We start from the raw sequence: 57,671 nt of genomic DNA on the forward strand, positions 1-57,671 counted from the left end.
TCCGGCCGATCTCCGTGGTCGATGTCTCGGGGTGTTCGGTGGCGAAGGTGGCCAGCCGATCGGCCAGTTGACGCAGCGCCTCCGGGTCGGCGGCCGAGACCGGCCAGACGGTCGGCCCGCCGGTTTCGCCGGTCCTGCTCTTCCCGGCGGCCTCGGCCTCGGTTTCGGGTGCCTGCTCCAGGATGAGGTGTGCGTTGGTGCCGCTGACGCCGAACGCGGAGACGCCGGCGCGGCGCGGTTCGCCGGTCTCCGGCCAGGGCTGGGCCTCGGCGAGCAGCCGCACCGCGCCCGAGTCCCAGTTGACATGCGGGGAGGGCGCGTCGACATGGAGGGTGGCGGGCAGGGTGCCATGGCGCATGCCCATCACCATCTTGATCACGCCGGCGACGCCTGCGGCGGCGGCCGTGTGCCCGATGTTGGACTTCACCGAGCCGAGCCAGAGCGGCTGGTCGTCCTCCTTGGCCCGACCGTAGGTGTTGAGGAGCGCCTGGGCCTCGATCGGGTCGCCCAGCGAGGTGCCGGTGCCATGGGCCTCCACCGCGTCGATCAACTGCGGCGACAGCCTGGCATTGGCCAACGCCTGCCGGATCACGCGCTGTTGGGAGGGACCGTTGGGCGCGGTGAGGCCGTTGGACGCGCCGTCCTGGTTGACGGCGGAGCCCCGGATCACGGCCAGCACCCGGTGCCCGTTGCGGCGCGCGTCGGACAGCCGCTCGACCAGCAGCAGGCCGACGCCCTCGGCCCAGCCGGTGCCGTCGGCGCCGGCCGCGAACGCCTTGCAGCGGCCGTCGGGGGCGAGCCCTCGCTGCCGGCTGAACTCGACAAAGACCTCGGGGCTCGGCAGCACATTGACGCCGCCGGCGATGGCCAGCGAGCACTCCTCGGCGCGGAGCGCGGTGACGGCCTGGTGGAGCGCGACCAGCGAGGAGGAGCAGGCGGTGTCGACGGTGACGGCCGGGCCTTCGAGGCCGAGGGTGTAGGAGATCCGGCCGGAGAGGACGCTGGTGGCCTGGCCGGTCAGGGCATAGCCCTCGATGGCCTCGGCGTCCTGGCCCTCCGCCCGGCCGTAGCCGGAGAAGCCGGCGCCGACAAAGACCCCGGTGTCGCTGCCGCGCAGGGTCGAGGTGTCGATGCCGGCGCGTTCGACGGCCTCCCAGGCGGTCTCCAGCAGCAGCCGCTGCTGGGGGTCCATGGCCAGCGCCTCGCGCGGCGAGATCCCGAAGAACGGGGCGTCGAAGTGCGCGACATCGTCCAGGAATCCGCCCTCGCGGACATAGCTCTTCCCCGAGGCGTCCGGATCCGGATCGTAGACCGCGTCGACGTCCCAGCCCCGGTCGGTGGGGAACGGGGCGATGGCGTCGCCGTCCTCGGCGAGCAGCCGCCACAGGTCCTCGGGGGACCGCACCCCGCCCGGGTAGCGGCAGGCCATGCCGACGATGGCGATCGGCTCCCGCAGTTGCTCCTCGATATCGGATATCCGCTTGCGCGCCTTGTGGAGATCCGTCGTCGCCCGCTTGAGGTAATTACGAAGCTTCTCTTCGTTACTCATCTTTCGTCACCTTGTCCAGAGCCTCGTCACGGGGTTTCGAGTTGATCGTCGAGAAGGTCGAAGAGTTCGTCGTCCGTGGCGGACTCCACGGTGTCGGCGATGGCCTCGTCCTCTCCGGAGCCGGCGGGGCCGTCCAGCCGGGCCAGCAGAACGCGCAGCCGGGCGGCTATCTCCTGCTGGGCGTTGTCCTCCTCGCTCAGCGAGACCAGGGACTTCTCCAACCGGTCCAGTTCGCCGAGGACATGGGCGGCGCCGCCGGTGTCCGCGCCGACGAGCTCGCCGAGCACATGCTCGGCCAGCGCGGTGGCGTTGGGGTGGTCGAAGATCGCCGTGGTGGACAGTTGGACGCCGGTGGCCTCGTTGAGGCGGTTGCGCAGTTCGACGGCGGTCAGCGAGTCGAACCCGGCCTCCTGGAAGGGGCGTTCGGCGTCCAGGCTCTTGCCGCCGCCGTAGCCGAGCACCAGCGCGGCATGTTCCCGCACCAGGTCCAGCACGATCCGGCGGCGTTCCGGCTCCGTCGCCTTGGCGAGGCGTTCGCCCAACTGCTGGGCCTGGGAGGTGATTTCGCTCCCGCCGTTGCCGGCCTCGGCGCGTTCGGCGAGCGCCCGCATCTCGGCGAGTTCGCTGAGCAGGGCGCTGGCCCGCTGGGAGGTGAAGCCGGTGGCGAACCGTTCCCAGTCCACATCGGCGACGGCGACCTGGGTCTCGTCCAGCTCGACGGCGCGCACCAGGGCGGCGACGGCGTTGGTCGGGTCCATCGAGCGCAGGCCGTGCCGCGCCAGCAGGTCCTCGGCCTCGCCGTCGACGGCCATCCCGGCCTCGGCCCAGGGGCCGAAGGCCACGGCGGTGGCGGTCAGTCCCCTGGCGCGGCGCTGTTCGGCCAGCTCGTCCAGATAGGCGTTGGCGGCGGCGTAGATCCCCTGCCGGCCGCTGCCCCAGACCCCCGCGATGGAGGAGAACAGCACAAACGCGTCCAGCTCACGGTCGCCCAGGACGGCGTCCAGGTTGGCCGCGCCGGCGACCTTGCCCCGCATCACATCGGCGCATTCGGTCAGGTCCGACTCGGTGAGGAGGCCGACCTGCGCCAGCCCAGCGGTGTGCACCACCACCCGGATCGGCGGGCCTTCCTTCTCGACGTCGGCGACCAGGGCCTCCAGCGCCGAACGGTCGGCGACATCGCAGGCGGCGATGGTCACCTGGGCGCCCAACTCCGTCAGCTGATCGTGGAGTTCGGCGGCGCCGGGGGCCTCGGGGCCGCGTCGGCTGGTCAGCACCAGGCGCTCGGCGCCGTGCTCTGCCGCCCAGCGGGCGACCCGGCCGCCGAGCCCACCCGTTCCGCCGGTGATCAGCACGGTGCCGGAGGGGCGCCAGCCCTCGCCCTCGCCCCAGGGCCGGGCGGCGGGGCGCACCACGCGGCGCACCCGGATCCCGTCGGGCCTGAGCGCGACCTGGTCCTCGTCCTGTGCGGCGATGGTGCGCGCCACCTGGCCCCAGATGGCGTCGCCCGCCGTTTCCAGCCGCAGGTCCAGCAGACCGCCCCAGAGACGCGGGTACTCCAGGCCCACCACGCGGCCGATGCCCCAGACCATGGACTGCGAGACGCCGTCCCGCCGCTCGTCGGGGCCGACGGTCACCGCGCCGTCGGTCAGGCACCAGAGGCGTCCGCCGAAGTCGGCCTCGGCCAGGGCCAGGGCCAGCGCCCGCGTGGCGACCCAGCCGCGCGGCAGCACCGGATGCGCCTCGTACGGGGCCTCGTCGATGGCCAGCAGCGAGACGACGCCGCCGATCTCGCCCTCGGCCGCGTGGATCTGCTCGATCACGCCGCCGATGTCCGCGCCGTCCACGGGAACGGGCAGCACGGTCGCCGCGCCTTCCGCGCGCAGCGCCTCGACGCACTGGTGGACGGCCTCCTCGGCCAGCCCCTTGGGGGCGACGACCCACCAGGTGCCGGTGAGCGAACCGGTCAACTGGCCGGCCAGCGGGTGCCATTGGACGCGGTACCGCCAGGCGTCGACGGTGGAGCGTTCGCGGTTCTGGCGCCGCCAGGAGGAGAGCATCGGCAGCACCGAGGCCAACGGCCGCTGAGCGAGGTCGTCGCCCGACTCGCCCAGGGTGCCGGCCAGTTCGGCCGCGTCGCCCTTCTCCACCGCGTCCCAGAACCTGGCCTCGTCCGCGTCCGGCACCCGGCTCTCGCCGACGGCGGTCTCGGTGTCCGGCTCCAGCCAGTAGCGGTCGCGTTGGAAGGGGTAGGTCGGCAGCTCGACGGGACGCCCACCCACACACACGGCGGACCAGTCGACCTCGACACCCGCCACCCAGGCCCGCGCCAACCCCTCCAAAGCGCCCGCGAGTTCAGGCCGCTTACGCCGACCCAGAGCCGAAACGGAGACGGAGGGCGCGCCCTCGTCGCGAACGGTCAGGCATTCGCCGACCATTCCGGACAGCGTGCCATCGGGGCCGATCTCCACCACATGCCGCACGCCCTCCGCGCCCACCAACACGCCGACGGCGTCGGCGAATCGGACGCCCTCCCGGACATGCCGCACCCAGTACTCCGGGGTACCCCACTCCCGGGCACCGATCCGCTCCCCGGTGAGGGTGGAGACCACCGTGAAGCGTGAGCTGTCACCAAAACTCAGCCCCGCCACCACCTGACCGAACTCCGCCAACATCGGCTCCATCAGAGGGGAATGGAAGGCGTGGGAGACATTGAGCCTGCGGGTGCGGACACCCCGCTCCTCAAACACCCTCCCAATCTCCAATACAGCGGCCTCCTCGCCTGAAACCACCACCGAGGAGGGGCCGTTGACCGCCGCGATCCCGACCGCACCCTCGTCGAAGTCCGCCAACACCTCCCGCACCACCCCCTCCGACGCACCCACCGCCACCATCGCCCCACCCGAAGGCAACGCCCCCATCAACCGACCACGCGCCACCACCAACCGACACCCATCAGCCACCGACAACACCCCCGACACACACGCCGCAGCAATCTCACCCACCGAATGACCCACCACCACATCCGGCACCACACCCCACGACTCCACCAACCGAAACAACGCCACCTCAAAAGCAAACAACGCCGGCTGCGCCCAATCCGTCCGCCCCAACAACCCCTCATCCCCACCCCACACCACACCACTCACATCACCATCCAACAAACCACCCAACACCCCAACCACCTCATCCCACGCCTCCGCAAACACCGGAAACGCCCCATACAACTCCCCACCCATCCCCAAACGCTGCGCACCCTGACCCGCGAACACCACACCCACCCGACCACCCACACCACGCGCCACACCCGACACCACACCAACACCCTCACCACCACCAGCCACCACACCCACACCCTCAACCAACTCACCCACACCAGCACCCACCACCACAGCCCGATGCTCAAACACCGCACGCGAAACCCCCAACGACCACCCCACATCAACCGCCCCCACACCCGACAACCCACCCAACCGACCCGCCAACGCCCGCAACCCCACACCCGAACGCCCCGAAAACGCCCACGGCACCACGGCAGGCCCGGAGACCGTCGGCTCCGCGGTCGGCTCCTCCGCCGGGGCCTCCTCCAGGATGATGTGGGCGTTGGTGCCGCTGATGCCGAACGAGGAGACGCCGGCCCGGCGCGGGGCGCCGGTCTCCGGCCAGGGCCTGGCCTCGCTGAGCAGTTCGACCGCGCCGGCGGTCCAGTCGATATGCGGGGACGGCTCATCGACATGCAGCGTCCTGGGCAGCACCCCGTGCCGCATGGCGAGCACGGTCTTGATGACGCCGGCCACGCCGGCGGCGGCGGCCGTATGGCCGATATTGGACTTCACCGAGCCCAGCCACAGCGGCCGGTCCGCGTCGCGGCCCTGGCCATAGGTCGCCATCAACGCCTGCGCCTCGATCGGATCGCCCAACGGGGTGCCCGTGCCATGGGCCTCCACGGCGTCGATATCGTCAGTGCCGAGTCCTGCGTTCGCCAACGCGGCCCGGATGACTCGCTGTTGGGACGGGCCGTTGGGCGCGGTCAGCCCGTTGGACGCGCCGTCCTGGTTGACGGCGGAGCCCCTGACCACGGCCAGCACCCGGTGCCCGTTGCGCCGCGCGTCCGACAGCCGCTCGACCAGCAGGACGCCGACGCCCTCGGCCCAGCCCATGCCGTCGGCCTCGGCGGAGAACGCCTTGCAGCGGCCGTCGGTCGCCAGTCCGCGCTGCCGGCTGAACTCGGTGATGGCGCGCGGCGTGGACATCACGGTGACGCCGCCGGTGAGCGCCATATCGCATTCGCCGAGGCGGAGCGCCTGGGCGGCCTGGTGGAGTGCCACCAGCGAGGAGGAGCAGGCGGTGTCGACGGTGACGGCCGGGCCCTCAAGGCCGAAGGTGTAGGCGACACGGCCGGAGATGACGCTGGTGAGGCCGCCGGTGAGGGTGTAGCCCTCGACGCCGTGCGCGGCTGACTGCGACTGGGTGCCGTAGCCGGTGCCGGCGCCGCCGATGAAGACGCCGGTGGTGCTGCCGCGCAGGGTGGCCGGGTTGATGCCGGCCCGTTCGAAGACCTCCCAGGAGGTTTCGAGGAGCAGCCGCTGCTGCGGGTCCATGGCCAGCGCCTCGCGGGGCGAGATCCCGAAGAACTCGGCGTCGAACTCGGTGGCGTCGGGGACGAAGCCGCCGGCGGTCGAGTAGGTGGTGCCGGGGTGGTCGGGGTCCGGGTGGTAGAGGCGTTCGATGTCCCAGCCCCGGTCGTGGGGGAAGCCGGAGACGGCGTCGCCGCCCTCGAAGGTGAGCTGCCACAGGTCCTCGGGGGATCGCACCCCGCCCGGGTAGCGGCAGGCCATGCCGACGATGGCGATGGGCTCGTCGTCGGCGAGGAAGGTCGCCGGGACGGGCGCGTTCTCGGCGCCGGTCGAGGCGCGCCGGCCGAGGAGCTGTTCCAGGATGTGGTCGGTGAGGGCGGTCGGGTTGGGGTGGTCGAAGACGATGGTGGTGGACAGCTGGATGCCGGTGACCTCGTTGAGCCGGTTGCGCAGTTCGACGGCGGTGAGCGAGTCGAAGCCGAAGTCCTTGAAGGCGCGGGCCGGTTCGACGGCGTCGGCGGTGGCGTGGCCGAGGACGGCGGCGGCCTGGGCGCGGACGATCTCCAGCACCTCGCGGCGCTGTTCGTCCGGGGAACGGCCGGCGATCCTGCGGGCCAGTTCGGACTGCGGCTCGTCGGTGGTGTCGGTGCCGGCGAGCAGCGCGGCGACCTCGGGCAGGTCCTCGATCAGCGGGCGGCGCCTGGCCACGGTGAAGGTGGGGGTGAACACCTGCCAGTCCACGTCGGCGACGGCGACAAAGGTCTCGTCGTGGTCGAGCGCCTGGTGCAGGGCCAGGATGGCCAGGTCGGGTGCCATGGCGGGGACGCCCCGGCGGGCCAGTTCCTCGGCGGCGTCGCCGACGGCGGCCAGTCCGCTGCCGTACCAGGCGCCCCAGGCCACGGAGGTGGCGCGCAGGCCCTGGGCGCGGCGCCATTCGGCGAACGCGTCCAGATAGGCGTTGGCGGCGGCGTAGGCGCCCTGGCCGCCGCTGCCCCAGACGCCGGCGTTGGAGGAGAACAGCACAAAGGCTTCGAGGTCGTCGGGGAGCAGTTCGTGCAGGTTGCGGGTGCCGGTGATCTTGGGGGCGACGATGGCGTCGAACTCGGCGGGGGTGGTGTCGGCGAGCGGGGCGGTGGGTGCCACGCCCGCGGTGTGCACCACGGCGGTGATATCGAGCCCTTCGAGGAGGGCGGCGAGCGCTTCGCGGTCGGCGACATCGCAGGCGGCGACGGTCACCCGGGCGCCCAACTCCTCCAGTTCTCCTCGGAGTTCGGCGGCGCCGGGGGCTTCGGCGCCGCGTCGGCTGGTGAGCACCAGATGCTCGGCGCCCTCGCGGGCGAGCCAGCGGGCGACATGGCCGCCGAGCGCGCCGGTGCCGCCGGTGATCAGCACGGTGCCGTCGGGGCGCCAAGGGGTATCGGCGACCCGTCCGCCGAGCGGATCGCGGGCCATCCGGCGGGCCAGCAACTGCCCGTCCGCGATGGCGAGTTGATCCTCCTGGTCGATTCCGGCGAGGGCGGCGAGCGCCCTGGTCCAGTCGGCTTCGCCGAGTTCGGCCGGCACATCGAGCAGCCCGCCCCAGCGGTCCGGGTACTCCAGCCCGACGACTCGGCCGAGGCCCCAGACCTGGGCCTGGTCGAGATCGGTGGCGCCCCGCACAGCGCCCCGGGTGACCAGCCACAACCGGGCGTCCAGACCGGCCCGTTCCATGGCCTGGACGAGCGAGACGGTGGTGGCGGTGGAGCCGAAGAGCGACAGCACTCCGCTGATCGGGCCCTCGGGCAGGGCCTCGGCGGTGGCGGGGACCACGGTGGCGCCGGCGGCGGTCAGCCGCTCGGCCCAGACGGCGGTGGTCTCCTCGTCCGCGCCGATCAGCGCCCAGGTGCCGCCGAGGGTGCCGGCGGCCGGGGTGGTCAGCGGCTTCCAGTCGATGCGGTAGCGCCAGGAGTCGACGACGGTGCGCTGCCTGCTGTTCTCGCGCCAGCTGGTGAGGGCGCGCAACGCCTCTTCGTCCAGGCCGAGTTCGCCGCGTTCCACGGCGGCCCAGAACTGCTCGTCGGCCTCGCCCGCGGGTGTGGTGGGAGCGTCCAGCCAGTACCGTTCGGGCTGGAACGGGTAGGTGGGCAGGTCGAGTTGGTGGCCTTCGAGGTGCCAGTCGACGGGAAGCCCGGTGACAAACGCCTCGCCCAGGGAGAGCAGCAGACGCGGCAGGCCGCCCTCGTCGCGGCGGAGGGTGCCGACCACGGTGGCGCCGGCGCCGGCGGATTCCACGGTCTCGCGGAGCGCCACGCCCAGCACGGGGTGGGCGGAGGTCTCGACAAAGGTGTTGAGGCCGTCGGCGAGCAGCGCGCGGGTGGCGTCCTCGAACCGCACGGTGTTGCGCAGGTTGTCGTACCAGTACTGGGCGTCGAGCCCGGCGGTGTCGAGACGTCCGCCGGTGAGCGCCGAGTAGAACGGGATCTCGCCGCCGCGGGGGCTGATCGGGGCCAGCACTTCGAGCAGTTCGTCGCGCAGCGACTCGACATGGGCGGAGTGCGAGGCATAGTCGACGGCGACCCGGCGGGCGCGTTCGACGTTCGCCAGCACGGTCTCCAGGCCCTCGGGATCGCCGGCGACCACCACGGAGTTGGGGCCGTTGACGGCGGCGACGGAGACCCCGTCGGGCAGGTCGAGGGCGTCGGCCGGCAGCGGCACGGAGACCATGCCGCCCTTTCCGGCGAGGGCGCGGATGGCGCGGGAGCGCAGGGCGACCACCCGGGCGCCGTCCGCCAGGGACAGCGCGCCGGCGACCACGGCGGCGGCGATCTCGCCCTGGGAGTGGCCGACGACCGCGTCGGGCTCCACGCCGTGGGAGCGCCAGACGGCGGCGAGGGAGACCATCATGGCCCAGAGCACGGGCTGCACCACATCGACCCGGGCGAGCAGTTCCTCGTCGTCGAGCGCGGCGTCGAGGTCCCAGTCGACAAAGGGCGCCAGCGCGTCCCGGCAGGCGTCCAGGGACTCGCGGAACGCCGTTGATCCGGCGCGGAGTTCGGCGGCCATGCCGACCCACTGGGAGCCCTGGCCCGGGAAGACGAAGACGGCGCGGGAGCCGCCGGGGATGACCTGTCCGGTGACCACGCCGGGCGCGGGGGCGCCGGACGCCAGGGCGGCGAGGCCGGTCAGGGTCTCGTCCCGGTCGCCGGCGACCAGCAGGGCGCGGTGTTCCAGCAGGGCGCGGTTGGCGACCAGGGAGCCGGCGATCCGGTGCGGCGCCGCCTCGGGCGTGTGATCGGCGAACTCCCGCAGCCGGTCGGCCTGGGCGCGCAGCGCGGCGCCCGAGCGCGCCGACAGCGGCAGCGGGGTGACGGCGGGCAGCGGCGCGTCCTGGGCGGCGGCGGGCGCCTCGTCGGGGGCCTGTTCCAGCAGCACATGGGCGTTGGTGCCGCTGATGCCGAACGAGGAGACGCCGGCCCGGCGGGGCGCGTCGGCCCGGGGCCAGGGCCTGGCCTCGGTGAGCAGTTCGACGGCGCCGGCGGTCCAGTCGATATGCGCGGACGGCTCGTCCACATGCAGGGTCCTGGGCAGTTCGCCGGCGCGCATGGCCATCACCATCTTGATGACCCCGGCGATGCCGGCGGCGGCCTGGGAGTGGCCGATATTGGACTTCACCGAGCCCAGCAGCAGCGGCCGGTCCGCGTCGCGGCCCTGACCGTAGGTGGCCATCAGGGCCTGTGCCTCGATGGGGTCGCCCAGCGGGGTGCCGGTGCCATGCGCCTCGACGGCGTCCACCTCGTCGGTGGAGAGTCCGGCGTTGGCCAACGCGGCCCGGATGACCCGCTGTTGGGAGGGGCCGTTGGGCGCGGTCAGGCCGTTGGACGCGCCGTCCTGGTTGACGGCGGAGCCCCTGACGACGGCCAGCACCCGGTGTCCGTTGCGGCGCGCGTCCGAGAGCCGTTCGACCAGGATCAGGCCGACGCCCTCGGCCGGGCCGAAGCCGTCGGCGCCGGCGGCGAACGCCTTGCAGCGGCCGTCGGCGGCCAGTCCGCGCTGCCGGCTGAACTCGACGAACAGGCCGGGCTCGGCCATCACGGTGACGCCGCCGGCGAGGGCGAGATCGCATTCGCCGCTGCGCAGCGCCTGCACGGCCAGATGGAGGGCGACCAGCGAGGAGGAGCAGGCGGTGTCGACGGAGACCGCCGGGCCCTCCAGGCCGAAGGTGTAGGAGACGCGGCCCGAGCCGACGCTGCCGGTGTTGCCGGTGCCCACATAGCCCTGGAGTTCCACCGGCACGTCCTGGACGCGGCCGGCGTACTGCTGGGCGACCAGTCCGGCGAAGACGCCGGTCCTGCTGCCGCGCAGCGCGTCGATGTTGATGCCGGCCCGTTCGAAGACCTCCCAGGAGGTTTCGAGGAGCAGCCGCTGCTGGGGGTCCATGGCCAGCGCCTCGCGGGGCGAGATTCCGAAGAGTTCGGCGTCGAACTGGTCGGCGTCGCCCAGGAATCCGCCGCTGCGGACATAGCTGGTCCCCGGGTGCTCGGGGTCGGGGTGGTAGAAGTTCCGCGCGTCCCAGTCGCGCCAGGCGGGGACCTCGGTGATGGCGTCGCCGCCGTCGGTGACCAGCCGCCACAGGTCCTCGGGCGAGCGGACGTCCCCGGGGTAGCGGCAGGCCATGCCGACGATGGCGATCGGCTCGTTGACCCCGGCCGTCGCCGCCCCGGCCCGGGCGGGTGCCGGGGCCGGCTCGACGGCGGCGGAGTCCAGCAGTTCGGCGCGGAGGAAGGTGGCGAGGGCGGCCGGCGTCGGGTAGTCGAAGACGACGGTGGCCGGCAGCCGCAGCCCGGTCGCCGCGTTGAGGCGGTTGCGCAGCTCGACGGCGATCAGCGAGTCGATGCCCAGATCCTTGAAGCCCTTGGTGGCCTCGATGGCGTCCGCGCCGGCATGGCCGAGGACGACCGACACATGGCCCCTGACCAGATCGGCCAGCGCCTGCTCGCGCCGGTTCTCCGGCAGCGCCACCAGCCGGCTGACCAGCGAGGAGTCGCCGGCGGCCGAGGCGTCGGCCGCCGCCCTGCGGGCCGGGGCGCGGACCAGGCCGCGCAGGAACGCGGGCAGCGCGCCGCTGCCGGCCTGGGCGCGTAGCGCGGACAGGTCGAGCCGCATCGGCAGCACCAGCGACTCGGGGAGCGCCAGGGCCGCCTCGAACATGCCGAGGCCCTGCTCGTTGGAGAACGGGACGACGCCGCTGCGCGCCATCCGCGCCCGATCCTCCCGGCCGAGGTGTCCCGTCATTCCGCTGGCCTCGCCCCACAGGCCCCACGCCAGGGAGACGGCGGGCAGTCCGGCGGCGAGGCGGTGCCCGGCCAACGCGTCCAACGCGGCGTTGGCGGCGGCGTAGTTGGCCTGTCCGGGGCCGCCGAACACGCCGGAGGACGAGGAGAACAGCACAAACGCGGACAGGTCGGCGTCGCGGGTCAGTTCGTGCAGGTTCCAGGCCGCGTCGACCTTGGGACGCAGCACCCGGTCCAGCTGCTCGTCGGTCAGCGCGTCGATCAGCCCGTCGTCGAGCACCCCCGCGGTGTGCACCACGGCGGTCAGCGGACGGTCGGCCGGGATCCCGGCCAGCAGATCGGCCAGCGCGGCGCGGTCGGCGACATCGCAGCCGACGATCTCCGCCTCGGCGCCCAACGCGGCCAGCTCGTCCCGGAGTTCGGCGGCGCCCGGGGCCCCGGGGCCGCGCCTGCTGGTCAACAGCAGGTGTCGGACGCCGTGTCGGGCCGCCAGATGGCGGGCCACCAGACCGCCGAGCGTGCCGGTGCCGCCGGTGACCAGCACCGTGCCGGCGGGGTCGATCACCCTGGGCAGGGTGAGCACGATCTTGCCGATGTGCTTGGCCTGGCTCATATGGCGGAACGCGTCGACGGCGCGCCGCACGTCCCAGCTGACGGTGGGCAGCGGGGTGAGGGTGCCGTCCTCGAACAGCCCGACCAGGGTGGCCAGCACGTCACGCAGCCGGTCGTACCCGGCCTCCATCAGGTCGAACGCCCGATAGCCGACGCCGGGGTGTGCCTCCGCGATGGCAGCCGGGTCCCGCAGGTCGGCCTTGCCCATCTCGACAAAGCGGCCGCCGGGGGAGAGCAGCCGCAGCGAGGCGTCGACAAACTCCTCGGTGAGCGAGTTGAGCACCACGTCCACGCCGCGTCCGTCGCCGGCGGCGCGGAAAGCCTCCTCGAAGGCGAGGGTGCGGGAGGACGCGATGTGATCGTCGTCCAGGCCCAGCGCACGCAGGGTGTCCCATTTGCCCTCGCTGGCGGTGGCGAAGACCTCGGCACCGAGGTGCCGGGCCAGTCGCACGGCGGCCATGCCGACGCCGCCGGCCGCCGCGTGGATCAGCACCCGCTCCCCCGCGGCCAGCCGGCCGAGGTCCACCAGACCGTAGTAGGCGGTGGAGAACGCGACCGGGACGGCCGCCGCCTGCTCCCAGGTCAGTGCGTCGGGAACGCGTGCCAGCACCCGCTGGTCGGCCACCGCCAGCGGCGCCAGACCGCCGGACAGCAGGCCCATCACCCGGTCGCCCGGGGCGAGTTCGGTCACCCCGGGGCCGATCTCGACGACCACGCCGGCGCCCTCGGTGCCCATCAGCGCCGGGTCCGGGTACATCCCCAGGGCCAGCAGCACATCGCGGAAGTTCAGCCCGGCGGTCCTGATCGCGATCCGGACCTGACCGTCCGTCAGGGGCTCGGCGGCCGCCGGATGCGGGACCAGCGTCAGGCTCTCCAGGGTGCCGGGCGCGGCGGTGTCGACGCGCCAGGGCCCGTCGCCGGCCGGCTCCACCAGCGCCTCGCCGGAGTCGGCGCGCGCCAGCCTGGGCACCGTCAACCGGCCCTCGCGCACGGCGATCTGGGGTTCGGCGCCGGACAGGCCGAGGACGATCGCCTCGGTCAGCGCTGTCTCCCGACCGTTCGCAGCGTCGATGTCGTCGAGGTCGATCAGGATGAAACGGTCGGGGTGCTCGCTCTGCGCCGAGCGGACCAGCCCGCAGACGGCGCCGGCCGCCGGATCGGCGCCGGAGGCCGCGCCCCGGACGACCACGACCAGCGGGGTTCCGGCCAGTCGGTCGTCGGCCAGCCAGGCGCGGATCTCCCCCAACACCCCGCCGAGCACGGCCCGTACCTCGCCGCCGGCACCGACGGGGTGGACCACGGCGGTGGGCAGGGGCGCGCCGGCGTCCAGGGCGGCGCGCAGCGCGGCGACGTCCGGGTGGTGGGCGGCGCCGGGCAGGATCCGCTGGTCGCCGACCTGGGCCCAGCCGCCGGGGTCGGCGGTGCGGGCGTCGGGAGTGCGGGCGTCGGGAGTGCGGGCGTCGGCGGTGGTGGGCGCCGGCGCCCAGTCGACGCGGAACAGCGAATCGGCGTAGGCGCCCCTGGGCCGCTCCAGCTGGCCCGGCGAGACGGGCCTGGTGATCAGCGAACGCGCCGAGACGACCGGCGCCCCGGATCCGTCCACGGCGGTCAGCGCCAGCGCGTCGGCACCCGACAGGGAGAGCCGCACGCGCAGTTGGGTCGCGCCGGTGGCGTGCAGCGTCACCCCCGTCCAGGAGAAGGGCAGCCGGGGCCGGTTGTCGTCGGCGGCCTGGTGGCTGAGGCCGACGGCGTGCAGGGCGGCGTCCAGCAGCGCGGGGTGCAGACCGAACCGGCCGGCGTCCTGGCGCTGTTCCTCGGGCAGCGCCACCTCGGCGTACAGCTCGTCGCCGGAGCGCCAGGCGGCGCGCAGCCCCTGGAACGCCGGGCCATAGCCGTAGCCGGAGGCGGCGGCCCGCTCGTAGTAGTCCGTCACCTCCAGCGGGGTGGCGCCCGACGGTGGCCAGGTCAACAGGTCGTCGTCCGGGGTTGTCGCCGAGGCGACGCCCGGGGTGAGCAGCCCGCTCGCATGCCGGGTCCAGCCGTCGGCGTCGCCCAGCTGGTCGTCGTCCGCGCTCTCGGCGCGGGAGTAGACGGCGACGGTGCGCCGGCCCTCGGCGTCGGCCCGTCCGATGGTGGCCTGCAGCCGCACCGCGCCGTCCGCCGGCAGTACCAGCGGGGCCTCAAGCGTCAGCTCCTCAAGATGCTCGCAGCTCACCTGGTCCCCGGCCCGAACGGCCAGTTCCACAAAGGCGGTTCCGGGCAGCAGCACCGTGCCGGCGACCGCGTGGTCGGCCAGCCAGGGGTGGGTGCGCAGCGAGAGCCGGCCGGTGAGAACGAACGCGTCGCCGTCCCGACCGTCGTCGACCTGGGCGAGGCCGATGGCGGCGCCGAGCAGCGGATGGTCGGCGCTGGCCAGTCCGAGCCCGGCGGCGTCGGCGAAATCGCCCCGATACTGGTCGCGCAGCCAGTAGCGGCGGCGTTGGAAGGGGTAGGTGGGGAGTTCGGTGGCCAGCTCACGGGCGGCCCGACTGCCGGCCTGGGGCAGCAACGGAGACCAGTCCACCCCAACACCCCGCACCCACGCCTCCGCCAACGCCGTCACCCAACGCCGCGCCCCACCCTCACCACGCCGCAACGAACCCACCACCACCGCATCAACCCCAGCAGCCTCCGCCGTCTCACCGACCCCAACGGTCAGGACAGGATGCGCACTCATCTCCAGGAAGGCGCCGGCTCCTTGGCCCAGCCAGCCCCGAATCGCCTCATCGAACCTGACCCGCTCCCGCAGGTTACGCACCCAGTACTCGGGGCCCAGTTCGGAGCCGTCCACGATGTCGCCGGTCACGGAGGAGAGCAGCGGGAAACGCGTCGCCCGAGGGGCGATCCCCGCCAGGACCTTCGTCAACTCCTCGCGGACGGACTCCACATGAGCCGAATGCGAGGCGTAGTCCACCGCGATCCGCCGCACCCACACGCCTTCGGACTCAAGCCGCGCCACCAGGCCCGCGACCCCGTCCACATCACCCGAAACCACCGTGGACTCGGGTCCGTTGACGGCGGCCACCGACACACCCTCGGGAAGCTCCAAGGCATCCGCCGGCAACCCAACCGACGCCATCGCACCCTCACCCGCCAACCGCTCCCCGATCACCCTCGACCGCAACGCCACCACCCGCGCGCCGTCCTCCAACGACAGCCCACCGGCCACCACAGCAGCGGCGATCTCACCCTGCGAATGCCCCACCACGCCCGAAGGCACCACACCAAACGACTCCCACAACCGCGCCAACGACACCATCACCGCCCACGACGCCGGCTGCACCACATCAACCCGCGACAACAACCCCTCATCCCCCAGAGCCACCTCAAGATCCCACTCGACGAACTCCCCCAACGCCCGACCACACTCGGCCAACGCCTCCCCGAACACCGGGAACGCCTCAGCCAGTTCAAGACCCATCCCCACCCACTGCGAACCCTGACCAGGAAACACAAACACCGGACGCCGCACACCCTCCACCACCACACCACTCACCACACCCGAACCCCCATCAGAATCCGCACCCGCACCCGCCAACACCACCGACCGATACTCCAACGCCGCCCGCCCCGACAACAACGCACCACCCACCACACCAGCCCCCACCCCAGGCCGCCCCGCCAAGAACTCCCGCAGGCTCTCGACCTGTTCGCGCACCGCGTCCGGGTGCTTGCCGGAGAGCGGCCACGGGGTGACGTCCACCGCCGGCGTGGCGACCGGCTCCGTCGACGTCTCCGTCTCGGCGTCCGGCCGGGGAGCCTGCTCGACGATCACATGGGCGTTGGTGCCGCTGATGCCGAACGAGGAGATGCCGGCACGGCGGACAAAGCCCTCGCGTTCCGGCCAGGCGGTCTCGTCGGCGAGCAGGGAGACGGCGCCGGCACTCCAGTCGATATGCGGCGACGGCTCCTCGGCGTAGCGGGACCTGGGCAGGGTGGAGTGGCGCAGCGCCAGCACCATCTTGATCACTCCGGCGACGCCGGCGGCGGCGCCGGTGTGGCCGATATTGGTCTTCACGGAGCCGAGGCGCAGCGGGGGCGCGCCCTCGCGGCCCTGGCCGTAGGTGGCCAGCAGGGCGTGGGCCTCGATCGGGTCGCCCAGTGCGGTGCCGGTGCCATGGGCCTCTACGGCGTCCACATCGGCGGTGGAGAGCCCGGCGTTGGCCAACGCCTGCCGGATGACGCGCTGTTGGGACTGGCCGTTGGGCGCGGAGAGCCCGTTGGACGCGCCGTCCTGGTTGATCGCCGAACCGCTGATCACGGCCAGCACCGGGCGCCCGTTCTTCCTGGCCTCGGAGAGCCGTTCGACGAGCAGCACCCCGGCGCCCTCGGCCAGCGCCATGCCGTCGGCGGCTGCGGAGAACGCCTTGGAGCGGCCGTCGCGGGCGAGGCCGTGCTGGGCGGCGAAGCCGATCAGCTGCAGCGGGGAGGAGAGCACGGTGACGCCGGCGACCAGCGCCATCGAGCACTCGTCCTGCCTCAGCGCCTGCACCGCGAGGTGAAGGGCGACCAGCGAGGAGGAGCAGGCGGTGTCGACGGAGACCGCCGGGCCCTGGAGGCCGAGGTGGTAGGAGAGCCGGCCGGAGAGCACGGCGCCGGAGGTGCCGGTCATCAGATGGCCGAAGGAGTCCTCGGGGACCTGGGACAGTTCGGCGCCGTAGTCAACGGCGTTGGTGCCCACAAAGGAGCCGATCTGGCGGCCGGCCAGGGAGGCGGGGTCGATTCCGGCGCGTTCGAACGCCTCCCAGGAGGTTTCGAGGAGCAGCCGCTGTTGGGGGTCCATCGCGGTGGCCTCGCGGGGGGATATCCCGAAGAAGCCGGCGTCGAAGTCGGCGACGTTCTCCAGGAAGCCGCCCTCCCTGACATAGGTGGTGCCCTCGCCGTTGGACTCGGGGTCGTAAAGGCGCTCGATATCCCAGCCCCGGTCCTCGGGGAGCCCGCCGATGGCGTCGCCGCCGGAGCTGACCAGCCGCCAGAACTCCTCGGGCGTGGTGATCCCGCCGGGGTAGCGGCAGGCCACGCCGACGATCGCGATCGGCTCCGACCCCGCCGCTTCGACCTCCTCCAACTGGCGGCGTGCCTGGTGCAGTTCGGCAGTCGCCCACTTGAGGTAGTCGCGGAGCTTTTCTTCGTTCGCCATCACAGGCTCCCTGGGAGATGAATCGAGGTAAGTACAAGGCCGCCGGTACTGAATTACCTACGCGAGAAAGTTGATCAACTCGGCTTTCCCAGCTCCCTGTGCAGAAATTCGAATACCTCGTCGTCAGAGGCCGATTCGAGCTTGTCGGTGAAGTCCTCGCCGGCGTCGGATTTAGTTTCGGCGCCGGTCCAGGCGGCGAGCATCCGTTCCAACCGCTGGGCGATCTGGGCGCGTTCGGCCTCGCTGGCGGTGGCCTGGGAGAGGCCACGGTCCATCCGGTCGAGTTCGGCGTGCAGGGTGGCGACGCTCATGGTGCCGTCCCGCACGATCTCGGCGCGCAGGTGTTCGGCCAGCGCGGCGGGGGTGGGGTACTCGAAGACGAGGGTGGCCGGCAGTTTGAGGCCGGTGGCGCGGTTGAGCCGGTTGCGGAGGTCGATCGCGGTCATGGACTCGATGCCGAGGTCCTTGAAGGCGCGCTGGGGCTCCAGGTTCTCGTCCGGTGCGTGGCCGAGGACGGAGCCGGCGTATCCGCAGACCAGCCTGGTCAGTTCGGCCTGCTGTTCCTCGACGGGCAGTGCGGCCAGCCGGGCGCGCAGCTCCTCGGACTCCCGTCCGTCGGTCGGTTCCTCCTCCTGGGCGGCGGTCAACGCGGCGCGGGCCTCGGGCACGCCCTCGATCAGCCGGCTCGGCCTGGCCAGGGTGAAGGTCGGCGCGAACCGTTCCCAGTCGACGGCGGCGACGGCGGCGAACGGCAGCCCGCGGGAGAGCACCTGTCCCAGTGCGGACAGCGCCAACTCGGGGGCGAGCGGCGGGAGTCCGCTGGCGCGGGCCTGTCGGATGGCGTCCGTGGCGTTGGCCGTGGCGGCGATCTCCCTCTCCGACATCTCCCAGAGCGCCCAGGCCACGGAGATGTCCGGGGCCCCGGCGGCGCGACGCTGTCGGGCCAGCGCGTCCAGATGCGCGTTGGCGGCGGCATAGCCGGTGTGGTTGCCGCTGCCCCAGACGCCGGCGACGGAGGTGAAGTGGACGACGGTGTCGAGCGCGTCCCGGTCGAGCAGTTCGTCGAGGTGCTGGGCCACGCCCACCTTGGCGAGGAGGGCCCTCGTCAGTTCGGGCAGGGTGGTCTCGGTCAGTGCGGCCAGTTCGACGGTGGCCGCGGTGTGCAGCACGGCGCGGACGGTGTCGCCTTCGTCCGTCAACCGCTTGACCAGGCCGGCGAGTTGGGCGCGGTCGGTGGGGTCGCAGGGGACGAGGGTGACGGTGACGTCGAGTTCGGCCAGTTCGGCGGCCAGCGGGGTGTCGGCCGTCTCGTCCGTTGCGTCCTGGTCGAGCAGGACGACGCGTCGGGCGCCGCCTCCGGCCGCCCAGCGGGCCAGGTGCTCGGCCATGGTGCCGGCGCCGCCGGTGATCAGCACGGTGTCGCGCGGTGACCATGCCTCGGCGGGCTCGCGGGTCGGCGCGGGGACGCGGGTGAGCCGGCGGACAAAGGTGCCGTCCGGGCGGAGCGCGAACTGGTCCTCTTCGGAGTCGCCGGTGAGCGCGGCGAGCAGCGGTTCGTCGAGCCAGCCGAGGTCGGTCGCCGCCTCGCCCGGCGGGGTGCCGAGGTCGAGCAACCCGCCCCAGAGCCGGGGGTGTTCGACGGCGGCGACCTGTCCGATGCCCCAGACCTGGGCCTGCGCCGGATGGTCGGCCGGGTCGGTTTCGGACACCGCGACGGCGCCTCTGGTGGCGGCCCACAGGCGGGCGTCGTCGGGGGCGATGTCCACCAGTGCCTGGGTCAGCAGCAGGGTGCCGGCCACGCCGACGGTCAGCCCGAAGTGGTCGCGGTGCGGGCGCTCGTCGAACGCGAGCAGCGACAACACGCCCTCGGCGTCCGGGTGTTCGGCGAAGGCGCCCTGAAGGGTGCCGGCGATGGTGGCCCGGTCCTGGGCGGTGGCGTCGACGGTGACCCGGTGCACCTCGGCGCCGGCCCTGGCGAGGGCGTCCGCCACGGCGGTGGCGTCGGCGCGCCCGGAAGGGCCGCCCGCCTTCGGCGGCAGCACGACCAGCCAGTTGCCGGCCTGGCCGGCGGTGGCGCCGGTCAACCGTTCCCAGGCCGGCCGGTAGAGCCAGGATCCGGCGGTGGAACGCTCGCGGGTGCGGCGACGCCACTGGGAGACGGCGGGGAGCACGGCCTGGAGCGACTGGTCGTCGGAGACATCCAGCAGGGAGCCGAGGGACTGCAGGTCCTCGGCCTCGACGGCCTCCCAGAAGCGCGATTCGTCCACGTCGGCCGGCCGCCCGGCGGCCTCGGCGGGAGTCGACTCCAGCCAGTAGCGGCGGCGCTGGAAGGGGTAGGTGGGGAGTTCGGTGGCCAGCTCACGGGCGGCCCGACTGCCGGCCTGGGGCAGCAACGGAGACCAGTCCACCCCGACACCCCGCACCCACGCCTCCGCCAACGCCGTCACCCAACGCCGCGCACCACCCTCACCACGCCGCAACGAACCCACCACCACCGCATCAACCCCAGCAGCCTCCGCCGTCTCACCGACCCCAACGGTCAACACCGGATGCGCACTCATCTCCAAAAACGCACCAGCACCCTGACCCAACCAACCCCGAACCGCCTCATCGAACCTGACCCGCTCCCGCAGATTCCGCACCCAGTACTCGGGGCCCAGCTCGGAGCCGTCCACGATCTCACCGGTCACGGAGGAGAGCAGCGGGAAACGCGTCGCCCGAGGGGCGATCCCGCCCAGAACCTCCGTCAACTCCTCGCGGACAGACTCCACATGAGCCGAATGCGAGGCATAGTCCACCGCGATCCGCCGCACCCACACACCCTCGCCCTCAAGCCGCGCCACCAGGCCCGCGACCCCATCCACATCACCCGAAACCACCGTCGACTCCGGCCCATTGACAGCCGCCACCGACACACCCCCGGGAAGCTCCAACGCATCCGCCGGCAACCCAACCGACGCCATCGCACCCCCACCCGCCAACCGCTCCCCGATCACCCTCGACCGCAACGCCACCACCCGCGCACCATCGCGCAACGACAACCCACCCGCCACCACAGCAGCCGCGATCTCACCCTGCGAATGCCCCACCACACCCGAAGGCACCACACCGAACGACTCCCACAACCGCGCCAACGACACCATCACCGCCCACGACGCCGGCTGCACCACATCAACCCGCGACAACAACCCCTCATCCCCCAGAGCCACCTCAAGATCCCACTCGACGAACTCCCCCAACGCCCGACCACACTCGACCAACGCCTCCCCGAACACCGGGAACGCCTCAGCCAGTTCAAGACCCATCCCCACCCACTGCGAACCCTGACCAGGAAACACAAACACCGGACGCCGCACACCCTCCACCACCACACCACTCACCACACCCGAACCCCCATCAGAACCCGCACCCACATCAGAACCCGCCAACACCACCGACCGATACTCCAACGCCGCCCGCCCCGACAACAACGCACCACCCACCACACCAGCCCCCACCCCAGGCCGCCCCGCCAAGAACTCCCGCAGCCGCGTGGTCTGTTCCTCCAGCGCCTCGGCGTCCGCCGCGGCCAGCGGCCAGGGGATGACTCCGCCGGCCGCCTCGGCCGACGGGGTCGGGCGGTCCTCGTCCTCGCCGTCCTCGTCCTCGGGGGCCTGCTCCAGGATGATGTGCGCGTTGGTGCCGCTGATGCCGAACGAGGAGACGGCGGCCCGGCGGGGTTCGCCGGTCTCCGGCCAGGGCCTGGCCTCGGTGAGCAGCCGCACCGCGCCCGAGTCCCAGTCCACATGCGGCGAGAGCGCGTCCACATGGAGGGTCTTGGGCAGCACTCCGTGCCGCATCGCCATGACCATCTTGATGATGCCGCCGACGCCGGCGGCGCGCTGGGCGTGGCCGATATTGGACTTGAACGAGCCCAGCCAGAGCGGGCGTTCGGAGTCGCGGCCCTTGCCATAGGTGTTGAGGAGTGCCTGGGCCTCGATCGGGTCGCCGAGCCGGGTGCCGGTGCCATGGGCCTCGACGGTGTGCACCTCGTTGGCGGCGAGGCGGGCGTTGGCCAGCGCCTGGCGGATCACGCGTTCCTGTGCGGGCGCGTTGGGCGCGGTGAGGCCGTTGGACGCGCCGTCCTGGTTGATCGCGGAACCGCGGATCACGGCCAGCACCCGGTGCCCGTTGGCGCGCGCGTCGGAGAGACGTTCGATCATCAGCATGCCGACGCCCTCCGCCCAGGAGGTGCCGTCGGCGCCGGCGGCGAACGCCTTGCAGCGGCCGTCGGGGGCGAGCCCTCGCTGCCGGCTGAACTCGGTGAACATCTCGGGGGTGGCGAGGACGGCGACGCCGCCGGCGAGGGCGAGGGAGCACTCGCGGCCGCGCAGCGCGGTGACGGCCTGGTGGAGCGCCACCAGGGAGGACGAGCAGGCGGTGTCGACGGTGACGGCCGGGCCTTCGAGGCCGAAGGTGTAGGAGACGCGGCCGGAGGCGACGCTGGCGTCCTTGCCGGTCATGGCGTAGCCCTCGACGCCGTCGGGGAGGCGGCCGAAGGTGCCGCCGTAGCCGTAGTTGCCGGCGCCGACGAAGACTCCGGTTTCGGTGCCGCGCAGCGCCGAGGGGGCGATCCCGGCGCGTTCGACGGCCTCCCAGGAGGTTTCGAGGAGCAGCCGCTGCTGCGGGTCCATGGCCAGCGCCTCGCGCGGCGAGATCCCGAAGAGCCGGGCGTCGAACTGGTCGCAGTCGTAGAGGAATCCGCCCTCCCGCACATAGCTGGTACGGGGGGTGTCGGGCTCGGGGTCGTAGAGCGCTTCGAGGTCCCAGCCCCGGTTGGTGGGGAACTCGGAGATGCCGTCGCCGCCCTCGTCGACCAGCCGCCACAGGTCCTCGGGCGACCGCACGTCGCCGGGGAAGCGGCAGGCGATGCCGATGACGGCGATCGGCTCGTGCTCGCGCTGCTCCAGTTCGGTGATGCGCCGGCTCGCCTGCCGCAGGTCCGTGGTGGCCCGCTTGAGGTAGTCGCGAAGCTTTTCTTCGTTACTCATGTCGGTGTCACTCAATCCAGAGCCGCGTCAGGGGATTTCTATTTCGTCGAGCAGATCGAAGAGTTCGCTGTCGGATGCGGACTCCACGGTGTCGTCGGCCGCCCGTTCCCTCGTTCCGCCCTGGCCGCCGTCCCACTGGGTGAGCAGGGAACGCAGCCGCAGGGTGATCTCGCCGCGTTGGTCCTCGGGGGCGGTGAGGGTGGTGAGGGCGGCCTTGAGCCGGTCGAGTTCGGTCAGCACGGAGGCGGCGGCGTCGCCGCTCTCGTCCGGGGTGATCCGGGCGAGCAGGGTCTCGGCCAGATCGGCCGGGGTGGGGTGGTCGAAGGCGGCCGTGGCGGAGAGGCGCACGCCGGTGGCGGCGGCGAGCCGGTTGCGGAGTTCGACGGCGGTCAGGGAGTCGAATCCGGCGTCCCGGAAGCTGCGTTCGGCGGCGATATCGCGCACCTCGCTGTGCCCGAGGACGCCGGCGGCCTGTTCGCGCACCAACTCCAGGGTGATGCGGTGCCGTTCGGCCTCGGGGACGCCGGCGAGGCGGCGCCTGATGTCCTGTGCGTCGGCCGGTCCCGCGGCCGTGCCGGCGGCCCGGCGGGCCGGGGCGCGGACGAGCCCGCGCAGCAGGGGTGGCACGCCGCCCTCGGCGGCGGCGCGGGTGCGGACGGCGGCCAGGTCGAGGCGGACGGGGACGACGGCGGGTTCGCCGAGGTCGAGCGCCGCGTCCAGCAGGGCCAGTCCCTCGCGGGAGCTGAGCGGGCGGACGCCGGAGCGGCCGAGGCGGGCCCGGTCGCCGGCACCGAGCGTCGCCGTCATGCCGCTGGCCTCCTCCCACAGGCCCCAGGCCAGGGAGAGGGCGGGCAGGCCACGGGCGCGGCGCTGGCGGGCCAGTTCGTCGAGGAAGGCGTTGGCCGCCGCGTAGTTGCCCTGTCCGGGGCCGCCGAGGACGGCGGTGGCCGAGGAGAACAGGACAAACGCGGTGAGGTCGGCGCCGGCGGTCAGCTCCGCCAGGGCGAGGGTCGCGTCGACCTTGGGGGCCAGCACCCGCTCGACCTGGTCCTCGGTGAGGGAGGCGACCACGGCGTCGTCGACCACGCCGGCGGTGTGCACCACGCCGCGCAGCGGCCGGCCCGGCGGGATGTCGGCGAGTGCCTTGGCCAGGGCGGTGCGGTCGGTGACATCGCAGGCGGCGACGGTCACCGAGGCGCCCTGCTCCTCCAGTTCGGCGATCCAGGCGTCGGCGCCTTCGGCGGCGCGGCCCCGGCGGCTGACCAGCAGCAGATGGCGCACCCCGTGCCGGGTCACCAGATGCTGGGCGACGAGCCGGCCGAGGGTGCCGGTGCCGCCGGTGATCAGCACGGTGCCGTGCGGGTCCCAGGTGGTGGGCGCGGTCAGCACGACCTTGCCGATGTGCTTGGCCTGGCTGACATGACGGAACGCCTCGGGGGCGCGCCGCATGTCGAAGGTGGTGACGGGCAGCGGGCTGAACGCTTCGGCGGCGAACAGGTCAAGGACCTGGCCGAGGATCGCGCCGATCCGTTGGGGTGTCAGCTCGGCGATGTCGAAGGTCCGGTAGGCGACCCCCGGGTACCGCTCGGCGATGGTCTCGGGGTCGCGGATATCGGCCTTGCCCATCTCCAGGAACTGTCCGCCGCGTGGCAGCAGTTGGAGGGAGGCGTCGACGAACTCGCCGGTGAAGGCGTTGAGTACGACATCGACGCCGCGCCCCTGGGTGGCGGCGAGGAAGGCGTCCCGGAAGGCGGTGTCGCCGGTGGACGCCAGATGGGCGTCGTCCAGGCCGAGTTCGCGGAGTGCCGGCCATTTGCCCTCGCTGGCGGTGGCGAACACCTCGGCGCCCAGATGCCGGGCCAGCCGCACGGCGGCCATGCCGACGCCGCCGGCGCCGGAGTGGACCAGCACGGACTCGCCGGCCTTGAGTTCGGCGAGGTCCACCAGGCCGAGCCAGGCGGTGACAAAGGCGACCGGCACGCCGGCGGCCGTCTCGAAGGACCAGCCGGCCGGGATCCGGACCAGGGCCCTGGCGTCGGCCACCACCTGGGGGCCGAAGCCCCGGGCGACCATGCCCAACACGGCGTCGCCGACGGAGAGTCGGCTGACTCCGGGGCCGATCTCGGTGACGATGCCGGCAGCCTCGTCGCCGAGCCAGGGCGCGGTCTCGCCGGAGTACATGCCGAGGGCGATCAGCACGTCGCGGAAGTTCATCCCGGCGGCGCGGACGGCGATCCGCACCTCGTTCTGGCCGAGCGGCGCCGCGGCCTCCGGGCCGGGCAGCAGCCGCAGGTTCTCCAGCGATCCCGGCTTGGTGGTCTCCAACCGCCAGGGTTCGGCGGGGGGTTGGAGGGCGTCGCCGCCTTCGGAGCGGACCAGGCGGGGGCAGAGCGTCGCGTCGCCGAGCAGCCGCAGCTGCTCCTCGCCGCTGCCGACGGCGGCGGCCAGCTCGGGCAGCGGCCGCTCGCGGTCGGTCTCGACCAGCACCAGCCGGCCGGGGTGCTCCGCCTGGGTGGAGCGCCCCAGGCCCAGCACGGCGGCGTGCCCGAGGTGTGCGGAGCGGGTGACGAGCGCCAGCCGGGCGTCGGCGAACCGTTCGTCGGCGAGCCAGCGGCGCAGCAGCGTCAGGGTTTCGGCGACGGCCCGGTGGACGTCCAGCGCCTCGTCGACGCGGGCGATCACCAGCTCGGGCGCGCCATCGGCGGCCAGCCGGTCCAACGCGTCGTCGCCGGCGGGGAGTTCGACGGCGCGCGGGGTGCTTGTGGGCTCGCCGGCGGGGACCCAGTCCACCTGGTAGAGCGATTCGGGGCCGGCGGGCGCGGTGCGCAGGTTCTCCACGGAGACCGGGCGGACGGCCAGCGAGGCGATGGCGGCGACGGGCCGTCCGGCGGTGTCGGCGACCGTCACCGAGAGGGCGTCGCCCGCGCCGGGGGCGAGCCGGACGCGGAGCGCGGTGGCGCCGGAGGCGAAGAGTTCGACGCCCTCCATGGCGAACGGCAGCACGGGCCGGCCGTCGTTGTGCACCAGGCCGAGCAGCGGGATGGGGTGCAGCGCGGCGTCCAGCAGCGCCGGGTGCAGTCCGAACTCGCCGGGCTCGGTGCCCTCGGGGAGGGCGACCTCGGCGAACACCTCGTCGCCGCGCCGCCACAGCGCGCGCAGCCCGATGAACGCCGGGCCGTAGGCCAGGCCGATGGCGGCAAGCCTGGCGTAGGCGTCGGTGAGGTCGACGGGTTGGGCGTCGGCGGGCGGCCACTGCCGCAGATCGGCGCCGGGCCCCGCCGTGAGGGTCGCGGCCAGGAACCCGGAGACATTGCGGACCCAGGGGGCGTCGTCCTGGCCGTCGGGGCGGGAGTGCACCCCGATGGGGCGGCGCCCCGTCTCGTCGGGCTCGCCGATGATGATCTGCAGCTGTCGGCCGCCGCGCTCGGGGAGGATCAGCGGCGTCTGGAACGTCAGTTCCTCGACGCCGGCGCAGCCGACCTCGTCGGCGGCGCGGATCGCCAGATCGGCGAAGGCGGTGCCGGGCACCACCACGGCGTCGCCCACCAGATGGTCGGCGACCCAGGACTGCGGGAAGGCCGTCAGCCGGCCGGTCAGCACCACGCCGGCGCCGTCGGCCAGCGGGACGGCCGCGCCGAGCAGCGGGTGGCCCGCCGGCCTGGCGCCGAGCGCGGCGGCGTCGGTGCCGCCGGCCCTCGGCCGCACCCAGTAACGGCGGTGCTGGAAGGAGTAGGTGGGGAGGTCGACGCGGGCGCCGCCGGGGTGGAGCGCCGCCCAGTCGACCCGGGCGCCGGCCGTCCAGACCCGGGCGACCCCCTCGATCGCGGCCAGCGGTTCGGGGCGGTCCTTGCGCCGCAGCACGCCGACGACCAGGTCCTCCGGGGTGTCGACGGCCTCGACGGCGAGTCCGGCGAGGGTTCCGTCGGGGCCGATCTCCAGCGCCTGCCGGACGCCGTCGGCCTCGAAGACGCGGACCGCATCGGCGAACCGCACGCCCTCGCGGGCATGCCGCAGCCAGTACTCGGGCGACGCCAGATCGCCGTCGGCGGCGCGCCGGCCGGTGAGGGTGGAGACCACGGTCAACCGGGGCCTGTGGAACGTCAGTCCGGACAGCACGGTGCGGAACTCGGCCAGCATCGGGTCCATCAGCGGCGAGTGGAAGGCGTGGCTGACGCGCAGCCGGCGGGTGCGCACGCCGCGTTCCTCGAAGTCGGCGGCGATCGCGGTCACCACCGGCTCGGCGCCCGAGATCACGGTGGCCTCGGGCCCGTTGACGGCGGCGACGCCGGCGACCTCGCCATGGTCGGCCAGCAGCGGGACCACCTCGTGTTCGGGCGCGGCGACGGCGATCATCGCGCCGCCGGCCGGCAGCCGCTGCATCAGCCGGCCCCTGGCGGCGACCAGGGCGGCGGCGTCCGGCAGCGAGAGGATGCCGGCGACATGGGCGACGGCGATCTCGCCGACGGAGTGGCCGGTGAGCAGATCGGGGCGGACGCCCCAGGAGGTGATCAGCCGGTGGAGGGCGACCTCGAAGGCGAAGAGCGCGGGCTGCGCCCACTCGGTGCGGTGCATCCTGGCCTCGTCGTCGCCGAAGACCACCTCGTTCAGCGGCCCCGGCAGCAGCGGGTCGAGAACGTCGGTGACCTCGTCCCAGGCGGCGGCGAACACCGGGAAGGCGGCGCGTAGTTCGCGGCCCATGCCCAGGCGTTGGGCGCCCTGGCCGGCGAAGAGCAGCCCGAGCCGGCCGCCGTCGCGGGCGGTGCCGCTGAGCACGCCGGCGCGTTCGGCGCCGTCGGCCAGGGCGCGGAGCCCGTCGAGCAGTCCCGAGGGGGCGTCGCCGACCACCACGGCGCGGTGGGCGAGGGTGGCCCGGGTGGCGGCCAGGGACCAGCCGATGTCCCCCGGGTCGGCGGCCGCGCCCGGCCCCTCGACGAACTCCCCCAGGCGCGCGGCCTGTTGACGGACGGCCTCGGGCTGGCCACCGGAGAGCACCCAGCCGAAGGCGGCGGGGCTGTGGCCGGACCTGGGCGGTGTGGCGGTCTCGGCCTCTTCGACGGGGGGTTCGTCGGCAAGGATCAGATGGGCGTTGGTGCCGCTGATGCCGAACGAGGAGATCCCGGCGCGGCGTGGCGTTCCGGCCCTGGGCCAGGGCCTGGCGTCGGTGAGCAGGGCGACATCGCTGTCCGCCCAGTCCACGTGCGGGCTGGGCCGCTCCGCGTGCAGGGTCCTGGGCAGCAGCCCGTTGCGCAGCGCCATCACCATCTTGATGACGCCGGCCACGCCGGCGGCGGCCTGGGTGTGGCCGATGTTGGACTTCACGGTGCCCAGCCACAACGGGCGTTCGGCCGGCCGGTCCTGGCCGTAGGTGGCGATCAGCGCCTGGGCCTCGATCGGGTCGCCGAGCCGGGTGCCGGTGCCGTGCGCCTCGACCACGTCGACATCGGCGGCACCGATCCCGGCGTCGGCCAGGGCGCGGCGGATGACCTGCTCCTGCGCCTCGTCGTTGGGGGCGGTCAGGCCGTTGGAGGCACCGTCCTGGTTGATGGCCGAACCGCTGATCACGGCGAGCACCTGGTGGCCGTTGCGGCGCGCGTCGGAGAGCCGTTCCAGCACGATCATCCCGACGCCCTCGGCGGGGCCGAAGCCGTCGGCGTCCTCGGCGAACGCCTTGCAGCGGCCATCGGCGGCGAGGCCCTGCTGACGGCTGAGGTCGACGATCCAGTTGGGCGCGGACATGATGGTGACGCCGCCGGCCAGGGCGAGGGAGCACTCGCCGTCGCGCAGCGCGCGGGCGGCGACATGCAGGGCGACCAGCGACGAGGAGCAGGCGGTGTCGACGGTGACGGCGGGCCCGCGCAGTCCGAAGGTGTAGGCGATCCGGCCGGACATCACGCTGGTGGTGTTGCCGACGGCGAGATAGCCCTCCAGTTCCTCGGCGGACGCGTCGCCGTGCCGGGGGGCGTACTCCTGGGGCGCGGCGCCGACGAAGACGCCGATGTTGTCGCCGCGCAGCGCGGTGGGGGGCAGTCCGGCGCGCTCCAGGGCCTCCCAGGAGGTTTCGAGGAGCAGCCGCTGCTGCGGGTCCATGGCCAGCGCCTCGCGCGGCGAGATGCCGAACAGCTCGGCGTCGAACTCGCCCGCCTCGGCGAGGAACCCGCCGGCCCGCACATAGCTGGTGCCGGGCGTCAACGGGTCGGGATCGTAGAGCGCTTCGAGGTCCCAGCCCCGGTCGTCGGGGATCGGGGCGATGCCCTCGGCGCCGTCGGCGACCAGTCGCCACAGGTCCTCGGGGGAGGCCACCCCGCCGGGGAACCGACAGGCCATGGCGACCACGGCGATCGGCTCCCGCCGCCTCGCCTCGGTCTCGGTCAGCCGCTGCCGGGTCTGCCGCAGGTCGGCCGTGACGAGCTTGAGGTATTCGCGGAGCTTCTCTTCGTTAGCAGACATCGGAAAGCCACTCTCCACAAGGAAAGCCGAATGGGAATCACGGCGACGTGCCGGGCGGTCAGGCGGTCGGACATCCGGCGTATGTCGGGTGGGGGAAAGCCAAGAACGAGTCCTCACGCGCGGCGCTGTGGACCTCGGTCAGATGGCCCCATGCTGTTTCGTTGCCCGGGTGGATGTCTGCGTGTCACTTCTCGCGCTCCCCCGCGCTCTTGCCCACCGATTGTGTGCCGGGCGAGGCGCCGCTGCTCTGGGGACCGACCCCAGGCGGGACCCTAGTACTGCGTGGTCGCAGGGCGTGAAGGGCCGCCGACGTGCGCGGACCGGGGTCAGTGTCACCCCGGCTCCCGGGAGTTGACACCCCCGGGGCACCCCGGGGTCGGTGGACCCGGTGGACCCGGTGGCCCCGGGGTGCCCGTCGGGCGCCGCGGGCTCTCCCCCCGGCGATTCCGAAAGGTTTTCGGGCGCGGTGGCGGCCGGGCTTCCGGTTCATGTGGGGAGTGGGTGGACGCATTGTCCGCCGATGCGGTCAGGACACCGATTCGGGCGCTCTCACCAGGCCGGGGAGACCGTGCCACAGCCGTTCCGGAAAACCTGGTTCCTGGAACAGGATCCCCCAATCAACCACTATGTTACGAGTGGAGAGTTGACGAAGATATCGCCACTTGTCTTCACAAACGTAACCCATCCCGCGTGAGGTAGGTCACCTTCTTCACTGGTTTAGCAGCACACCCTGACCCCGCCCATGAAGTGCCGTATTCGACGCCCACACACGGGCTCACCCCGGGGCTGCGCAATACCCCTCCCAACCGTTTCCCAAGGGGAAGCGGAATCCGTTCGACACCCCACGATCAGGCCGTTTGCACACGCTGGCCCCCGCAACGGGCAGTGAGGGAGGAGCAACGAGCGGCGACGAGAGGCCGGCCGGCGGGGCGTCCGACGGCGGGGCGGCGAACGCGCCCCGCGGCCACCCGGGTTCGGCCGCGGCGGCCAACAAGCGCTATATAATCCCAGGTCAGTTGGGGTGCGTCGGCTCCCGCACCGGGGGCCGACTCGCCGCGTTGTGCGTGGATTCCCACCGATTCCTGCGCCACCCGCAGCCCCGGGGGCCCCCGGGGGCACGTTCGACCGGCGCGGCCGCCACGGCAAACTCGACGACGATACGGCGGAAAGTCGATTGCCATCGCGAACCATGGCTCCGCTTCCCATCCCGAGACGACTTGGGATATCGTTGTTCGCGCTTTGTCCTGCTGCGCCGCTCTGACTCAGCGGCCTGACCAAACTGTTTAGTTACACCGGGATGTACCCGGTGTTAACAGTTTTACGGGGAGATCTTCTTATGGTGTCCGGCGCTCCATCGTGCCGCTCCGATTCCTCCTGCCCCATCTCGCTCCTCGTGTGTTTCCACGGGTCAACAAACACCAGCAGACCCGTGTCTCGTCTCTAGTCCGCTGGCCATCCACGCCACAAGTTCTGGCGCCATGCGAAACACGCCTGCCCGGGGTCGAGGAATTCGGCCGACTTCAAGGAGATGAGTACATTCATGCTCGCGGGAGCCAACTCGGCCGTTCGGATCGACGAGCCGTCACTGATCGAGCGTGACGAGGAGCTGCGCGCCCTCGCCGGAACACTGGACGCCCTGCGCGCCGGGAGCGGCGGATTCGTCCTCGTCGAGGGGCCGTTCGGCACCGGCAAGAGCGCGCTGCTGCACACCCTGCGGCAGGGCGCGGGGGCGGCCGGGTTCACCGTCCTCCAGGCCAGGGGCAGCGCCTTCGAGACCGGCCACCCCAACGGTCTGGTGCGGCAGATCCTGGAGCACTGGCTCGCCTCGGCGCCGCCGCAGGGCCGGGGGCCGGCCGATCCGGCGGCGCTGCTGACCCCGCTGCTCGACTCCCCCGAGGCCCTCGACCAGCCGGGCGGCCCCAGCTGGGGGATCCCGGATCCGGAGCGGCAGGAACGCGAACACGACGGACTGCTCAGGCTGTTGGTCGAGCTGGCCGACACCGGGCCGCTGGTGCTGCTGCTGGACGATCTGCATCTGGCGGACTCCGCCTCGATGCGCTTCCTGGGCCGCCTCGGCGGCCTGATCGCCCAACACCCCGTTCTCTGCTGCGTCACCGCACCGCCCCCGGCGCGTTCGGGCCTCCGGCTCGGCCTGGACGAGCCGCCCGTGCAGACGCTGCTCGCCCCGGCGGCCCCCCGTTCCCTGGTCCTCGGCCCGCTCAGCGAGGACGGGGTGCGCGCCTTTCTCGCGTCCGCCGTGCCGGGACAGCTCTCCGCCACCTCGGTGCGCGCCTGCTACGAGGCGACCGTGGGCAATCCGTTCTTCCTGCGGGAGCTGGTCGGCGAACTCGGCGGCGGCGGGCTCGCCGACCCCGCCCGGATATCCGCCGCAGGACCGCGCACCGTCGCCCGCCGCATCCTGCGCCGCGTGCACCATCTGCCACGACGCGGCGTCAACGGGGCCCTGGCCGCGACCAACGCGCTCGCCGTACTCGACACCGCGGACAGCGTCGAACAGCTCGCCGCCGTCGCCGATCTCGCACCGGCCGAGGCGGCGCACGCGGTGGTCGCGCTCCGCGCCGCCGGCGTCGCCGACCGGGCCGACCCGCCACGGTTCGCCGCCCCCATCGCCCGCAACGCCGTCTACACCCATATGGCGCACGCCTTCCGCTACCGCGCCCACTACGCGGCGGCCCAGGCCCTCACCGACCAGGGCGCGCCGCCGCGGCGGATCGCCACCCATCTGCTGCATGTCCCGCCCTCAACCGACGGACGCGCCGTGGAGACCCTGGTCGCCGCCGGCCTGGCCGCGCTCGGCGAGGGCGATCCCGCGCAGGCCCTCTCCCTGGTGCGCCGCGCCGCCCGGGAGAACGTGCCGAGCCGCACGCTGCCCCGGCTGCTGGCCGTGCTGGGCGAGGCCGAACACCGCACCGGGCACCCGCAGGCCGTGCGCCATCTCGGGGACGCCATCGGCCTGACCTCGGACCCGGCCGAACGCGCCCGGATCGCGCTGCAGTTGGGCGCCGCACTCACGGTCGCCGCACGCCACGAGGAGGCCGCCGAGGTCTACCGCCAGGCCCATGCCGAACTCGGCGGCGAGCACCCGAAGTTGGCCGCCCGACTGTGCGCGGCGCACAGCCGCCTCGACCATCTGGGCGCCACCGGCCGAGGCAACGTCCCCGAGCTGGTACGGGAGTTGGGCACCACCTCCCGTGTCACCGCCGGCGAACAACCCCCGAACGACGCGCACTCGCTGGCGCTCGGCGCCGCCCGCGCCCTGCTCGGCGGGGAGCCGGGCCACCGCGTCGTCCAACTGGTCGACCAGGCCCTGGCACACGACCCCACGATCCGCCGCCCCGGGGACGACGCGTGGGTGCCCTGGTTCCTGGCGTACTGCCTCTACAGCTGCGACAAGCTCGCCGAGGCCGGCACCATCCTGGACGACGCCATCCAGCAGGCGGTGAGCGTCGGCGTCGACTCCCGGGCGCTGCGCGCCCTGCGGGCCCATGTCAACCTGCACCGGGGGATGTTGTCGGAGGCCAAGAACGACGCCAGCGCCTCCCTGGAGCCGTGCGCCGCCGGCGAGACCGACGCGCTGGGCCGCTCGTTCGCCGTGCTGGCCCTCACCGACCTGCTGATCCTGCGCAACCAGCCGGACATGGCGGCACGCGTCTTCGAGGAACACGGCGGCTGGCACGCCCCCGGAACCAGCCGGCTGGGGGATATCGCACTGCTGATCGGCCGCCGGCACCTGCACGCGGTCAGGGGTGACTCCGAGGCCGGGATGCGCGACGGCGAACGCATCCTCTCCCTGCTCAGGGAGACCGGCAGCACCACCCCGGCCCTGACCCCGGCCCCCAGCATGGTGGAGAACCTGGTGGGCCTCGGCCAGCTGGAACGGGCGCACGCACTGGCCGCCGAACACCTCGCCGACGCACGGTCGTTCGGCACCCACCGGATCGTCGCCCGCGCCCTGTACGCCTATGCCCGCACCCAGGGCGGCGACGACGCCATCGAATCGCTGGAGGAGGCCGTCGAACTGCTCGACGGCTCGCCCGCCATCGTCGACCGCTGCGCCTGCCTGCTGCAACTGGGCGCCGTGCTGCGGGACACCCGGCGCACGGTGCAGGCCAGGCGGCGGCTCAGGGAGGCCGACGAGGTGGCCGAGACGATCGGCGCCACCGCGTTCAGCGGCGCGACCCGACGCGCGCTCGCCGCCCTGGGAGTGCGGACCCGGGACACCGGGCGGCCCCACACCTGGGGACTCACCCCCAGGGAACACCGGGTCTCCGTCCTCGCCGCCGAGGGCAAGCGCAACCACGAGATCGCCAGCATCCTCTTTGTCACCGTCAAGACCGTGGAGTGGCACCTCAGCCAGGTCTACCGCAAGCTGCACATCGACTCCAGGAGCGAACTCAGCCGCGTACTCAGCCTCGGCTGACCCACCCCCGGCCGCCCCAGGACTGGGGTGGTGGCCGGGGGAGCGCCCCGAGTCGCCGGCGCTCCCCGGCGGCGCAGTATGTCGGTGCGGGCGATGTACGGCCATGGCCGACCTCGGGCCGTGTCCCTCGGAAGTTCCCCCGCTTCCGGGGGACTTGGCGTTCGTCCCGGTCCTTCACCGCTTCGCCCCGCCCGTGATCCGAACCCACGCCGTGCCCACCGCTCCCGGGCATGTGCGGCGGGTCGGAACCCGCGTCTGCCCTTCACCTCAACAGGCAACGGAGTGTGCATCGTATGGCGCCCGGTAAACCCAATGTCATCCTGCGCGGCGGGCCGGTCCAGATCACCGGCCGGTCGCAGCTGCGGTACCACCCGAACGTCGACGAGACGATCAAGATATCCGTCGGCAACGCCTATGAGCACTATCTGCCGACGCCGGAGACGGTGGAGCACGACGGCAGCAGGCTCACCGTTTTCGAGTGGACCCGACGCACCTATATCGCCGAGTGATCCCGGCCGCCGCCGGCTGACCCGGCACGGCGCCCGCGCCCCGGGGACGGCCCCTTCCGCCCCCGGGGCGCCGGCCTGTCCGCGTCCCGCCCCGGCTGGGGTCGACCCGGGGGCCGGCACGGGGCGCGCCGAAGCCGGACGGACACAGAATCGCAGGCGGCGTCCGCCTGTCGCGCGAGAGTCGGGGAAAGACGCCAACCGCGCGCACCACCCCATGAACGCGCCCATGAACGCGCCCATGAACAGCCCAGGACAAACGGGAGTTCAGGAACTATGACCGTCCAGAAGTCGAAGGCGTCGGCCGAGTCCGCGCGCTCCGGAGCCAGCCATCTCCCCGGTGCGCCAGCGCCGCGTGGCAGTGACCCCATCGCGGTGGTCGGCCTCGCCTGCCGGCTGCCGGGGGCCCCCACCCCCGCCGACTTCTGGCGCCTGCTGCGGGCCGGCGACAACGCCGTGCGTCCGCTGCCCGACAGCCGACGCCGCGCCCCGGGCGGCGATCCCACGGGCGACCCCACGGGCGGGGCACCCGCCGGCTATCTGGACCGGGTCGACACCTTCGACGCGGCGTTCTTCGGCATCGCCCCCCGCGAGGCCCGGGCCATGGACCCCCAGCAGCGGCTGATGCTGGAGCTGGCCTGGGAGGCGTTGGAGCACGCCGGCATCGTGCCGGGCACCCTACGGGACAGCCGCACCGCCGTGTTCGCCTCCACGATGTGGGACGACTACGCCGAACTGGCCACCGCCGGCGGCGCCGACCACCTCGGCGCCTACAGCTTCGCCGGCACCCGCCGCACCATGCTGGCCAACCGCGTCTCCTATCTGCTGGGCCTCAACGGGCCCAGCCTCACCGTCGATTCGGGCCAGTCGTCCTCCCTGGTGGCGGTGCATCTGGCGTGCGAGAGCCTGCGCCGGGGCGAGGCGACGGCCGCCCTGGTGGGCGGCGTCAACCTGATCCTCGGCGAGGGCTCAGCGGCCACCTCGGCCAGCCTGGGCGCGCTCTCCCGCAGCGGGAACTGCCATACGTTCGACGCGCGCGCCGACGGCTATGTCAGGGGCGAGGGCGGCGCGGTGCTGCTGCTCAAGCCGCTGGCCCTGGCCCTGGCCGACGGGGACCGGGTGCACGGCGTGATCCGCGGCAGCGCCGTCAACAACGACGGGGGCGGCGACAGCCTGGGCACACCGCGCGGCGCGGCGCAGGAGGAGGTGGTGCGGCTCGCCCACGAGCGCGCCGCGACCGGAGCCGAGCAGATCGGCTATGTCGAACTGCACGGCACCGGCACCCCCGTTGGCGACCCGATCGAGGCCGCCGCCCTGGGCGCGGCCCTGGGCAGGGCGCGCCCGGCGGACGAGCCGCTGCGCGTCGGTTCGGTGAAGACCAATATCGGCCATCTGGAGAGCGCGGCGGGCATCGTCAGCCTGCTCAAGGTGGTGCTCAGCATCACCGGCGGCGCGCTGCCGCCGAGCCTCAACTACGCCGAGCCCAACCCGGACATCCCGCTGGACCGGCTCAATCTGCGGGTGCAGGCCGAGCTGGGCCCCTGGCCGGGGGACGGCGCTGAGCCGCCGCTGGCCGGCGTCTCCTCGTTCGGGCTGGGCGGCACCAACTGCCACGTGGTGGTGGGCGGGTTCACGCCGACCGATGAGCCCGTCGATGACGCCGCCGGGTCTGCCGGTTCGCCGGGGTCCGGGGTGGTGATGTGGCCGTTGTCGGGTGCGTCACCGGAGGCATTGGCCGCGCAGGCCGAACAGTTGGCGGCCGTGGTGGAAGCGGACGAGGACGCGCCGTTGACCGATCTGGGCGCGGCACTGGCCACCACCAGAACCGCGTTCCGCCACCGCGCCGTCGTCCTGGCCACCGACCGCCAGGAACTCCTCACCGAACTCACCGCCCTCGCCACACACCAACCCCCCAACCGCGCCATCCAGGGCACCACCATCCCCGACACCGACCAGGGACCCGTCTTCGTCTTCCCAGGGCAAGGCTCCCAATGGACCGGCATGGGACTCCAACTCGCCCAACAACACCCGGTGTTCGCCAAAGCACTCGACGACTGCCAAGACGCCCTCGCCCCCCACATCGACTGGAACCTCCACCAAGCACTCGCCTCCCCCGAACAACTCCAACGCGTCGACATCGTCCAACCCGCCCTCTGGGCCGTCATGATCTCCCTCGCCCGCCTCTGGCAACACCACGGCATCACCCCCACCGCCGTCATCGGCCACTCCCAAGGCGAAATAGCCGCCGCCCACATCGCCGGCGCCCTCACCCTCCACGACGCCGCCACCATCGTCGCCCTCCGCTCCCAACTCATCCACCAACACCTCGCCGGCCACGGCGCCATGGCCTCCCTCAACCTCGACCCCACCACCACCCAACAACTCCTCACCCCCCACCACCCCCACCTCACCATCGCCACCACCAACAGCCCCCACACCACCGTCATCGCCGGAGACACCCACCACCTCAACACCCTCACCACCCACTGCGAACAACACAACATCCGCATCCGCCGCATCCCCGTCGACTACGCCTCCCACTCCCCCCACGTCCAACCCCTCCACCCCCACCTCACCCAAGCCCTCCAACACATCACACCCCAACCCACCCACACCCCCATCATCTCCACCGTCACCGGACACCCCCTCAACGGACCAGAACTCACCCCCGAATACTGGTACCAAAACCTCCGCAACCCCGTCCTCTTCACCGAGGCCACGGAGGCGCTGCTCGCCCGGGGCCATGGTGTCTTCCTGGAGATGAGCCCCCATCCGGTGCTGGCCGGCAGCGTGGCCGAAACCGCCGAGGCCGCCGAGAACGCTCAGGTGCGGGCGCTCGGCACGCTGCGCCGCGACGACGGCGGCGACGACCGGTTCCTCGCCTCGTTGGCGCAGGCGTGGGCCAGCGGGGTCGGGATCGACTGGGACCGGCTCCACCCGGGCTTCGACGGCCGCCGCGTCGAGCTGCCCACCTACCCGTTCCAGCGCGAGAGTCACTGGCTGGACACCACCGCAGGGCCTCGCCGACGGCCCGCAGCCGTCGACGAGCCGGCCGACGAGCCGGTGCTCGCCCCGACCGGCGCGCCGACCGTTCCCGGGCTCGCCGGACAGAACGCGGCCGGCCAACGCGAGGTCCTGACCGATCTGGTGCGCCGGCACGCGGCGGCCGTCCTCGGGCATCCGAACGTCGAACGGGTCGAGCGGACCGTTCCGTTCAAGGAGGCGGGCTTCGACTCGCATATGTCGGTGGAGCTGCGCGACCGGCTCAACACGGCCACCGGGCTGCGGCTGCCGTCCGGGGTGCTCTTCTCGCACCCCACGCCGGCGGCGCTCGCCGAGCGGCTGCGGCAGGACCTGGGCATGGCCGGCGACGAAGCACCGGCCGGGCGTCACGTCAGGGGCCGGAGCGCGCCGGGACGCGCCGACGAGCCGATCGCCGTCGTCGGCATGGCCTGCCGGTTCCCCGGCGGCGTGGCCAGCCCCGAGGACCTGTGGCGGCTGGTCGCCGAAGGCCGGGACGCCATCGGCGACTTCCCCACCGACCGTGGCTGGGATCTGGACGCGCTCTACGACCCCGATCCGGAGGCCGTCGGCTCCTCCTACACCAGGAAGGGCGGCTTCCTCGAAGGCGTCGCGGACTTCGACGCGGCGTTCTTCGGCATCTCGCCCCGCGAGGCGCAGACCATGGACCCCCAGCAGCGGCTGCTGCTGGAGACCTCCTGGGAGGCGATCGAACGCGCCGGGATCGCGCCGTCGGCGCTGCGCGGCACCGGCACCGGCGTGTTCGCCGGCGCCATGGCGCAGGAATACGGGGCGCCGCTGCACCAGGCCCCCGAGGGCTTCGAGGGGCAGCTGCTGACCGGCGGCGCGGCGAGCGTGCTGTCCGGCCGGGTCGCCTATGTGCTGGGCCTCAACGGGCCGGCCATCACGGTGGACACCGCGTGTTCCTCGTCCCTGGTGTCGGTGCATCTGGCGGCCCAGGCGCTGCGGCAGGGCGAGTGCTCGATGGCGCTGGCCGGCGGCGTCACGGTGATGCCGACGCCCGGGATGTTCCTGGAGTTCAGCCGCCAGCGCGGGCTGGCGGCCGACGGCCGGTGCAAGGCCTTCGGGGCTGGCGCCGACGGCACCGGCTGGGCGGAGGGCGTCGGCGTGCTGGTGCTGCAACGCCTGGACGAGGCGCGACGGGACGGCCGCCGGATCCTCGCGGTGCTGCGCGGTTCGGCGATCAACCAGGACGGTGCCAGCAACGGGCTCACCGCGCCCAACGGCTCGTCGCAGGAGGAGGTCATCCGGCTGGCGCTGGGCGCCGCCGGGCTGGGGCCCGCCGATGTGGACGCGATGGAGGCGCATGGCACCGGCACCACGCTGGGCGACCCGATCGAGGCCACCGCGCTGCTGGCCACCTACGGGCAGGGCCGGGACGCCGATGACCCGCTCTTCCTCGGGTCGTTGAAGTCCAATATCGGCCATGCCCAGGCGGCGGCTGGCGTCGGCGGCCTGATCAAGATGATCATGGCGATGCGGGCGGGAACGCTGCCGAGGACGCTGCACGCGGAGCAGCCGTCACCCCATGTGGACTGGTCGTCGGGCGCGCTGTCGCTGCTGGTGGAGTCTCGGCCGTGGCCCGAGCGCGACCGGCCGCGTCGCGCCGCCGTCTCCTCGTTCGGGATCAGTGGCACCAACGCCCATGTGATCCTTGAGGCCGCGCCCGAACCCGTCGAGGAGCCGGTGGCTTCTCCGGGGTCCGGGGTGGTGGTGTGGCCGTTGTCGGGGGCGTCACCGGAGGCACTGGCCGCGCAGGCCGAACAGTTGGCGGCCGTGGTGGAAGCGGACGAGGACGCGCCGTTGACCGATCTGGGCGCGGCACTGGCCACCACCAGAACCGCGTTCCGCCACCGCGCCGTCGTCCTGGCCACCGACCGCCAGGAACTCCTCACCGAACTCACCGCCCTCGCCACACACCAACCCCCCAACCGCGCCATCCAAGGCACCACCACCCCCGACACCGACCAGGGACCCGTCTTCGTCTTCCCAGGACAAGGCTCCCAATGGACCGGCATGGGACTCCAACTCGCCCAACAACACCCGGTGTTCGCCAAAGCACTCGACGACTGCCAAGACGCCCTCGCCCCCCACATCGACTGGAACCTCCACCAAGCACTCGCCTCCCCCGAACAACTCCAACGCGTCGACATCGTCCAACCCGCCCTCTGGGCCGTCATGATCTCCCTCGCCCGCCTCTGGCAACACCACGGCATCACCCCCACCGCCGTCATCGGCCACTCCCAAGGCGAAATAGCCGCCGCCCACATCGCCGGCGCCCTCACCCTCCACGACGCCGCCACCATCGTCGCCCTCCGCTCCCAACTCATCCACCAACACCTCGCCGGCCACGGCGCCATGGCCTCCCTCAACCTCGACCCCACCACCACCCAACAACTCCTCACCCCCCACCACCCCCACCTCACCATCGCCACCACCAACAGCCCCCACACCACCGTCATCGCCGGCGACACCCACCACCTCAACACCCTCACCACCCACTGCGAACAACACAACATCCGCATCCGCCGCATCCCCGTCGACTACGCCTCCCACTCCCCCCACGTCCAACCCCTCCACCCCCACCTCACCCAAGCCCTCCAACACATCACACCCCAACCCACCCACACCCCCATCATCTCCACCGTCACCGGACACCCCCTCAACGGACCAGAACTCACCCCCGAATACTGGTACCAAAACCTCCGCAACCCCGTCCTCTTCACCGACGCGGTCAGCACCCTGATCGACCAGGGGCACCGACTGTTCGTGGAGGCCAGCGCCCACCCGGTGCTGGCGATGGCGATCACCGAGATCGCCGAGGCCGCCGAGGCCACCGAGAACGCCGAAAACGCTCAGGTGCGGGCCCTCGGCACACTGCGCCGCGACGACGGCGGCGACGACCGGTTCCTCGCCTCCCTCGCCGAGGTGCATGTGCACGGGGGCGCGGTCGACTGGTCCGCGGTCCATCCGCAGGCGCGCCCGGTGGATCTGCCGACCTACCCGTTCCAGCGGCAGCGCTACTGGATGACGGCCCCGGTCGCGGGCGCGGAGAAGCGGGACCATCCGCTGGCCGAGACGGTGGTGCCGCTCGCCGACGGGGACGGGGCGCTGCTGGTGGCCACCCTGTCGCGCGCCACCTCGCCCTGGCTGGTCGACCACGCGGTGGAGGGAACGGTGCTGCTGCCCGGCACCGCGTTCGTCGAACTCGCCCTGCGCGCCGGGGAGTCGGCGGGCTGCGCACGGCTCGAAGAGCTGACGCTGCAGGCGCCGCTGCGGCTGCCGGAGCGTGGCGCGGTGCGGCTGCGGTTGGTGGTGGCCGCCGCCGAGGATCCGGCGGCGGCCGAGCGCAGGCACAGCTTCACCGCGCACTCCCGGGCGGCCGACGCGGCCGACGACGAGCCCTGGCTCCCGCACGCCTCCGGGGTGCTGACCACCCGCGAGGCGCCGGAGCCGGCGGCCGACGCGGGGGCCTGGCCGCCGGCCGGCGCCGAGCCGGTCGACATCGCCGAGCTGTATCCACGGCTCGCCGCCCTGGGCTACGAGTACGGCCCGGCGTTCCGTGGGGTCAGGGCGGCCTGGCGGCGCGGCGACGAGGTGTTCACCGAGGTCGCGCTCGGCCAGGACCAGCAGGCGGAGGCGGCCCGGCACGGGGTGCACCCGGCGTTGCTGGACGCGGCCCTGCACGGCGCGCTGTTGGGCGCGTTGGACGGGAACGGGGCCGGGTTGGCGCTGCCGTTCGCGTTCTCCGGCGTCACCCTCCATGCCGCCGGGGCCACCGGCGCGCGGGTGACGATCACCCCCGGCGGCGGGGACACCTTCGCGGTGACGCTGGCCGACGGCTCGGGCCGGGCCACCGCCGTCATCGAGTCGCTGGAGATGCGCAGCGCCAGGACCGGCGCCGTCGAGGCCCCGGCGGACGGGCTCTACCGGGTCGACTGGGTGTCCACGGGCGAGGTCGAATCGCCGCCGGCCGGGGCGAGTTGGCAGCTGCTGGACGATGCCGACCCGGATCTGACCGCGCTGCCGACCCCGCCGCCCGCCACCGTGGTGATGCCGGTGCGGCCGGGGCGCGAGGTCACCACGGCGGTGAACGGTGCCCTGACGCTGCTGCGGGAGTGGCTGGCGGACGAGCGCCTGACCGGCTCCCGGCTGGTCTTCGCCCTCACCGGGGACCTTCCGGAACAGGCCGCCGTCGGCGGGCTGGTGCGCAGCGCGCAGAACGAGCACCCGGGGCGGTTCACCCTGGTGCACGCGGTGTCCGACCCGGGCTTTGTCTCCAGCGTCGCCGTCGCGGCCACCGATGAGCCGGAGATCCGGGTCAACGGGCGGCAGGCGGCGGTGCCCCGGCTGGCCAGGGCGACCAGGCGTCGGCTGGCGCTGCCCGACGGTCCCTGGCGTCTTGGGGTCGCCGAGGGCGGCGGTGGCGCCGACGCCGTGGTGGCGCGGCCGTCATCGCGGGCCGAGGCGCCTCTGGCGGCCGGCGAGGTGCGGATCGAGATGGGCGCCGCCGGGCTCAACTTCCGTGATCTGGTAGTGGCGTTGGGCATGGTGCCCGGGCTGGACGGGGTGGGCGTCGAGGGCGCGGGCACCGTCGTCGAGGTCGGCGCCGATGTGACGGAGCCACGTGTCGGGGACCGGGTGATGGGCCTGCTGCCCGAGGCGATGGCGCCGGTGGTGGTCGCCGACGCCCGCACCGTGACCCGGATACCGGAGGGCTGGACCTTCGAACGGGCGGCCTCGGTGCCGGTCACCTATCTGACGGTATGGCGGGGGCTGGTCGATCTGGCGGGCCTCACCCGCGGTGACCGGATCCTGATCCACGCCGCCACCGGCGGCCTCGGGCTGGCCGCGCTGCGGGTGGCCCGCCAGCTGGGCGCCGAGGTCTTCGCCACCGCCAGCCCGGCCAAGCAGCATCTGCTGCGTGAACTCGGCCTGGACGAGGGCCATATCGCCAGCAGCCGCGACCTGGGCTTCCGCGACCGGTTCCTCGCCACCACCGAGGGCGAGGGCGTCGATGTGGTGATGAACGTGCTCAGCGGCGAGTTCACCGACGCCTCGCTCGAACTGCTGCCCAGGGGTGGCCGGTTCGTGGAGATGGGCAAGACCGATGTGCGGGATCCCGAGGCGGTCGCGGCCCGTTATCCGGGCGTCGACTACCGGTACTTCGATCTGATGTCGGAGGGCCCGGACGAGATCGCGGCCGCGCTGCGCCAGCTGGATCCCGGCTTCGCCGACGGCAGCTTCGCCGCCCCGCCCATCACCAGCTGGCCGATCGGGTGCGCGCCCGAGGCGTTCGACACGATGCGCGCCGCCACCCACCTGGGCAAGCTGGTGCTGACCCACCGCCGGCCCTGGCGCCCGGACCGCACGGTGCTGATCACCGGCGGAACGGGGACGCTCGGCGCGCTGCTGGCCCGCCATCTGGTCACCGAACACGGCATCCGGCACCTGCTGTTGACCAGCCGGCGCGGCCCGGCGGCCGAGGGCGCCGGGGAACTCGTCGACGAGCTGTCCGAGTTGGGCGCCGAGGCCCGGGTGGTGGCCTGCGATGTCGGTGACCGGGCGGCGCTGACCGCGCTGTTGGCCGACGTTCCCGAGGACCGGCCGCTGGGCGCGGTGATCCATGCGGCGGGGCTGCTCGACGATGCCACCGTCGAGGCCATGACCGGCGAGCAGGTGGCTCGGGTGCTGCGGGCCAAAACCGGGGCGGCCACGCTGCTGGACGAGTTGACCGAAGGACTCGACCTGTACGCGTTTGTCCTCTACTCGTCCGTGGCCGGGGTGCTCGGCACCGCGGGGCAGGCCAACTACGCCGCCGCCAACGCCGCGTTGGACGCCCTGGCGCGTGACCGGCACCGGCGTGGACTGCCGGCCGTCTCGCTGGCCTGGGGCCTGTGGGAGCAGGCCAGCGGCATGACGGGACATCTGGACGACCAGGATGTGGGGCGGCTCTCCCGCACCGGCGTCGCGCCGTTGGAGGCCAAGGAGGGGCTGGCGCTCCTGGACCGGGCGCTGACCGACGGCGGGGCCGGTCTGGTGGCGGCCAGGCTGGATCCGGCCGGGCTGCGCGAGCAGGCGGCGGCCGGTCAACTCCCGTCCGTGCTCCGGGGCTTGGTCGGCACGGTCCGGCGGCGGGTGGCCCAGGCGGCGCCCGGGTCCGGCGCCGGCGAGGCGGGGCTGGCGGAGCGGCTCGCCGACGCGCCGCCGGCGGAGCGCCAGCGGGTCCTGCTTGACCTGGTGCGCTCGCATGCCGCCGCCGTGCTCCGGCACGGCACCGCCGAGGACATCGAGCCGGGCCGGCCGTTCCGGGAGGTGGGCTTCGACTCGCTGACCGCCGTCGAACTGCGCAACCGGGTCAACGCCGCCACCGGCCTGAAGCTGCCCAGCACGGTGGTCTTCCGCCATCCGACGCCGACCCAGCTCGTGGAGCGCCTGATCGCCGATCTGCTGCCGGAGCGGCGGGTCACCGTCGGCTCCGTGGTGGACGATATCGAGCGGCTGCGCGCCGCCCTGGCCGGGCTCGCGGCCGAGCCGGCCGAACGGGCCTCCGTCGCCGAGCGGTTGCGCGAAGTGCTGGTGGAGCTGGCGGGCCCAGAGGCCGGGGGCGCGCCGGTGGCCAGGGACGAGGAGGTCGCCTCGGCGACGGACGACGAGATGTTCGCGCTGATCGACCGGGAGTTGGGGATCGACTGACCTCCAGCGGCCCCGGCCCCCGGCCCGGCCGACCCCAGGCGTTCCCGGGGCCGCCCCCAGAATGTCTGGGGTGGGCCCCGGGGGAACCTCTGGGGTGCCGGGGGCGGCCGCCCGCCACCCTGGGGGTGACGCCACGGTGGACGAGGAGGTGACGCCGGCCCAACGGGGTCGCGCCGCCGAGACATTATCCGTTCTTACCGCATGTGCGCATAATCGTCGTGGAAAGTCGGCGGGCTGGCACCACCCCGCCGACCATAGCTAGAGTCAGGGCAGGCAAGTATCGACCACTGACTGGGAAGTGGAGTTTTCAGGCACGCCGCATTGGAATTCCTTACATGATGTGCACAGAAGTGCGCGCCGCACTCCGCGGTTCCACTTCTGTCCGACCGGCCATCATGCGTTCCCATGCGGCGGAAACCGAGCGTTACGGAATCCGGGGGAGTTGCCTTGCGCGCTCAAGACGTCCTGCTGTTCGAACGTGATAGAGAACTGTCCGGCATGGAGGCCGCCGTCGCGAGCTGCGCGCACGGGCACGGCCAGCTCCTCATGTTGGAGGGCGCCCCCGGCATGGGCAAGAGTTCCCTGCTCGGCGCCCTGCGCGAGCGCGCCGGCGGGCAGGGGTTCCATGTCTTCCAGGCCCGCAGTCTGGAGTTCGAAACCGAATTCCCCTATGGCGTTGTTCGACAGCTGTTCGACAACTGGCTCTCCACGCTCGGCCCGGACGAAAGACGCCGGGTGTTGCGCGGCCCGGCCCGGTTGGCCGCCCCGCTCTTCGACTACAGCGCGGAGTGGGCGCTGGACGGCGACGACGGCCAGGCGCAGTACTCCTACCTCTACGGCCTTTACTGGATGTGCGTCCATATTGCCGAAACCGCGCCGATCGTCCTTCTGATCGACGACATAGAATTCGTCGATCGGGCCTCTCTGGGATTCCTCCACTACCTCACCGCACGGCTTGAGGACCGCCCCATCATTTTGGCGATCAGCACCGATCCGGCGGAGAGCGACCACCGGGGCGAGGTCATCCGGGCCATCACGGCCAACCCGGCGGCGCGGCTGCTGCGGCTCGACCCGCTGTCCGGGGGCGGCGTCCACGAGTATCTGGCCGCCACCCTGGGCCGCGCCGCCGCCTCCCGCTACGCGGCGGACTGCTATACCGCCACCGGCGGGATCCCGTTCCTGCTACGGGAGTTGGTCGCCGAGCTGTCGGTGGCCGAGCGCGAGGAGCGCCGGCTCACCCCGGCGCAGGTCGCGGAGATCGCCCCGCCCAAGGTCGTCCATCTGGTGCTGCGCCGGCTCGACCGGCTGCGGCCGGCCGCCACGGCCCTGATCGAGGCCATGGCGGTGCTGGGCACCGAGGTCGATCTGAAGCACGCCATCGAGATCGCCGGGCTCGACCAGGGCGAGGTCCCCGAGGTGCAGGGCGCGCTCGCCGACGCCGGACTGCTGCGCCCCGACGTTCCGCCGCGCTTTGTGCACTCCATCGTGCGGGCCGCCGTCTATCGCAACCTCAGCGTCAGCGCCCGAAACGTCGCCCACGCCCGGGCCGCCAGGGTGCTGGCCGCCACCGAGGCGCCGGTGGCCGATATCGCCCAACACCTGCTGCGCGTCCCGGCGTCCGGCGATCCGGAGACCGTCGCCCTGCTGCGCGACGCCGCCCGCGAGGCCATCGCCGAACGGGACGACCGGGCCGCGGTGGCCTATCTCACCCGCGCGCTCCAGGAACCGCCGGCCGCACCGACCCTGTCGAGCCTGCTGGTCGACCTCGGCAAGGCCGAATTACGGTGCGAACTGCCGGACGGGCTCGACCATCTCTCCCAGGCGGTCGACCTCATCCAGGACCCGTCGCTGCGGGGCCGGGTCGGGCTCGATCTGGTCGCCGCGCTCACCGCGGCCGGCCGCGACCAGGAGGCCGTCGGCCTGCTGGAGACCCTGCGGGCCGAGGTCAGACACGCACAGGACCCGGAGGAGGCCGCGCTGTTGGATGTGGCGCTGTTGAGCGCCGCGCGCGGCGCCGCGGGCCCCGGACGGGCCGGCCGGGCCCGACTCCGCCGCGCCGAGGGCAGCGGGGAGCCGACCCAGCCGATCCTCGGGCACGCGCTGGCGGTCGAGCGGGCCTGGGAGGCGCTGCGCCGGGGCGAGTCGGCCGGCGCGGTCATGGCGCGCGTCGACGACCTGCTGCGGGAGACGTTCGCCGAGGGCCCCTCGCTGCCGATCCACGACGCCACCGTCTACCCCTGGTGCCTGGCCACGTTTGTCTTCGTGCAGTGCGACCGGATCGACGACGCCGACCGGCTGGTCACCTTCCTGGTCGACGGCGCGGCCGAGCGCGGCGCGACGCTGGCCGCGCACGCCGGACATGCCCTGCGGGCCTGGGTCCGCGCCGCGTCCGGCCGACTCACCGAGGCGGAGGCCGACGCCCGCCGGGCCCTGGAGCAGAACGGGCCCAACCACGCCCATGACGCCACCAGTTACGCCGTGGCCGCACTCGCCGAGGTGCTGACGGCACGTCAGGAGCACACCGAGGCGAGGGCGTTGCTCGACCAGCACGACGCGGACCATGACGAGTCCGGCTGGTCGACGCCGCTTCGGGTGCCGTTGAGCCTGGCCAGGGGGCGTCTGCACGCCGCGCAGGGCAGGGCGGACGCGGCGGTCACCGCGCTGGAGCGCGGACGCGAACTCCTGGAGGAGCACGGGCTGCACTTCCCCGCGCTGGCCTACGCCTGCGAGGCGGCCCTCGTCCGGGTCAGGGCGGGCCGCGCCGACGAGGAGCGGGCCCTGGCCGATGTGCGGCTGATCAACGCGCGAAGCTTCGGCTCCCCCCGGCTGGTCGCCACCGCGCTGCGGGTCTGCGGGCTGGTCTCGTCCGGCCGGCTGGCCGTCGACTTCCTCCGCGAGGCGGTGGACGTGCTGGCCGGCACCGAGGTCGCGTTGGACCGCGCCGCCGCCTCCGTCGACCTGGGCGCCGCGCTGCGGGTCGACGGCCGGCTGGACCAGGCGCGGGCCGAGCTGACCCGGGGCATGGAACGCGCCCAGGCGTGCGGCGCCTGGGGGTTGGCGAAGACCGCCAGGGCCGAACTCGCCGCCATGGGCGTCCGGGTCAGGATCACCAAGGCCACCGGGGTGGACGGCCTCACCGCCCAGGAACGCAAGGTCGCCGAGCTGGCGGCCAAGGGCAAGAGCAACCGGGATATCGCGCACTCGCTCTTCGTCACCATCAAGACCGTCGAATGGCACCTCAACCGGGCCTACCGCAAGCTGGGCATCGCCTCGCGCGGGGAATTGGCCGGCGCGCTCTCCGGGGAATACGCCATCCGCTGACGGTCCCGGGCGCAGGCCCGGCTGATAAGGTTGTTCAGTTCGTGTGAAGAGAACTCCATATCACCTCCCGTGACGGGGAAGCCGGTCGAAGTCCGGCACTGTCGCGCAACCGTGGGCCACGATGACGTGGCAAGTCGGGTTACCGCATGGGGGGTTCGTCGGACCGCTGTCGCGAAAACAGGGGGGTGACATCCGGCCTCCCGTGCCGTTCCCCTCGTCTTTCTCGCAAGAGATGGGGGATGCAGGAGATGTCGCGGTCGGTTGACATATCGGGGAGACCGCTCCCCCGGCTGCCAGGACCGCTGGCGGCCGCGCTGACCACGTTTCTGCTGGTCGGCCTCGTCCTCACCGGCGGATCCGCCGCCCGGGCGACGAGCGACGGGGTGGCCGCCGGCAACAGCTCCCGCTGGCTGGCCGACCAGCTCGACGACGACGGCACCCTCCGCAACCCGCTGGGCGGCACCCTGCCCGACTACGGGCTGATGATCGACGTCCTGTTCGCCCTGCACGCCTCGGGCGACGGGGCCCTGGCCGACCCGATCGTCGACCATCTGGACCAACAGCGGCACGCCAGCGACTACTTCACCTGGGACGGCCTGGTGCCGGACCAGGGCTACGACGCCATCATCGTCGGCGGCGCCGCGGCCAAGGTCCTGGTCGCGGCCGAGGTCGCGGGCCGCGACCCGCGCGACTTCGGCGGCTACGACATGGTCGCCGAGACCCAGGCCGCCATCATGCGCTCGGGCCCCGACAAGGGCCGGATCAGCGACTACTCCAAGAACCCGGACTTCGCCGACTTCGTCAGCAACAACGCCAACATGTTCGGCCAGTCGCTGGCCGTCATCGGCCTCGCCGGCGCCGGCCAGAACGACCGGCTGGCCATCGACCGGCTGCTGAGCCAACAGTGCGCCGAGGGCTACTTCCGCATCTTCTTCGGCTATATCGCCACCGACGAGACCGGCGACCATGTCAACGAGCGCGGCCAGAAGCTCTCCACCTGCGACGAGGGCAAGCAGTTCGGCCAGTCCGCGCCCGACGGCGACACCACGGGACTCGCCCTCTCCGCGCTGCTGGCCGCCCGCGCGGCCGGCGCCGACGGTCTCGACGAGCCCATCGACCGCACCGTCGGCTGGCTGCGGAACAACCAGGCGGCGAACGGCGGTTGGGGCGGCGGCGTCAGCACCGAGGCGCCCAACACCAACAGCACAGGACTGATCGTCCAGGCCCTCGCCGACGCCGGCGGCGCCGCCGAGGCGGTGACGGACGGCACCGCCTATCTGCGGTCCGCGCAGGTGACGGCCGACGCGGACGCCGACAACGCGCTCGCCGCCCATATCGGCGCCATCGCCTACACCCCCGAGGACTACCAGGCGGCCAGAACCGACGGCATGGTCGGCACCGACACCTGGATCCGGGCCACCGCGCAGGCGTCCCTCGGCCTCTCCCAGACAAGCTTCCACCAGCTCACCGGCGGCGGGACACCGCCCCCAGGGCCCGACCCAGACCCGGACCCCGACCCGGGTCCCGGCCCCGGACCCGGGCCTGACGAGGACCCGCCGCCGTCACCGTCGCCGACGCCGCCTCCCCGCGAGACCCCGCGCGGCAACGACAACGCGACGGGCGGCGGCCCCGAAGGACCGAGCGACTGGCCGGACGGCGACCGTCCCGCACCCCCGCCCCCCGGCTCGGACGGCGGCGAGGTCGTCGTCCCCGACGAGACCGAGGCCGAACCCGGCTCCGACACCCCGGCCGGCCGCCTCGGCGCCTATCTGGCCGGCCAACTGACCAACGGCGACCATGTCGAGATCGTCCAGGACGGCGAGACCTATGTCGACTACGACGCCACCGCCGACCTGGTCCTGGCCCTCCGCACCCTCGACGAACAGCCACAGGTCGTCGCCCGCGCGACCGAGTTCCTACTCACCGAGGACTCCATCAACGCCTACGCCCACGGCGCCCCCTACGAAGACACCACCGCCGCCTACGCCGAACCCCTGGCCAAACTCCGCCTCATAGCCGGCTTCCTCCCCCCGGATGCCTCCGGCGACGACGCCTCCGGCGAGGGCAGCAGCGCGGCCAGCGGGGGCGACACAGCCGACGACGGCGAGTCGTCCGGCTCCGCCGGCAACGGCGACGGCGCTTCCGCCAGTGGCCGTGACGCTGGCAGCGACACGGACGGCCCCGCCGGAAACGGCGGCACCGCCGAAGGCACCGGCTCCGCCGGCGACAGCGGCACGGCCGGGAACGGCGGCACGGCCGGCGACGGCGAATCGTCCGGCTCCGCCGGAAACAGCGACGACAACGGCACCGCCGGCGACGGCGCTTCCACCAGTGCCCGTGACGCCGACAACAACACCTCCGGCCCCGCCGGGAACAGCGCCGCCGAAGGCGCCGAAGGCGCCGGCAGTGGCCGCGAAATGCCGTCCGCACAGGACAGGCTCAGCGACGCCCTCGCCGCGTTGCGCGGCGCGGACGGGGTCTTCACCGATGTGGGTACGTATGGCGACGCCTCCGGAGGAACCCGGCGGCATGCCTGGGCCACGTTGGCGACCACGGCCGACGGCGGTGACGCCGGCGCCGCGTCGCTCGCCGTGCTGATCGAGGCGCAGCGCCCCGACGGGACGTTCCCCGGGACCCTGACCGCCGACGACGGCGATCTGTTCGCCACGGCCCTGGTGGTCGAGGCGCTGGCCGGGCAGGCCCGGGACGGTGAGCGCGCCGACGTCACCCCGGAGCGGAGCGAGGCACTCGCCGCGGCCGTCGCCGCGTTGAACGCGGCGCCCGGCGCCGACGGGCTGGTGGTGGGGGACGGCGGCGCGGCCGATCTCCCGTTGAGCGCCGCGCTGGCCGGCGCGCGGCAGGCGGCCGGGATCGATGTCTCGGACACCGCCCGCTCGTTGGGTGGGCTACTCGGCGAGGACGGTGGCATCGGGCCCGAGCCGGGCGCGGCCAGCGATCTGCCGACCAGCATCGCGGTGGCGCCTGGCGTGGCCGGGGCCTCCTGGACCAGTGCGCCCAACTCCCCCGTGGTGACGGCCGGTTCGGGCGCCGTCGACGCGGCGGCCGATGATTCGGCCGGTGGTCCGCCCGGGGCCGGGGACGGCATGTCGGCCTGGACGATCTCCGGGCTGGTGGCCGGCGGGTTCGCGGTGGCCGTGGCGCTGTTCTTCGCGGTGCGTCATCTCATCATCCGGAACAAGACTCGCAAGGCGGTGGCAGCGTGACGACCCTTCCAAACACGCCGTGGCGGCGGCTGCTCGGGCTGATGGCCGTGGCCGCGTTGTTCGCGGCGCTTCTGGTGCCGGCGCCGGCGGCGCGGGCCGTCGACCACAGCAAGGGGCATCCGGGGTTCTGCGAGAACAGCACCGGTGTGACGGTGGTGATCGACTTCCAGGAGCTGGGTGGCACCACCATCGTGCGTTGCTATCCCTCGGGCACCAGGGGCACAGGACTGGACGCACTGAAGGGCGCGGGGTTCCAGATCGAGGGGGCCCAGCGGTGGGGTGAGTCGTTCATCTGCCGGATAGAGAACCGGCCTTCGGCGGTGGAGGAGATCCCCATCGAGGACAACGAGGGCTATCGGGAGGCGTGCATCGACACGCCGCCGGCCGCCGCCTACTGGTCGTACTGGCACGCGGGCAACAACTGCGGCTGGCAGTACAGCCAGTGGGGGGTGAAGAACCGGGACTTCATCCCGGGTGGCTTCGAGGGCTGGTCGTTCTCGTTGAACGCGACGGCGGACAGCAACCCGACGCCCCGGATCGCGCCGGTCCGGCCCGGGACGGAGGGCGGCGAGTGCAACGCGCCCGAAGAGCCGGCGCCGATCACCAATGACCCGGACGAGCGCCAGCCGGGCTCCCAGTCCGCCGGCGCCGGCCAGGGCCCGGACGGCACCGACGGCGGTTCCTCCGGCGGTAACGGCGGTAACGGCGGCGGAGGCAACGGCACCGGCGCAGGCGGCCAGGAGAGCGAGAACGGGAACGCCTCCCAGGGCGCCGAGGAAGCGAACGACGCGGACGACACCGAGGACGGGAACGGCGAGGAGGGCACGGACGGCGAGGACGGCGCGTTGCCGCCGCCGGTGCCCCGGCCCAGCGCCGATCCGTCCACGCCGCCCGATCCGGCGGCGAATGTGACGTTCACGGGTGGCGAGGAGGCGGCGGACGTCAACGACGTCATCAGGGAGCAGTCGGGGGCGAGTGCGGCCGCGCCCTGGGTGGCCGCCGGCGCGCTGGTGCTGTTGGCGGGGGCGGCCTGGCTGACCGCCCGACGGCGTAGGCGGGCGCGCGAGTCCTGATGCGCCGGGCGACGTTCACCACGTACTTCCTGCCCCGGGATCTGCATCCGGCCGCCTGGTGGGTGTGGGCGTTGGGGCTCGCGGTGGCCGCGAGTCGGACGACCAACCCGTGGTTGCTGCTGACGGTGGTGGCCATCGCCTGCCATGTGGTGGTGTCCCGCAGGTCGGACGCGCCCTGGGCGATGGCGTTCCGGATGTATCTGTGGCTCGGTCTGGCGATCGTGCTGATCCGGGTGTTCTTCCGGCTGGTGTTCGGCGGCGCCGAGGGGTCGACGATCGTGCTGCGGCTGCCGGAGATTCCGCTGCCGGCCTGGGCGGCGGGGATTCGGCTCTTCGGCGATGTGTCGGCCGAGTCGCTGCTGGGCGGCTTCTATGACGGGCTGCGGCTGGCGACGATGGTGATCTGTCTGGGGGCGGCCAACGCGTTGGCCAATCCGAAGCGGCTGCTGAAGGCGATGCCGTCGGCGCTCTACGAGGTGGGGACGGCCGTGGTGATCGCCCTCTCGGTGTTTCCGCAGCTGGCGGAGAGCGTCCAACGGGTGCGGCGGGCACGGAAGTTGCGCGGTGGTGGTGGTGGCGAGGGTCGGATGAACGGGCTGCGGGCGGTGGTCATTCCGGTGCTGGCCGACGCGTTGGACCGTTCGCTGCGTCTTGCCGCGTCGATGGACTCCCGTGGCTATGGGCGGGCCGGCAAGGTCGCCGCGCGGGCGCGGCTGCTGACCGGGCTGTTGATGATCGTCGGCCTGTTGGGCGTCTGCGTGGGGGTGTACGCCACCTTGGACGGGACCACGCCGCGGTTCCTGGCGACGCCGGTGCTGGTGCCGAGTCTGCTGGTGGCGCTGGTCGGCTTCAGGTTGGCGGGGGCGCGGGTGCCGCGCACCCGTTATCGGCCGGACCGCTGGCTGCTGCCGGAGGTGGTGGTGGCGGCCAGCGGGGTCGCGGTCGCGGTGATGCTGTTCGCCACGTCGAGTGTCGATCCGACGAATCTCAATCCGTCGCTGATCAATCTGGACTGGCCGATGCTGTCCTGGCCGCCGCTGGTCGGGGTGCTGCTCGGGGTGCTGCCGGCGTTCCTGTCGCCGCCCCCCGAGTCCCCCCATGTCGCTTCCGTGCCGCGTTCGTCCGAACAGACCGAACAGACCGAGCAGAACGAACCGAGCGAGAAGACCGAGGAGGTGCGCTGAGTGATCGAGTGGCGGGGCGTTTCGTTCTGGTACCACGGTCAGCCGGAGCCGGTGCTGGCCGATATCGATCTGACCGTCGGCGAGGGCGAGTTGGTGTTGCTGGCCGGGCGCACCGGGGCCGGTAAGTCGACGCTGTTGGGCACGGTCAACGGTCTGGTGCCGCATTTCACCGGCGGGCATCTGGAGGGTTCGGTCTCGGTGGCCGGGGTGTCGACCCGGGAGCGTCCGCCGCGTGAGTTCGCCCATCTGGTGGGCGTGGTCGGTCAGGACCCGCTCGCCGGCTTTGTGACGGACACGGTGGAGGACGAGTTCGCCTACGGCATGGAGCAACTCGGCCTGGCGCCACAGGTGATGCGGCGCCGGGTGGAGGAGACGCTGGATCTGCTGGGCATCGCCGAGCTGCGCCGCCGGGCGCTGCGCACCCTGTCCGGCGGGCAGCAGCAACGGGTCGCGATCGGCTCGGTGTTGACGACCCATCCGAAGGTTCTGGTGTTGGACGAGCCGACGTCGGCGCTGGACCCGACGGCCGCCGAGGATGTGCTGGCGACGCTGGCCCGGCTGGTACAGGATCTGGGCACCACGGTGCTGATGGCGGAGCACCGGATGGAGCGGGTGATCCCGTTCGCCGACCGGATGTTGTACGCGCCGGGGGACGGCGGGGTGCGGGACGGGGTGCCGGCCGAGGTGCTTGAGGGCACCCCGATCGCGCCGCCGATCGTGCGTCTCGGCCGGTTCGCCGGCTGGCGGCCGCTGCCGCTCTCGGTGCGGGACGCGCGCCGCGTCGCAGCGGGGCTGCGGGCCCGGCTCGCGTCCCGTCCCCGGCCCGAGCGGTCGGCGCCGGTCGGCGAGGAGAAGCCGCTGCTGACCGCCGAGGGGGTGGTGGTGCGCTATGGGCCGACGGTCGCGGTGCGCGGTCTGGATCTGGAGCTGCACGGCGGGAAGGTGGTCGCGATGATGGGCCGCAACGGTTCCGGCAAGTCGTCGCTGCTGTGGGCGTTGCAGGGTTCGGGTCCACGGCAGGGTGGTTCGGTGCGCGCCGGCGGGGTCGATCCCAAGGAGCTGTCGAGCGCCAGGGCGCGGAAGGTCGTCGGTCTGGTGCCGCAGACGGCGAGCGATCTGCTGTATCTGGAGACGGTCGCCGAGGAGTGCGCGGCCGCCGACGCCGAGTCGGATGCCGAACCGGGCTTCTGCCGTGGGTTGTTGGACCGGCTGGCGCCCGGCATCGAGCCGGCGGCGCATCCGCGTGATCTCTCCGAGGGGCAGCGGCTCGCCCTGGTGCTGGCCGTCCAACTGTCCGCCGTGCCAAGGATCATGCTGCTGGACGAGCCGACGCGCGGCCTTGACTACGAGGCCAAGGCGGCGCTGGCCCGGATGGTCACCGAGCTGGCCGCCGAGGGCCGGGCGGTGGTGGTGGCCACCCACGATGTGGAGTTCGTGGCGACGGTGGCGGACCGGGTGATGGTGCTGGCCGAGGGGGAGATCGTGTCGGACGGCCCGACCGTCGAGGTGCTGGGCGGCTCGCCGGCGTTCGCGCCGCAGGTGGCCAAGATCCTCGGCGAGGAGTGGCTGACCGTCGACGAGGTGGCGGCGGCGCTGCCCGGAGGGGCGCGATGAAGCGGCGAACCCTCCGGTGGGGCCGGCCCGATCAGGCGATCCGGGTGGGGCCGCGTTCGGCCGTGGTGTTGACGCTGGCCTCGCTGGCCGGGCTGATGATGTTCGTCTGGCCGCTGCTGGTGCGGGTGGAGCCGCAGTCCATGCAGCACGGCCCGGACGCGCCGTTCGTGTTCATGGGCATCCTGCCGATCCTGATCGTCATCGTGCTGGCCGAACTCTCCGAGGGCGGCATGGACTCCAAGGCGCTGGCCATGCTAGGGGTGCTGTCGGCGATCAACGCGGCGCTGCGGCCGCTGGGCGCGGGCACGGCCGGCATCGAGACGGTGTTCTTCATGCTGGTGCTGGCCGGCCGGGTGTTCGGCGCCGGCTTCGGCTTCGTACTGGGCTGTACGTCGCTGTTCGCCTCGGCGCTGCTGACGGCGGGCGTCGGGCCCTGGCTGCCGTTCCAGATGCTGTGTTCGGCGTGGATCGGGATGGGCGCGGGGCTGCTGCCGCGCCGGGTCACCGGGCGGGCGGAGATCGCCATGCTGGTGGCCTACGGCATCGTGGTGGCGTATCTGTTCGGCTTTCTGATGAACCTGTGGTTCTGGCCGTTCATCACCGGCGCCGAGGTGCCCTACCACGACGGGCATATCTCCTATGTGCCGGGCGACTCGGTCTGGGACAACCTGCACCGGTTCGCGGTGTTCACGCTGCTGACGTCGACGGCGGGTTGGGACACCGGGCGGGCCATCACCAACACGGTGGCGATCCTGGTGCTGGGGCCGGCGATCCTGGCCACACTGCGGCGCGCCTCGCGGAAGGCGTCCTACGGCACGGTGCCGACGTTCGAGGCGCCGGCCGACCTCGGCGCGGCGCTGGGCACGGAGGCCAGGCCAGGTCGCCGGCGCGGCTGAACGTGCGGGGGCGTTGCTAGGCTCGCCCGGTGGCTGAGGTGGCGGTCTGGACGTCGACGATTCCCACCGAGGTGGGCTGGGTCGACGAATCGGTGCTGGACGCCGGGGAGTTGGCGCGGGCGGCGGGTTTTGTCGATCCGGCGGACCGGTGGCGTTATGTGGTGGCCCATGTGGCGCTGCGCGGGCTGCTGGCCGGCCGGTTGGGGGTGGCGCCCGGCGCCGTGGAGTTCGTCCGGGAGCCCTGCCCGATGCCGGGGTGCGGTGGGCCGCACGGCCGGCCCGCGGTCGCCGGCGTCCCCGGGGTGCGGTTCTCGCTTTCGCATGCGCTGGACATGGCCTGTGTCGCGCTGGCGGATTCGGATGTCGGGGTGGACGTGGAGGCGGGCGCGGTGGCCGGGGCCGGGGTGGCGCGGCGGCTCGGCCGGGTGTTGCACGTCCGGGAGCGGGCCGCGCTGCAGGCGCTGCCGGAGGCGGAGCGGGACGCCGCGTTCCTGGGCTGCTGGGTGCGGAAGGAGGCCTATCTCAAGGGTCTCGGCACCGGTCTCGCCGGGGATGTGTCGGCTCATCTGGTGGGCCTGCCCGAGGCGTTCGTGCCGGGAAACGCCGAGGAGGGCCCACCGGGGTGGGCCCTCCTGGACGTGCCGGTGCCGGCCGGCTACCGCGCGGCCGTCGCGGTCCGTGGTGCCGGCCGGCCCGAGGTGCGGGTGCGGGCGGTTGGGCCGGTCAACTCCTGGGCTCGGCCTCCGAGTTGGCCGCCGCCACCACCCGGTTGAGCCGGTCCATCCGGGTGGCCAGCGTCATCCGGCCCTCCAGCCGGAACGCGGGCGGCCGGCGGCCGTCCACATCGGCGAAGTCGTAGTGGTCGGCCAGATCGCCGGTGCTGAGGGTCTGCCCGGTGCGGGTGCCGACCTCGGGGTCGGCCAGCAGCGAGGCGACGGCGCGGCCCACGTACTCGGGGCTGTGCACCACGGCGGCCGGGCCACTGCCCATCGCCTCCCTGGCCGCCTCGACCCGTTCGGTCGCGACAAACCCGGGGTGCAGCGAGAGCGCGGTGACCTTGGTCTTGCGCAGGTCGTAGGCGAAGCCCTTGCACATCCGGTCGGACGCCGTCTTGAAGACGTCATAGCCGACCTGGCCGAGATAGACGTCGCCGTCCGAGAAGCTGATCCCCACGATCAGGGCCCGCTCGGGCGTCAGCATCAGCGAGGTGAGGGTGCGCGTCACCTCGTACTGGGCGCGCAGGGAGCCCTCGAACAGCTCGTAGCGCCACATGGGCTGCTTCCAGTACGGCGCGTCGAACGGCACCTCGACGGAGCGTTCGTAGCCGCCCCAGGCGTTGTTGACCAGCAGGTCGAGACGCCCGTGGTCGGCCTCGATCCGCTCGTACAGCGCGGCGTTGTCCTTGGCGTCGCGGTGGTCGCAGCGCACGGCGATGCCCCGGCCGCCGCGCGCGGTGACCTCGTCCGCCGTGTCGTCGACCGTGCCGGGCAGCCCCTCGGTGCGTTCGCCGTCCCTGGTGCTGCGCCCGGTGACATACACCGTGGCGCCCGCGTCGCCCAGGGCGAGGGCGACGCCCCGGCCCACGCCCCGGCTGGCGCCGGTGACCACCGCCACCGAGCCGGCGAGGTCGGGGGCGTTCCATCCGTCGTTCACGCGTCGTCCCTTTCGTTGGTGGTTTCGGCCCGGTCAGCTCAGGTGCTCGGCGGCATAGGTGAGGCTGCGCAGATAGGCGTCGGTGTCCTGGACCTCGGGAACGTCGTAGCGCTCCCGCAGCAGCGGCATCGAGGTGGGCAGCACTCCGCCGCTGCACCAGGTGACCTCGCTGACGTCGCGCAGCACCGAGAGGTAGGAGCGGGACATCGGGGGCAGCCGGGCGAGTTCGTCCTCGTCGAGGGTTTCGGGCGGGACGATCGCCGGCGGCCTGAGGGTGCGGCCGCGCTCGGCGGCGTGCTTCACGAGAACGGCGAGGCAGCCGTCGACGTCCATTGCCTCGTCGCCGTAGGTGACCCAGAAGTCGCCTTCCTCCTCGCCGAGTTCGATGGCCGTCAGGACCGCCTTGGAGAGCAGGTCCTGGGGCACGAAGTCCATCCGGATGCCGGGGTGGGCCGGGATGTAGGGGGCCCGGCCGCGGCCGATCCAGGCGGACATCAGCTGCACGATCTGCGGCTGCGCGGTCCAGCCGTCGACCGAGTCGCCCACCAGGTTGGTGGGCCGGAAGACGGTGTGCGGCAGCCAACTGTCGGCGAGCACCTGCTCGGCGGCCCGCTTGGAACTGATGTAGTTCCGGCAGACGTTGCCCTCGCTCAGCGGCTTGGGCGCGCCGTCGTCGAGCGCGGCGACGAACGCCGTGCTCATGAAGTGCACGGCGGCGCCCGCCCGTTCGGCGAACTCGACGATCCGCCGGGTGCCCGCCACATTGATCGGCTCGTACCGCTCGGCGGGCAGGCCCCACTCCGTCAGCCCCGCCGAGTGGATGACGACATCCACCTCGTCGGCGAGCGCGGCATAGGAGTCGGCGTCCAGGCCGAGCCGGTCGGCCGTCAGGTCCAGCGTCACGGTGCGGTCCGGCGCCTCGGGGACGTCCGCGTGGTGGGAGGCGGGCAGCAGCCGGAGGCCGCCGCCGTCCGGGCGTCGCCGCCACTCCCTCAGCAGGGAGCGGCCGACGACGCCCGAGGCCCCGGTGAGCAGCACGGTGCGGGGGGCCTGGCTCATGCCCGCGAGTCCTTCCAGTCCATCAGCTTGGTCACCACGCGCGAGCCGACGTAGAGCAGCGGCTCGGGCGGGTAACCCATCGGGGGTTTGCGGTCCTTGTTGTCCACCACCAGCAGCCGGGTGTAGTCGCTGTCCTTGCCGAGGACGAGATCCCGCAGCACCTTGCCGCCCAGATGGGTCATCGAGATGCCGTTGCCGCAGTAGCCGTACCCGTAGGCGATGCCGTCGCCCACGGTGCCGAAGTGCGGCGCGTAGTCGCGCACCACATCGGCGGTGCCGCCGTACGCGTAGGCGAACCTGA

General features: G+C 73.0%; 16 protein-coding genes, 1 pseudogene and 1 riboswitch (2 of these 18 cut by a window edge). Of the genes and pseudogenes, 10 read left to right on the forward strand and 7 right to left on the reverse strand.

The features are described from left to right. The 4 genes and pseudogenes from AOM46_RS30745 to AOM46_RS35730 all read right to left on the reverse strand — a co-directional run. Positions 1 to 1,507 (reverse strand): annotated as a pseudogene (locus AOM46_RS30745) (type I polyketide synthase) (its annotated part extends 3,383 nt beyond the left edge of the window); the annotation flags it as partial. Between the two features lie 68 nt (positions 1,508 to 1,575). Then, a complete protein-coding gene (locus AOM46_RS30750; RefSeq protein WP_062218071.1) occupies positions 1,576 to 17,184 on the reverse strand; it encodes a type I polyketide synthase in 15,609 nt (5,202 codons plus the stop codon). A gap of 74 nt (positions 17,185 to 17,258) precedes the next feature. After that, entirely contained in the window at positions 17,259 to 22,214 is a 4,956-nt protein-coding gene (locus tag AOM46_RS30755) for a type I polyketide synthase (protein ID WP_062218074.1), read from the reverse strand. Between the two features lie 27 nt (positions 22,215 to 22,241). Beyond that, positions 22,242 to 28,661, reverse strand: a complete 6,420-nt coding sequence (locus AOM46_RS35730; protein ID WP_062218077.1) for a type I polyketide synthase — start codon at positions 28,659 to 28,661, stop codon at positions 22,242 to 22,244. 1,528 nt (positions 28,662 to 30,189) lie between these two features. Between AOM46_RS35730 and AOM46_RS30765 the strand changes: the two genes are divergently transcribed. The 10 genes from AOM46_RS30765 to AOM46_RS30810 all read left to right on the forward strand — a co-directional run bounded on the left by AOM46_RS30765 (position 30,190) and on the right by AOM46_RS30810 (position 55,431). Further along, on the forward strand, positions 30,190 to 33,102 hold the full coding sequence (locus AOM46_RS30765) for a LuxR family transcriptional regulator (protein ID WP_078857361.1): 2,913 nt from the start codon (positions 30,190 to 30,192) through the stop codon (positions 33,100 to 33,102). 293 nt (positions 33,103 to 33,395) lie between these two features. Further along, complete coding sequence (locus AOM46_RS30770) at positions 33,396 to 33,611, forward strand: DUF5988 family protein (protein WP_062218083.1); 216 nt, start codon at positions 33,396 to 33,398, stop codon at positions 33,609 to 33,611. A gap of 273 nt (positions 33,612 to 33,884) precedes the next feature. Further along, positions 33,885 to 43,346: a type I polyketide synthase gene (locus tag AOM46_RS30775; RefSeq protein ID WP_078857362.1), complete on the forward strand. Its 9,462-nt coding sequence runs from the start codon at positions 33,885 to 33,887 to the stop codon at positions 43,344 to 43,346. A 447-nt stretch (positions 43,347 to 43,793) separates the two neighbouring features. After that, positions 43,794 to 46,667, forward strand: a complete 2,874-nt coding sequence (locus AOM46_RS30780; protein WP_234314145.1) for a LuxR family transcriptional regulator — start codon at positions 43,794 to 43,796, stop codon at positions 46,665 to 46,667. A gap of 49 nt (positions 46,668 to 46,716) precedes the next feature. Beyond that, positions 46,717 to 46,858, forward strand: a riboswitch (adenosylcobalamin (AdoCbl) riboswitch). Between the two features lie 57 nt (positions 46,859 to 46,915). Next, positions 46,916 to 49,891: a hypothetical protein gene (locus AOM46_RS30785; protein WP_158920818.1), complete on the forward strand. Its 2,976-nt coding sequence runs from the start codon at positions 46,916 to 46,918 to the stop codon at positions 49,889 to 49,891. Further along, positions 49,888 to 50,964, forward strand: a complete 1,077-nt coding sequence (locus AOM46_RS30790; protein WP_199824095.1) for a hypothetical protein — start codon at positions 49,888 to 49,890, stop codon at positions 50,962 to 50,964. The genes AOM46_RS30785 and AOM46_RS30790 overlap by 4 nt, the downstream gene beginning before the upstream one ends. After that, positions 50,964 to 52,148, forward strand: a complete 1,185-nt coding sequence (locus tag AOM46_RS30795; protein WP_062218092.1) for an energy-coupling factor transporter transmembrane component T — start codon at positions 50,964 to 50,966, stop codon at positions 52,146 to 52,148. Before AOM46_RS30790 ends, AOM46_RS30795 begins: the two co-directional genes overlap by 1 nt. Then, a complete protein-coding gene (locus tag AOM46_RS30800; RefSeq protein WP_062218095.1) occupies positions 52,149 to 53,762 on the forward strand; it encodes an ABC transporter ATP-binding protein in 1,614 nt (537 codons plus the stop codon). Then, positions 53,759 to 54,658 (forward strand): ECF transporter S component, encoded by a 900-nt coding sequence (locus AOM46_RS30805; protein WP_078857363.1) that lies wholly within the window; start codon positions 53,759 to 53,761, stop codon positions 54,656 to 54,658. Before AOM46_RS30800 ends, AOM46_RS30805 begins: the two co-directional genes overlap by 4 nt. Before the next feature lie 29 nt (positions 54,659 to 54,687). Beyond that, positions 54,688 to 55,431: a 4'-phosphopantetheinyl transferase superfamily protein gene (locus tag AOM46_RS30810; protein ID WP_107080227.1), complete on the forward strand. Its 744-nt coding sequence runs from the start codon at positions 54,688 to 54,690 to the stop codon at positions 55,429 to 55,431. Here the strand turns inward: AOM46_RS30810 and AOM46_RS30815 are convergent. The 3 genes in view from AOM46_RS30815 to AOM46_RS30825 are tightly spaced (at most 33 nt apart) and all read right to left on the reverse strand, a layout consistent with a single transcriptional unit that may run on beyond the window. Next, on the reverse strand, positions 55,382 to 56,311 hold the full coding sequence (locus tag AOM46_RS30815) for an SDR family NAD(P)-dependent oxidoreductase (RefSeq protein WP_062218098.1): 930 nt from the start codon (positions 56,309 to 56,311) through the stop codon (positions 55,382 to 55,384). The two genes, AOM46_RS30810 and AOM46_RS30815, sit on opposite strands and share 50 nt — an antisense overlap. A gap of 33 nt (positions 56,312 to 56,344) precedes the next feature. Further along, entirely contained in the window at positions 56,345 to 57,370 is a 1,026-nt protein-coding gene (locus AOM46_RS30820; RefSeq protein WP_062218101.1) for an SDR family oxidoreductase, read from the reverse strand. Continuing rightward, on the reverse strand, positions 57,367 to 57,671 hold the 3' end of the coding sequence (locus AOM46_RS30825; RefSeq protein WP_062218104.1) for an FAD-binding oxidoreductase. The gene runs 1,018 nt beyond the window's last position; the window shows 305 of its 1,323 coding nt (coding positions 1,019–1,323); the start codon falls outside the window, past its right edge; the stop codon is at positions 57,367 to 57,369. The genes AOM46_RS30820 and AOM46_RS30825 overlap by 4 nt, the downstream gene beginning before the upstream one ends.

The sequence above is a fragment of the Streptomyces sp. NBRC 109706 genome (genome assembly GCF_000974485.1).
Lineage (GTDB): Bacteria > Actinomycetota > Actinomycetes > Streptomycetales > Streptomycetaceae > Streptomyces.

What these genes read in the sequence shown, in the direction of transcription:
- AOM46_RS30750 (WP_062218071.1), bottom strand. Translation starts at nt 17,184, where the DNA reads ATGGCGAACGAAGAAAAGCTCCGCGACTACCTCAAGTGGGCGACTGCC.
- AOM46_RS30755 (WP_062218074.1), bottom strand. Translation starts at nt 22,214, where the DNA reads ATGAGTAACGAAGAAAAGCTTCGCGACTACCTCAAGCGGGCCACCACG.
- AOM46_RS35730 (WP_062218077.1), bottom strand. Translation starts at nt 28,661, where the DNA reads ATGTCTGCTAACGAAGAGAAGCTCCGCGAATACCTCAAGCTCGTCACG.
- AOM46_RS30765 (WP_078857361.1), top strand. Translation starts at nt 30,190, where the DNA reads ATGAGTACATTCATGCTCGCGGGAGCCAACTCGGCCGTTCGGATCGAC.
- AOM46_RS30770 (WP_062218083.1), top strand. Translation starts at nt 33,396, where the DNA reads ATGGCGCCCGGTAAACCCAATGTCATCCTGCGCGGCGGGCCGGTCCAG.
- AOM46_RS30775 (WP_078857362.1), top strand. Translation starts at nt 33,885, where the DNA reads ATGACCGTCCAGAAGTCGAAGGCGTCGGCCGAGTCCGCGCGCTCCGGA.
- AOM46_RS30785 (WP_158920818.1), top strand. Translation starts at nt 46,916, where the DNA reads ATGTCGCGGTCGGTTGACATATCGGGGAGACCGCTCCCCCGGCTGCCA.
- AOM46_RS30795 (WP_062218092.1), top strand. Translation starts at nt 50,964, where the DNA reads ATGCGCCGGGCGACGTTCACCACGTACTTCCTGCCCCGGGATCTGCAT.
- AOM46_RS30805 (WP_078857363.1), top strand. Translation starts at nt 53,759, where the DNA reads ATGAAGCGGCGAACCCTCCGGTGGGGCCGGCCCGATCAGGCGATCCGG.
- AOM46_RS30820 (WP_062218101.1), bottom strand. Translation starts at nt 57,370, where the DNA reads ATGAGCCAGGCCCCCCGCACCGTGCTGCTCACCGGGGCCTCGGGCGTC.